The 57671-nt window shown below is 33.3% G+C and carries 46 protein-coding genes and 1 tRNA gene (2 of these 47 running past the window's edge); 20 read left to right on the top strand and 27 right to left on the bottom strand.

Annotated features, from left to right (window positions below):
- On the top strand, nt 1-361 hold the 3' portion of the coding sequence (locus JE46_RS09185) for a sensor histidine kinase (RefSeq protein WP_031454979.1). 1226 nt of this gene lie to the left of the window's left edge; the window shows 361 of its 1587 coding nt (coding positions 1227-1587); its start codon lies off the left edge, out of view; its stop codon occupies nt 359-361.
- Nucleotides 362-364: 3 nt separating this feature from the next.
- Complete coding sequence (locus tag JE46_RS09180; protein ID WP_031454978.1) at nt 365-1081, top strand: response regulator transcription factor; 717 nt, start codon at nt 365-367, stop codon at nt 1079-1081.
- Nucleotides 1082-1153: 72 nt separating this feature from the next.
- Here the strand turns inward: JE46_RS09180 and JE46_RS09175 are convergent, their stop codons facing one another.
- The 7 genes from JE46_RS09175 to ytxJ form a co-directional block, all read right to left on the bottom strand.
- Nucleotides 1154-1570: an OsmC family protein gene (locus tag JE46_RS09175; RefSeq protein ID WP_031454977.1), complete on the bottom strand. Its 417-nt coding sequence runs from the start codon at nt 1568-1570 to the stop codon at nt 1154-1156.
- A gap of 182 nt (nt 1571-1752) precedes the next feature.
- Nucleotides 1753-3744 (bottom strand): DUF349 domain-containing protein, encoded by a 1992-nt coding sequence (locus JE46_RS09170; protein ID WP_031454976.1) that lies wholly within the window; start codon nt 3742-3744, stop codon nt 1753-1755.
- Between the two features lie 244 nt (nt 3745-3988).
- Complete coding sequence (locus JE46_RS09165) at nt 3989-4738, bottom strand: shikimate dehydrogenase family protein (RefSeq protein ID WP_031454975.1); 750 nt, start codon at nt 4736-4738, stop codon at nt 3989-3991.
- Nucleotides 4738-6135: a tetratricopeptide repeat protein gene (locus JE46_RS09160; RefSeq protein ID WP_031454974.1), complete on the bottom strand. Its 1398-nt coding sequence runs from the start codon at nt 6133-6135 to the stop codon at nt 4738-4740. Before JE46_RS09160 ends, JE46_RS09165 begins: the two co-directional genes overlap by 1 nt.
- A gap of 302 nt (nt 6136-6437) precedes the next feature.
- Entirely contained in the window at nt 6438-7634 is a 1197-nt protein-coding gene (locus JE46_RS09155) for an aspartate aminotransferase family protein (protein ID WP_031454973.1), read from the bottom strand.
- A gap of 146 nt (nt 7635-7780) precedes the next feature.
- Nucleotides 7781-9448, bottom strand: coding sequence for an OstA-like protein (locus JE46_RS09150; RefSeq protein ID WP_236010758.1), 1668 nt, complete (start codon nt 9446-9448; stop codon nt 7781-7783).
- A gap of 152 nt (nt 9449-9600) precedes the next feature.
- The gene (gene ytxJ / locus JE46_RS09145; RefSeq protein ID WP_031454971.1) at nt 9601-9990 is read right to left on the bottom strand and encodes a bacillithiol system redox-active protein YtxJ; all 390 of its coding nucleotides are present in this window, start codon (nt 9988-9990) and stop codon (nt 9601-9603) included.
- Between the two features lie 206 nt (nt 9991-10196).
- Between ytxJ and clpB the strand changes: the two genes are divergently transcribed.
- Complete coding sequence (gene clpB / locus JE46_RS09140) at nt 10197-12806, top strand: ATP-dependent chaperone ClpB (RefSeq protein ID WP_031454970.1); 2610 nt, start codon at nt 10197-10199, stop codon at nt 12804-12806.
- Between the two features lie 74 nt (nt 12807-12880).
- Here clpB and JE46_RS09135 read toward each other — a convergent pair whose 3' ends face one another.
- Entirely contained in the window at nt 12881-15493 is a 2613-nt protein-coding gene (locus JE46_RS09135) for a T9SS type A sorting domain-containing protein (RefSeq protein ID WP_083480865.1), read from the bottom strand.
- 520 nt (nt 15494-16013) lie between these two features.
- On the opposite strand from JE46_RS09135, the gene JE46_RS09130 reads away from it, so the two are divergent.
- The gene (locus tag JE46_RS09130) at nt 16014-16895 is read left to right on the top strand and encodes a DUF808 domain-containing protein (protein WP_031454967.1); all 882 of its coding nucleotides are present in this window, start codon (nt 16014-16016) and stop codon (nt 16893-16895) included.
- 52 nt (nt 16896-16947) lie between these two features.
- Here JE46_RS09130 and pheT read toward each other — a convergent pair whose 3' ends face one another.
- From pheT to JE46_RS09095, 7 genes are all read right to left on the bottom strand, one after another.
- Nucleotides 16948-19368 carry a phenylalanine--tRNA ligase subunit beta gene (pheT, locus tag JE46_RS09125; RefSeq protein ID WP_031454966.1) on the bottom strand — a complete coding sequence of 807 codons (2421 nt, stop codon included), beginning with the start codon at nt 19366-19368 and terminating at the stop codon, nt 16948-16950.
- 167 nt (nt 19369-19535) lie between these two features.
- Nucleotides 19536-20531, bottom strand: a complete 996-nt coding sequence (locus JE46_RS09120) for a hypothetical protein (protein ID WP_031454965.1) — start codon at nt 20529-20531, stop codon at nt 19536-19538.
- Nucleotides 20532-20710: 179 nt separating this feature from the next.
- Nucleotides 20711-21574, bottom strand: coding sequence for a bestrophin family protein (locus JE46_RS09115; RefSeq protein WP_031454964.1), 864 nt, complete (start codon nt 21572-21574; stop codon nt 20711-20713).
- 28 nt (nt 21575-21602) lie between these two features.
- Nucleotides 21603-22913, bottom strand: coding sequence for a TolC family protein (locus JE46_RS09110; protein ID WP_031454963.1), 1311 nt, complete (start codon nt 22911-22913; stop codon nt 21603-21605).
- 49 nt (nt 22914-22962) lie between these two features.
- Nucleotides 22963-26058 (bottom strand): efflux RND transporter permease subunit, encoded by a 3096-nt coding sequence (locus JE46_RS09105; RefSeq protein ID WP_031454962.1) that lies wholly within the window; start codon nt 26056-26058, stop codon nt 22963-22965.
- A 107-nt stretch (nt 26059-26165) separates the two neighbouring features.
- On the bottom strand, nt 26166-27224 hold the full coding sequence (locus tag JE46_RS09100) for an efflux RND transporter periplasmic adaptor subunit (RefSeq protein WP_031454961.1): 1059 nt from the start codon (nt 27222-27224) through the stop codon (nt 26166-26168).
- Between the two features lie 507 nt (nt 27225-27731).
- Nucleotides 27732-29522 carry an ABC transporter ATP-binding protein gene (locus tag JE46_RS09095; RefSeq protein ID WP_031454960.1) on the bottom strand — a complete coding sequence of 597 codons (1791 nt, stop codon included), beginning with the start codon at nt 29520-29522 and terminating at the stop codon, nt 27732-27734.
- 266 nt (nt 29523-29788) lie between these two features.
- Between JE46_RS09095 and JE46_RS09090 the strand changes: the two genes are divergently transcribed.
- Nucleotides 29789-29863 (top strand) — tRNA-Val (locus JE46_RS09090).
- Nucleotides 29864-29941: 78 nt separating this feature from the next.
- Here the strand turns inward: JE46_RS09090 and JE46_RS09085 are convergent.
- Genes JE46_RS09085 through JE46_RS09075 form a run of 3 tightly spaced genes read right to left on the bottom strand, consistent with a single transcriptional unit; the run spans nt 29942 to nt 32541 of the window.
- Nucleotides 29942-30961: a hypothetical protein gene (locus JE46_RS09085; protein WP_031454959.1), complete on the bottom strand. Its 1020-nt coding sequence runs from the start codon at nt 30959-30961 to the stop codon at nt 29942-29944.
- A 3-nt stretch (nt 30962-30964) separates the two neighbouring features.
- Nucleotides 30965-32086 carry a matrixin family metalloprotease gene (locus JE46_RS24025; protein WP_157505897.1) on the bottom strand — a complete coding sequence of 374 codons (1122 nt, stop codon included), beginning with the start codon at nt 32084-32086 and terminating at the stop codon, nt 30965-30967.
- A 38-nt stretch (nt 32087-32124) separates the two neighbouring features.
- Complete coding sequence (locus tag JE46_RS09075) at nt 32125-32541, bottom strand: hypothetical protein (protein ID WP_031454957.1); 417 nt, start codon at nt 32539-32541, stop codon at nt 32125-32127.
- 358 nt (nt 32542-32899) lie between these two features.
- Here JE46_RS09075 and JE46_RS09070 point away from each other — a divergent pair, with 358 nt between their 5' ends.
- The 5 genes from JE46_RS09070 to JE46_RS24020 all read left to right on the top strand — a co-directional run bounded on the left by JE46_RS09070 (nt 32900) and on the right by JE46_RS24020 (nt 35772).
- Nucleotides 32900-33511 (top strand): hypothetical protein, encoded by a 612-nt coding sequence (locus JE46_RS09070; protein ID WP_157505896.1) that lies wholly within the window; start codon nt 32900-32902, stop codon nt 33509-33511.
- A gap of 277 nt (nt 33512-33788) precedes the next feature.
- Complete coding sequence (locus JE46_RS09065) at nt 33789-34172, top strand: hypothetical protein (RefSeq protein WP_157505895.1); 384 nt, start codon at nt 33789-33791, stop codon at nt 34170-34172.
- Nucleotides 34157-34930 carry a sensor histidine kinase gene (locus JE46_RS09060; protein WP_031454954.1) on the top strand — a complete coding sequence of 258 codons (774 nt, stop codon included), beginning with the start codon at nt 34157-34159 and terminating at the stop codon, nt 34928-34930. The genes JE46_RS09065 and JE46_RS09060 overlap by 16 nt, the downstream gene beginning before the upstream one ends.
- 3 nt (nt 34931-34933) lie before the next feature.
- On the top strand, nt 34934-35587 hold the full coding sequence (locus JE46_RS09055; RefSeq protein WP_031454953.1) for a response regulator transcription factor: 654 nt from the start codon (nt 34934-34936) through the stop codon (nt 35585-35587).
- A gap of 38 nt (nt 35588-35625) precedes the next feature.
- Nucleotides 35626-35772, top strand: a complete 147-nt coding sequence (locus tag JE46_RS24020; protein WP_180904177.1) for a hypothetical protein — start codon at nt 35626-35628, stop codon at nt 35770-35772.
- A 181-nt stretch (nt 35773-35953) separates the two neighbouring features.
- On the opposite strand, the gene JE46_RS09050 is transcribed toward JE46_RS24020, so the two are convergent.
- Entirely contained in the window at nt 35954-36529 is a 576-nt protein-coding gene (locus tag JE46_RS09050; protein WP_031454952.1) for a peptidase associated/transthyretin-like domain-containing protein, read from the bottom strand.
- A 357-nt stretch (nt 36530-36886) separates the two neighbouring features.
- On the opposite strand from JE46_RS09050, the gene JE46_RS09045 reads away from it, so the two are divergent.
- Entirely contained in the window at nt 36887-37327 is a 441-nt protein-coding gene (locus JE46_RS09045) for a PepSY-like domain-containing protein (protein WP_031454951.1), read from the top strand.
- An 81-nt stretch (nt 37328-37408) separates the two neighbouring features.
- Here the strand turns inward: JE46_RS09045 and JE46_RS09040 are convergent, their stop codons facing one another.
- From JE46_RS09040 to JE46_RS09015, 6 genes are all read right to left on the bottom strand, one after another.
- Nucleotides 37409-38533, bottom strand: a complete 1125-nt coding sequence (locus tag JE46_RS09040; RefSeq protein ID WP_031454950.1) for a peptidylprolyl isomerase — start codon at nt 38531-38533, stop codon at nt 37409-37411.
- Between the two features lie 36 nt (nt 38534-38569).
- On the bottom strand, nt 38570-39643 hold the full coding sequence (locus JE46_RS09035; protein ID WP_031454949.1) for a peptidylprolyl isomerase: 1074 nt from the start codon (nt 39641-39643) through the stop codon (nt 38570-38572).
- A 16-nt stretch (nt 39644-39659) separates the two neighbouring features.
- Complete coding sequence (gene gldI / locus JE46_RS09030) at nt 39660-40301, bottom strand: gliding motility-associated peptidyl-prolyl isomerase GldI (protein ID WP_031454948.1); 642 nt, start codon at nt 40299-40301, stop codon at nt 39660-39662.
- Between the two features lie 7 nt (nt 40302-40308).
- Nucleotides 40309-41313, bottom strand: a complete 1005-nt coding sequence (locus tag JE46_RS09025; RefSeq protein WP_031454947.1) for a DHH family phosphoesterase — start codon at nt 41311-41313, stop codon at nt 40309-40311.
- Between the two features lie 198 nt (nt 41314-41511).
- Nucleotides 41512-42768 (bottom strand): chloride channel protein, encoded by a 1257-nt coding sequence (locus JE46_RS09020; RefSeq protein WP_031454946.1) that lies wholly within the window; start codon nt 42766-42768, stop codon nt 41512-41514.
- Between the two features lie 133 nt (nt 42769-42901).
- Nucleotides 42902-43288 carry a RidA family protein gene (locus JE46_RS09015; RefSeq protein WP_031454945.1) on the bottom strand — a complete coding sequence of 129 codons (387 nt, stop codon included), beginning with the start codon at nt 43286-43288 and terminating at the stop codon, nt 42902-42904.
- A gap of 463 nt (nt 43289-43751) precedes the next feature.
- On the opposite strand from JE46_RS09015, the gene JE46_RS09010 reads away from it, so the two are divergent.
- On the top strand, nt 43752-44468 hold the full coding sequence (locus JE46_RS09010; protein ID WP_031454944.1) for a hypothetical protein: 717 nt from the start codon (nt 43752-43754) through the stop codon (nt 44466-44468).
- A 26-nt stretch (nt 44469-44494) separates the two neighbouring features.
- Here JE46_RS09010 and JE46_RS09005 read toward each other — a convergent pair whose 3' ends face one another.
- The gene (locus JE46_RS09005) at nt 44495-45730 is read right to left on the bottom strand and encodes a glycosyltransferase (protein WP_051872856.1); all 1236 of its coding nucleotides are present in this window, start codon (nt 45728-45730) and stop codon (nt 44495-44497) included.
- A 206-nt stretch (nt 45731-45936) separates the two neighbouring features.
- Nucleotides 45937-46464, bottom strand: a complete 528-nt coding sequence (locus JE46_RS09000) for a hypothetical protein (protein ID WP_031454942.1) — start codon at nt 46462-46464, stop codon at nt 45937-45939.
- Between the two features lie 198 nt (nt 46465-46662).
- On the opposite strand from JE46_RS09000, the gene guaA reads away from it, so the two are divergent.
- The 8 genes from guaA to yidC form a co-directional block, all read left to right on the top strand.
- A complete protein-coding gene (gene guaA / locus JE46_RS08995; protein WP_031454941.1) occupies nt 46663-48192 on the top strand; it encodes a glutamine-hydrolyzing GMP synthase in 1530 nt (509 codons plus the stop codon).
- Nucleotides 48193-48254: 62 nt separating this feature from the next.
- Nucleotides 48255-50159: a LysM peptidoglycan-binding domain-containing protein gene (locus tag JE46_RS08990; RefSeq protein WP_031454940.1), complete on the top strand. Its 1905-nt coding sequence runs from the start codon at nt 48255-48257 to the stop codon at nt 50157-50159.
- A gap of 95 nt (nt 50160-50254) precedes the next feature.
- Nucleotides 50255-52360, top strand: coding sequence for a PBP1 and LysM peptidoglycan-binding domain-containing protein (locus JE46_RS08985; protein ID WP_031454939.1), 2106 nt, complete (start codon nt 50255-50257; stop codon nt 52358-52360).
- Entirely contained in the window at nt 52360-52761 is a 402-nt protein-coding gene (locus tag JE46_RS08980; RefSeq protein WP_031454938.1) for an OsmC family protein, read from the top strand. Before JE46_RS08985 ends, JE46_RS08980 begins: the two co-directional genes overlap by 1 nt.
- Before the next feature lie 69 nt (nt 52762-52830).
- The gene (locus JE46_RS08975; RefSeq protein ID WP_031454937.1) at nt 52831-53067 is read left to right on the top strand and encodes a DUF3820 family protein; all 237 of its coding nucleotides are present in this window, start codon (nt 52831-52833) and stop codon (nt 53065-53067) included.
- Between the two features lie 162 nt (nt 53068-53229).
- Nucleotides 53230-53643: a DUF4190 domain-containing protein gene (locus JE46_RS08970; RefSeq protein ID WP_051872855.1), complete on the top strand. Its 414-nt coding sequence runs from the start codon at nt 53230-53232 to the stop codon at nt 53641-53643.
- Between the two features lie 602 nt (nt 53644-54245).
- On the top strand, nt 54246-55859 hold the full coding sequence (locus JE46_RS08960) for a CTP synthase (protein ID WP_031454934.1): 1614 nt from the start codon (nt 54246-54248) through the stop codon (nt 55857-55859).
- A gap of 80 nt (nt 55860-55939) precedes the next feature.
- On the top strand, nt 55940-57671 hold the 5' portion of the coding sequence (gene yidC, locus JE46_RS08955) for a membrane protein insertase YidC (RefSeq protein ID WP_031454933.1). The gene runs 179 nt beyond the window's last position; 1732 of the gene's 1911 nt are visible here — the first part of the coding sequence; its start codon is at nt 55940-55942; the stop codon falls past the right edge of the window.

Genomic DNA, 57671 nt, shown 5'->3' with positions numbered 1-57671 from the left:
AGCAAGAACAACTTGTCTGGTTAATGAAGTTCATTTTACAAATGTTCTGGTTAATATTTTAGAAAATGCTATAAAATATTCTCCGGATGTTCCGGAAATAGAAGTATTTACTGAGAATGTCAAGGATGTTATTCTTATAAAAATAAAAGATAACGGTTTAGGTATGAGTAAAACCGCTCAAAAAAGAGTTTTTGAGAAATTTTACAGAGAACATACAGGCGATTTGCATAATGTAAAAGGACATGGTTTAGGACTTGCTTATGTAAAAAGAATTGTAGAAGACCATAATGGTCAGGTTTATGTAGAGAGTGAAAAGGGAAAAGGTAGTACCTTCATAATAAAAATACCACTAATAAATTAAAATATGGAAAATATTAATAAAAGAATACTTTTAGTAGAAGATGACCTTAATTTTGGTGCAGTTCTTAAAGATTATTTGATGCTGAATGACTTTGAAGTTACTCTTGCAAAAAATGGTATGGAAGGTTTCGAGAAATTCAAAAAGGATGTTTATGATTTATGCATTCTGGATGTTATGATGCCCTACAAAGACGGTTATACTTTAGCAAAAGAAATCAGAGAAAAAAATAGTGAAGTGCCGATTATTTTTTTAACAGCAAAATCAATGAAAGAGGATGTTTTAAAAGGATATAAAGCAGGAGCTGATGACTATCTCAATAAACCGTTTGATTCGGAAGTTTTATTGATGAAAATTAAAGCCATTATTCAAAGAAAATCATCTGATACAAAAGCAGAACAAGTTCAGTTTGAATTTAATATTGGTAAATTCCATTTAAATTCAAAATTAAGATTTTTGACATTTGAAAACGATGAGCCAATAAAATTATCTCCAAAAGAAAATGAATTGCTTAAAATGCTTATTTTGCACGAAAATGACTTAATGCCAAGAGAGTTAGCGTTGACAAAAATCTGGAGAGATGATAACTACTTTACTTCAAGAAGTATGGATGTTTACATTGCAAAACTTAGAAAGTATTTAAAAACAGATGAAGATGTTGAAATTTTAAACATTCATGGTGAAGGCTTTAGATTAGTTGTTAAAAGTAAGGCAGTATCTTAAATAAATTAAAAAGCTCCGAGTATATTGGAGCTTTTTTATGGATTGAAAATAGAGAGCCTAAATTTAGAATTTTTAAATTAAATTAATACCCAATGTAATTTCGGTTTTTAATAATTTTGAAATTGGGCAAATTTCTTTTGCTTTAGTTGCAATTTCTGCAAATTTTTCTGCTGTTATAGAAGGCACTTTTCCCTTTAGTTCTAAATGAATTAAGGTAATTGTGCCGTCTTCAAAAGTAACTGTGGCTTCTGTTGATAAATCATCAGCAACAAATCCGCCTTCGTTTAATAAGAAGCTTAATTGCATTGTAAAACAACCTGAATGGGCAGCTGCAATAAGTTCTTCGGGATTGGTTCCTACGCCATCAGCAAATCTTGTTTTAAAAGATAATTGTGCATTATTCAAAGTTGTACTTTGTGTACTGATGGTTCCGGTTCCTTCCATACCGGTTCCTTTCCAGTTGGCATTAGCTTTTCTTGTGAATTTCATTTTCCGTTCTTATTATAGTTAGTAATTTAATTTTTTATTAGTTTGATTATCAATCGATCATGTGTCAATCAAATGTAATCAATTTTTTACAGTTTTGCCTTATGAATTTGTTATTGAAAAATAAAAAAAAAGGGTGTAATGGAATTTTCCATTACACCCTTTAAAATTTTAAATCTAATATCTTATTGTTGTTGATTTAGATTGCGCAATTGTTTTAGTTTATCTTTCCATACTTCCAGACTTTCTTTGTGAATAGCAATGTTTTTACGAACTTCAAGAACTATAGAGTTTTCTTTTTTTGCATTTTTTGTATTGGTGAAGAATTGAATGTTGTTCTCTAATTGAAAAATTTCATTTTGAACTTCTTCTATTTTCCTCATAATGAAAATCTTTTCATTATCTAATTTGCGTGTATCGTTACTCTCGGATAAAGAATCAATTCTGTTAGAAAAACGCATCATTTCAGTGTCTTTTTTACTTAAACTTAATTTTTCAAAAAGTGCATCTAAGATTTTATTAAACTTACCCTCAATATGACGTCTGGAAAAAGGAACTTTACCAAAACCTTTCCATGTTTCAATATGTGCTTTAATGGCATCTAAATCAGTTTTGTGATCTCCGATTAGCTGAAACTCTCTTAGCGTATCTAAGTAGGCTTTTTTATTGTCAAAAGCTGCTACTTCATCACTATTCTCTTCAGATTTGTGTTCTTTTAATTTATCAAAATAATGGTTGCAGGCATCTTTGAATTCTTTCCAGATTTTATCAGAATATTTTTTAGGAACGTGACCAATTTGTTTCCATTCTTCTTGGATTTGTTTCATAATTGGTGTAGTTGCACTAAAGTCAGTACTTTCTTGTAATTCTTTAGCTTTTGCAACAAGAGCCATTTTTTTGTTTAAATTATCGTTCTGGTCTTTTTTTATGTCTTTATAAAATGAGTTTTTGAAAGAATTAAAGTTTCTAACAGCGGTTTTAAAAGCAGCCCAGGTCTGTTCGTTTACTTCGGCAGGTACTTTTCCGGCAGCAAAAAATTCATTCCTAAGTGCTTCAACTTTTTGTATTTGTACGAGCCATTGTGAATGAGAGCCTACTTTTTCAGTGGCTAAAACTTCGATTGTAGCAATAATTTCTTTTTTAATTTCGAGATTTTGCTGTTCATTGGCTCTTTGACTTTCAAATAACAGTTCTCTTTTATCATGAATTTTTTTAGTTAACTCACTAAATTTATTCCAGATTGTGTCACGATGTTCTTTGGATACGGGACCAATATCTTCTTTCCAGATTCTATGTAAATCCTGTAGCTCTCTAAATGCTTTGCTGATGTCGGTTTCATTTGCCAATTCTTCAACACGAGCAATTATTTTTTGTTTTTGTTCTAAATTGTATTTGAAATCTAAATCTCTTGCTTCACGATCTAAATGTAAATAATCATAAAAATTCTCAACATGAAAGTGGTAATTATTCCATACGTGATTGTATTTATCTTTAGGAATTGCTCCCGCATTTTTCCATCTTTCTCTTAATTCATTAAAATGTTTAAGAGTATCTTTAATGTTTTCTTGTGGATTTATAAGTTCTTTTAGTTCTTCAACTATAGCAAGCCGATTTTCTAAATTTAATTTTAAGTTAGTTTGCAGATGTTTAAAATGAGTATTTCTTTTTTCCCTAAATATGTTATAATATTCATCAAATTTTGACTTAAGTGGAGAATGATATTGAAATTCTTCATTAGGATCCTGGTTTGAAGCATTGAACTCTTCTCTTTTCTCTTCAATAAGATGATTAAATTGGAGTGAAAATGATTTTTTAATTTCTTCAATATGGTCTTTTACAGACATTACTTTGTCTGTATTTACAAGCCTTTTTAATTCATCGACAAGTGCATCTAACGAAAAGGTATCGTAATCCTGCATAGGAATAGCATGACGTTCTTTTAGTGTTTCGTCTTCGCTTTCTTCAGCATTGGAATTTGTTATTGCATCTAATGCTTCCTGATGATCTGCTTCTTCGGCTTCAATATTTTCTACTTCACTTTCAGGAAGTGAAGTTTCATTTTCTGTTGTTGTTTCAGAAATTGATGTTTCAATTGCATCATCGGGTGAAGAATCGTTTAGGCCGATTCCTGATTTTCCATCTGCTTCATGCAGGTTATCATTCTTTTCTTCTAACATTTTTAAATGTATAAGGTTTATATTTTAAACATTGCGAAAGATAGTAAAGGTGTTTCTAAATACAAAATAAATCATTTGTTTATGTATTTTTTGGATTAAAAATACTACTTATTTGTGTTTTAAGAAGCAATTTATGGGTGCAAAATTAATTTTTTCACCGTGCTTTACAGATTGGTTTTACAAATTAAATAACAATAAAAAAGGCTGCATTTTAAATGCAGCCTCAAATTATTTTTTTTTAGAATTATTTGTTCCAGATTTTCCATGCTTTTTCCGCTTGAAAAATAAGCATATCAAGACCATTTTTTATTATGGCTCCTCTTTCTTTAGCATTCTTTAAGAATTGAGTTTCGGCAGGATTGTAAATTAAATCATAAGCGATATGCTTGTCTGTAAAAAACTCATAGGGAAGGTCAGGAGAGGCCTCGATGTTTGGACTTGTTCCAACTGGGGTGCAGTTTATTATGATTTGAAAATTGTCAAAAGTTGTGGCATTAATTAAATTATAATCAATAATATTTTCTTTAGCCTCTCTTGAAACAAAAGTATAGGGAATGCCGAGTTCATCAAGAGCAAAAGCAACTCCTTTTGATGCTCCTCCAGTTCCTAAAATAAGGGCTTTTTTATGATGCGTTTCTAATAATGGCTTTAAGGATTTTTTAAAACCATAATAATCTGTATTATACCCTTTTAATTTTCCGTTTTTAGTAAATTTTATTGTATTTACAGCACCAATTAAGGTTGCCTTTTTTGAAAGTTTGTTCAGAAAAGGAATGACTTGCTCTTTGTATGGAATGGTAACGTTTAGGCCTTTCAGATCTGGATTATTTTTAATTAATCCGGTAAAATGACTGATTTCAGAAATGTCGAAATTTTCGTAAGTGTTGCCTGTAAAAACTTCATCACTAAATTTTTCTGTAAAATATCCTTTTGAAAAGGAGTAACTAATATTGCGGCCTAATAAGCCAAAACGTCTTCTTAAAATATCAATCATTATTCTTTTCTATGTTTTTCAATATAATTTCTTACCATTTTTTTTGTCCAGACTACAGGAAATAAATCTTCAATTAAAATATAATTATCAAAATTTAAACGCAAGCCATTACTTAAATGAAATTTAGCTTTTGTATTGTCCTGGACCATAAAATACAATCCTGCTAAACGGTATTCAATTTCGTTTTCTTCCGGAAAATATTCGGAAGCCTGTAATAATGTTTGTATTGCACTATCAAATTCTCCTAAAAATTGAAGAATATCTACCCAGTATAACCAGGTGTCTAATGCGTAATCTCCAAATTCTACTGCTTTTCTATAACCAAATTCGGCTTCTTCAAAAAAGTTCATTTGTTTATTTATAGTAGCATAGCGTTTCCAATACAAACGATTTTGATTGTCTATTGCTAATGCTTTATTGACAAAAAATAAAGCTTTCTGAAAGTTTTTCTGACGAACGTAAAAGTCAGTAATAGCAATCCATCCTTTGTCAAGAAGGGGATCTTCATGAACCGTTTGGTTATAATATTTTAGGGCTAAAACAGTATTTCCCAGTTTTTCATAACATTTACCAATTCGCAATAAAGCATATGAAGTTGCATCATCTAATTCAATGGTACGGTTATAGCTTTCAATTGCTTCAGTATATTTTTTGAGGCGTTCGTAAGCTTTTGCTTTTTCCATGAATGCTCCCAGAAATTCTTCATCGATTAGAGTTGCATAGTCAAAAGCGCGAATAGCATTTTCATATTCTTTTACGCCATAATGTAAGCGCCCTAGCTGATGCCAGGCAATTTCGCTATATGGGTTTTTATTAATGTAATCATTAAGATATAGAATGGCTTCCTGATTTTGATCTAAAAACTCAAAGCAATACACCACATTGTATAAGGCAGACTGATCTTCTAAATCTTCTTCAAGACATTTGATGAAACTTTCTTTTGCCATTTCGAGATTATCCATAAAAAGATATTCCATTCCGATTAAGTTGTAAACATCAGCAAAATCGTCTGTGTATTGCAGGGCAATTTTAAGTAATTCTACTGCTTTTTCGTGCTGATCTCTTTTGGAACAAATATTGGCTTTCTGGATGTAAATTTCCTCGTTGTTAGGTTCAATTGCATATAGCTCATTTAAAAGTTTCTCGGCGATGTCCAGTTTATCGTCGTAAACCAGCATTTCTACTTGTACTAATTTTAAGCCTGTAGATTTTGGATGTTGGTCTAATGCAAGTTTTAAGGCCTTTTTTGCTAAATTAGCCTTACCTATATCTAAATAATGAAGAATAATTTCTTCGAATTCTTCAGAATCAAAAAAGAGTACTTTGTTTGTTTTTAACATCGACTCAAATTTGGATAAGGATAGGTTATAATCTTCTTCTTCGTTGCTTAATTGCATACTTTGTATTTTTGAAATTAGCCTGTTATAAATTTAGGCAACCATATTATTTTGTGAGAAAAGGAAATTTATTGTTTTGAACAATTTAATTAACAATATGGACAGAATTTATGTTCTGTTTTTAGTCCTAATCTTTTGATTTATAAAAGATTATTTGTTTGATATTCTGGTTTTTATTTTTAATTCAGCGACCTGACCAAGATAGGAACGACATCCTTTTGTTTTTTTCTTTAAAAAATAAAAGATATAGTGTATTGCTTCGCCAGTTCGTCTTTGCCTGGTGTGCTGGGAATAGCTCCTGATTATGCTTTTTGTTCTTTTTTTAAAATTTCATCCATAACTTCGAGAATTACAGCACATCCTTCTTTTATTTCTTCTTCAGAAATAGTTAATGGTGGTGTTATTCTTATGGCGCATCCTTCAAATAATAACCAGAATAAAATGAGTCCTTTTTCCTGACAGTTTAAAATTACCTGATTGGTTATTTCCGGACTTTCAGTCATCGGGGCAAGCATTAATCCTTTTCCTCTAATTTCTTTTATCAAAGGGTGTACCAAAAGTGATCTGAAGAGTTTTTCCTTTTCTAAAGTTTCCTGCATCAGATTAGTTTCAGTTAATTCCTGCAAAGTCGCTAAACAGGCTGACGCAATGACAGGATGACCTCCAAATGTGGTTATATGTCCTAATTTTGGGTTCTCAGTTAAGAGATCCATTTTTTCTGCAGATGCTGTAAAAGCTCCTACCGGCATTCCGCCACCCATTCCTTTTCCCATTACAACAATATCCGGAACGACATCGTAGTTTTGGAAACCGAATAATTTTCCGGTACGGCCAAAACCAGGCTGAATTTCGTCTACAATCATCATAGCACCTACTTCGTCACATCGTTTGCGTACTTTTTGTAGAAAGTTGTCTTTTGGTTCAATAAAACCAGCTCCTCCCTGAATGGTTTCAAGTAAAATTGCAGCTGTTCGTGTAGTTATTTTTTGTAAATCTTCTTCGTTATTGAAAGTGATAAAATCAACATCCGGAAGTAATGGACGAAAGGCTTGTTTGCGTTCTTCGAATCCCATAACACTCATAGATCCCATGGTGTTTCCGTGGTATGCGTTATGACAGGAAATTAATTGACTGCGTCCTGTTGAACGTTTGGCTAATTTAAGGGCGCCTTCGATTGCTTCTGTACCTGAGTTGACTAAATAGGTTTTGTTTAAAGATTTCGGCAGGAGTGAAGCTATTAATTTGCAATATTGAACGGCCGGGCTTTGTGAATATTCTCCGTAAACCATTACGTGTGAATATTTATCCAGTTGATCTTTTATTGCCTTATTGACTCTTGGGTGTACATGTCCAAGTGTACAAGCTGAGACTCCGGCAACAAAATCTAAATATTTTTTATTGTTGGCATCGTAAATATAAGAACCAAATGCGTGTGAAACTTCCATTCCAAGTGGGTATGGTGAGGTTTGTGCCTGATATTTTATAAAATCTGGATTCATTTTTTGAGGTTCTAAGTAGCAAAGATACTAAGGTTCTAAGTTTTAAATTTTAAGCTTATGTTAGTTTTTGCCAATTCTAAAAAGGTATATCGACATCTTTAAGCATAGTGACGGAAAATTTATTATATCGAAAACTGTAATCTGAATTATTTTTTAGTTTTTACGCCTGGCATTGTACCGTTTTTTGCAGCAGGTTTCTTTTTGTCGTAATTTAATGTTTCCTTCCTGACTTTCATCGGAATATTTGGTTTGGCTTCTTCAGCTTTACCTTCTTTGATTAATTTATCGTTGAGTTCGTTTTCTTCAGGAGGAAAAATATCATCCTTTGATTTTATTCTCTCATCTCCACGCCAGACAAAACCTCTTAGTTTACGGTCATTTTCTGGCAACTCGGCTTCAGGGTAAAGATTTCCATTAACATTATTAAAAAAAGTAATGTTTTCAATAGCATTGTTTTCTATAATCAGATTGATTTTACTACTTACGTTTTTATTGATTCCTACTAATTCATTGGCATCATTTCGGGCATAGTAAATAGCTTCTGTGTTTTTTATTACATCTACATAATGTAATTTTCCATCTTTGAATTTTCCAAACAAATTGAGCCCTTTGACCTGATTATACCCTGTGCCGAGGGTGTCTTTTGAGATGATAAAAGTATTGTTGAGTACTTTTAGCGAATCTATTTTTCGGGTAGTATTGTTTCCAATTAAATGCATAATATCACCCGTAATTTGATTTTCTTCACTCCATAAAATTGGGTTTCCTATTAATTTTGTGAGCGCAGTTTTACTGTTTGAATGAAGCGAATCGCATTTTCCGCTCATATCGATTTTGTAAAAACGAACATTCTTAAAGGCTCTGATGATTCTTTCGCCTTCTTTTCCGGTAACCATTAATTTTTTACCGTGTATATAAACTGAATCTTTTTCAACCAGATTTATAGCAACCGCTCTTTTAGTTACATACATGGAATCTTTTAGTTTATATAATTCGGCGTAATGACCTTTTACGATTCCTTTGTTTATAGAATCTGTAATTTTTACGTTTCGTGTTGCGGAAGCAAATTCGGTATTTCGATTATAGAATAGGCTGTCGCCTTCTATTCGCCGGTCATCGTATTTTATGTACGATTTTCGAAGGAAATGTGCCAGGTTTTTCTTGGTGTCATAAAAACCATTTTCGGTATAAATATAATTTGTTTTACTTGTAATGGTTGATGGGCCAAACAAGTAAGAGTGCCCGGAGTTGCTGTAATAATCTAAGTGATTAGATTTCATGACATATTTCGGGTTTGTAAGTGTTACTTCCGTTAAAAACTGAAATTTTTTCTGAGCTACGTAATATCTTCCGGATTTACTTACTAAAGTATTGTCTTTGTTAACAATTGTGCCTTTAGTATTGTAAAAAACTTCCTGTACATTTCGGTCAAAATTGATGGTGTCTGTTTGTAAAGTTGCATCCGGAGAGGTCATAACTGCATTTCCGGTTGCGAAAGCTTTTTTTACGTTACCGCTGTATTCAGCATATTTGCTGTTTAAGAATAATGTATCACCTTGTACAAGTTGCACGTTTCCGAAAGCTTTAATATAATTTTCTTTTTGAAAGAAATAGGCTTTATTACAAGTAAGGACTACACCATCGTGATTTATTTTTACATTTCCGGTAAGCAGAAGTGCACCGGGAATCTCTACTTCGTTGACATCTGAAAAGTCTGAGTTTTCAACTACTATTTTTTTAGGAGCTTGTGCAAATAAGCTTTCAATACTTCCTAAAAGCAAACAAAAAGATATGAAAAAGAGTAATTTCTTCAATTGATTTAATTTTTGTCAAATTTATAAAAAAGGTAGCAACGATAATAGATATTATGATTTATTTATAATGGTAAATCAATGCAATTTGTGGAAATAAAAAAGGCAGAGACGTAAAACTCTGCCTTCTGAATTATATTTTAAACAGAAGAAAACTAAATCTTGTTTTTTAACGCTGTAGCATCAATATCGCTGTGTGAAACATTATAAACGGCTTTTCCATTTTTGATTAAAATCAATTGTGGGGATTCGTGATAGACATTAAATTTGTCTGCAATTTCGTTTGAAATATCGCGATGTGCAATCAAATCTAAAAAGTAAGCATCAACAACATTTTCAAGATCATATTCTCTTTCAAATTGTTTCAAAGCCATTCGGCTAATGCTGCATCGTGTGCTGTGTTTGAAAATCACAACTGGTTTTTCGTTTGATATTGCTTCAACTTCCTGTAATTGAAGAATATTTGTTAATTCCGTCCAGTTTACTTTACTTTTTGGTGCTTCTGAATTGTCTGAACTTCCGAAGATTGAATTAAAAAAACTCATATTTGGCTTGTTTTATGACTTTTTGACGTTTAAAATTGGCTAAAAAGCAGTTTTAAATGTCATTTTGTCTGTGATTTTAGTATGGAATATATTTTGAAACAAGCAACAAAGTTATGGTATTTAAAGTTAAAATGTAATGCAATAAATTCTAATTTTAATGTTATCGAGTATTAAAAAATAATAATGCAATCCTAAATCTTACAGATATGAATATAAATAAATTTACAACTAAATCGCAGGAAGCCATACAGCTTTCTCAACAATTGGCGCAACGATACGGACAACAGCAAATAGAAAACGAACATATTTTTAAAGCCATTTTTGAGGTTGATGAAAATGTAGCGCCATTCATTTTGAAGAAACTCAACGTAAATGTGCCTTTGTTTTTACAAGTTCTGGATAGTACGATTCAGAGTTTTCCAAAAGTTTCGGGCGGAGATATATTGCTTTCCAGAGATGCAAATAAAGCTTTGAATGAAGCCGAAATTATTGCTCAAAAAATGAGCGACGAATATGTTTCGATCGAGCATTTAATTTTAGCCATTTTTGACTCAAAAAGTAAAGTTGCCCAAATTTTAAAAGATCAGGGTGTTACCGGAAAAACTTTAAAAGCTACTATTGAAGAACTTAGAAAGGGCGAAAGAGTAACTTCGGCTTCAGCAGAGGAAACTTATAATGCCCTGAATAAATACGCTAAAAACTTAAACGAACTGGCACGTACAGGCAAATTGGATCCGGTTATTGGTCGTGATGAAGAAATCCGTCGTGTATTACAAATTCTTACCCGCAGAACCAAAAATAATCCAATGCTGGTGGGTGAGCCAGGTGTTGGTAAAACAGCAATTGCAGAAGGTTTGGCCCACAGAATTGTTGATGGCGATGTGCCTGAAAACCTAAAAGACAAAATCGTTTTTTCGCTTGACATGGGAGCGCTTATTGCCGGTGCAAAATACAAAGGAGAATTTGAAGAGCGTTTAAAATCGGTTGTTAAGGAAGTAACGGCTGCCGAAGGTGATATCGTTTTATTTATCGATGAGATTCACACGCTTGTAGGCGCAGGTGGCGGTGAAGGTGCTATGGATGCGGCTAATATCCTGAAACCGGCTTTAGCTCGTGGTGAATTAAGAGCGATTGGGGCAACGACATTAGATGAATATCAAAAATATTTTGAAAAAGATAAAGCTCTGGAACGTCGTTTTCAAAAGGTTTTAGTAGATGAACCGGATACGGAAAGTGCGATTTCGATTTTGCGTGGAATAAAAGAAAAATATGAAACGCATCACAAAGTTCAGATTAAAGATGAAGCAATTATAGCAGCTGTAGAACTTTCACAACGTTATATTACAAATCGCTTTTTACCGGATAAGGCTATTGATCTGATGGATGAAGCGGCTTCTAAATTGCGTATGGAAATCAATTCAAAACCAGAAGAACTGGATGTTTTAGATCGTAAAATCATGCAGTTAGAAATTGAAATTGAAGCCATTAAACGTGAAAAAGAAGAAGCTAAGCTTAAAATCCTGCGTATGGATCTGGCTAATTTAAAAGAAGAACGAAATGTAATCTACACCAAATGGAAATCTGAAAAAGATGTTGTAGATGGAGTTCAGGCAGTGAAGTTAGAGATCGAAGATTTTAAACACGAAGCAGAACGTGCTGAACGAGAAGGTGATTACGGAAAAGTGGCTGAAATTCGTTATGGAAAGATAAAAGAAGCCCAGGAACGTCTTGACGTTTTACTGAAACAATTACAAGAATATCAATCAGGAAATTCTTTGATAAAAGAAGAAGTAACCCGCGAAGATATTGCAGAAGTTGTAGCAAAATGGACTGGAATTCCGGTAATGAAAATGCTTCAGACAGAAAGGGAGAAACTCCTTCATCTTGAAGAAGAACTGCATAGAAGAGTAGTGGGGCAGGAAGAAGCAATTGAAGCCGTGAGTGATGCTGTTCGCAGAAGCCGTGCAGGATTACAGGATATGAAAAAACCAGTTGGAACCTTTTTATTCCTGGGAACAACAGGAGTTGGTAAAACAGAGTTGGCAAAAGCATTGGCCGAATATCTTTTTGACGATGAAAATGCCATGACACGTATTGATATGAGTGAATATCAGGAACGTCACAGTGTAAGCCGTTTAGTTGGTGCACCTCCGGGATATGTAGGGTATGATGAAGGTGGTCAATTGACAGAAGCGGTACGTAGAAAGCCCTATTCTGTGATTTTATTAGACGAGATCGAAAAAGCACATCCGGATACTTTCAATATTCTGTTGCAGGTTTTAGATGAAGGCCGACTAACTGATAATAAAGGCCGTCTGGCAGATTTTAAAAACACGATTATCATCATGACTTCTAACATGGGAAGTCAGATTATACAAGAGAAATTTGAAAATTTGAAAGGAAGTGTCGAGGCGGCAACTGAAGCTTCAAAGGTTGAAGTTTTAGGTTTATTGAAACAAACGGTTCGTCCGGAATTTATAAACCGTATCGACGAAATTGTAATGTTTACACCATTAACAGTTGATAATATTTCTAGAATTGTGAGTTTACAGCTTAAAAGTGTTAGCAAAATGCTGGCATTGCAAGGCATTACAATGGATTCAACACCTGAGGGAATCAAATATCTTTCAGATAAAGGGTATGATCCGGAATTTGGAGCAAGACCGGTAAAAAGGGTAATCCAAAGAGAAATTTTAAATCAGTTATCTAAAGAAATTCTGGCAGGAAATATTACAACAGACAGTATTATTTTAATTGATGCATTTGATGGTAAATTGGTTTTTAGAAATCAAACAGAAAGAGTAGAGCATTCATAATCAATATTAATTCAATAAAAAAAAACACCAACAGCAATGTTGGTGTTTTTTTTTTATTACAGGTGCAGAATTATTTATTTTACTATAATTTTTTTTGTTTGTTTGAAATTTTGTGTTTCTATAGTTACAAAATAAACTCCTTGTGATAAACCTCCTGTATAATATTGTTCTTCAGGATTATAATTTCTTTTTTCGAATATTACCTGTCCCTGAGTATTGGTTATTTTTAAACCGACAGTACCAGAGTTGGTATTGGGTAGTTTAATATTAATTAGAGAAGAAATATTTGTAGGGTTTGGATAAATAATAAAATTTGAAGCTGAACCTGAATTGTTAACTACAGAAAGATTTTCAGAAATAACAGCTTTCCAGTCCCACCAATTTTTATCTATTCCGGCTGTACTTATAGCACCTTCTCCAAGTTTAATTTTGTAGTTAAATTTAGTTTTACGGGTAGATTCATCTTTAAAAATATAATCTGAATTACAGATTACTGCAAATATAACCCCATTTGCCGGTATACCCTGATCGAAAGAAATTGTGCAATCTCCGGCGTACACGGGCTGTGAATATATGGTTTTTCCTTCTTTGGTACGATAGCATAATTGTATTGACATATTTTTTCCTAATGGTTCAAAAAACAATGTAGCCTGATTTCCTTGAACATGAATCGGAATAAAATTAGCTCCTGACCAGCCAGGGAGGGTCTTTTCTTCTGGAATTAAGTATCCGTTTTCGTCTGTTGTTGTTTTAGCGTAAGGTGTTGCTTTCCATTTTTCTACATTTATAAGAGCCGGTTGCTCAGGACCTAATTCACGTCCCATATTATTACGGTATAAACTTAAAATTGGCTGCTCGAATTTTCCGAAATCAGCCAATGCTAATCGGGCTCTGTATTCCTGAACCATTTTACGCATTTTAGTATCACCAATGCCATTAACGGTTCCATTACCATTTGCTATGCCTTCTAATACACGCCCTTCACAATAATTCCAGATCCATGGTAAACTTTTTTCACCCACAATTTCACCCAGGAAGGTTGGAAATACAGAACTATATTGAACGCCGCCAATAATATCCCTGGTCAGTCTTAAAGTAACACCATTTTCATTCTGAACTCCGGAATCTACCCCTTCAGCAGAAGGACCTCCAAAAGTTCCATCCTGAAGCCATCCGCTGTAACATTCTATTGGAATAAAAGGAGCAATTACAGACCCGGCACTTAACCATCCCAAATCAACATTGCTGTAGTCCTGGCTGCCTGTTTTTTTTATATCCAAAACAGTTTGCAGCCAAACGTTAGAGCCCTCATGAAACCAGGCTGATTTTCTGCATCCAGGCAAGGATGCGTATATAGCATGAATACCTTCATGTGTACAAGCTCCTGTTTGATATTGAGCATCGGGAAAAGTAGTATTAGGGTCGAAACTGGCTACAGGATAATAAGATAAAAGTACCATTGGCCAGCTTTCGCCATCAGGAGTGCCAACTCCGCTTTGCCATCCTCCTAAATCGGTATTCGATGCAGTGTCGGTACATAATCCGGATCCATATAAGTATACTGAACTGCGATATCCTGCTCTGTACAATTTATCTGGAGGCCACCCCATATTATCCCTTAGGAAAGTAAAATCCCCATCTAAGCGTTTTAGTAATGCATCTACAGCAACATCTGTCACTAAAGGGTTTGCATTTGGTCCTTTAACAAAGGTCCATGAACCATAATTTCTTGATGAAGCACTGTTACATCCACTGTATCCGGGATAGTCTTCCTCTAAATTTTTTAATGGTTTTGGAAAATCCGGATAATCGCTTTTAAAATCATAATGAAGTGTTGAGTCATAAGCAGGCCATGAAGTAAAATCACTATTGTCTCCTTTAACGGTTAAATAAAAGTCTACAGAACTTTCGGTGCCGCAATTGTTGATATATAAGAACGTATAGGTTCCTGAATTTACTTCCTGTAAATTAGACAAAGTGATATTTTGATCCAAAGATGTAAAGTTATTTGGGCCAGACCATTTCATTTTAGCACCAACTTCCATATTAGCTATCGAAGGTTTAAATTGTACGCTATCGTCTGAAGAAATTACAGCAAAATTGACATTTTTTTCCTGACCGTTATTTACAACAAGATTAGCTGTAAGTTCAGTAGCATTACATTCAGTGGTTTGAATGCCAAAGGCTTGAAATTCAGTTACTCCTGTTGCTGTTGCGCTTTTCATATAGATTCTTAATTTTCTGGATTTAAAGCTTAGATTTTCGATAGTATTGAATTGGTTTAATGCTAACCCAATACCACCTGCATTTACCCAGCTAATTCCATCCCAATATTGAATGTACGCATCTGTGGGTTGTCCAATACCACCGTAATCTGTAAACCAATAGACTGCAACAGAATTTATTTCGTGGGCAAAATCCCATTCATATTCAATCCAGTTATAAGTGTTGTAAGCAGCCTCTCCGTCCCAGTTTCCATAAACAGGATTGGTTCTGTCTTCTGAGCTAATTGGTGTAAACCCATCATTTACGGCATTAAGGCTTTCCCAGGGAGACACATGTGATGTAGTAATTTTTGTCGAATTTAACAAAGCTAAATTCGTTTGTGCATTTAATTTTTCTGCAAATAGCATAATGACGCTAAAAAATAGAAATGGTAGAAAATGAAGTATTTTTTTTTCTTTCATAATAGGGATTTTTGGTTATTATTATTTTTGAAATAAAATTTCTGACTGGATTAATAAGTTTTGTAAACTATTTCTGTTTGTGTAAAAAATGCTTATTAATTACTTGCGGCTTTTAACTTTCATTGGTAAAGCAAGTTAGGAGTAAAATTGTCTTTTTAATATGTAGATAATTACCTCATAATTGGTAAAAGTTAACCAGTATTAAAGTAATTAAAATATTTTCGGAATAGAATTGATTCACTATATCCGTAAATCATGAAACTTATTTTAAAAGTTTTATAAGTGCGTTTACGGATTAAGTTCTGAAATTTACTTACAACTAAAAATATATATCATGAACAATTTATTTAGAGGATTGCTTGCCGGATACGGTGCGAAAAAATTAGGAGGCGGTTGTTTCGGAACAATTATAGTTTTTATTATTCTTTGGTTCCTTTTAGGACAATGCAGTTAAAATTTTATAGATAAAATAATCAAAAAGTAGTAGATTCGCACAATTAAAATTTAACTACAAAATATAATGGCATCAGGTTTTTTCGTACTATTAGACGATATAGCAGCAATCATGGATGATGTTGCAGTAATGAGTAAAGTTGCAGCAAAGAAAACTGCCGGTATTCTTGGTGATGATTTAGCTGTAAATGCTGAAAAAGCTTCTGGATTTGCTTCTTCGAGAGAGCTTCCTGTGCTTTGGGCAATTAGTAAAGGTTCGCTTCTTAACAAAATTATTATTTTGCCAATCGCTTTTTTATTAAGTGCATTTTTACCCTTTGCAATTATTGTAATTCTTGTACTTGGAGGATTGTTTTTGGCTTACGAAGGAGCTGAAAAAATCTACGAATTTGTATTTCCTCATTCGCATGAAGATTCAGAAGGAATAACAGGCGAAACTTTTACGGAAGAAGAAATTCTGGAAGCTGAAAAAGGTAAAATTAAATCAGCAATTGTAACTGACTTTATATTATCAGTAGAGATTGTAATTATTGCTTTAGGTACTGTAATTGGAAAACCAATTACTCAGCAAATTATCGTGACTTCAATAATTGCCTTAGTAGCAACAGTTGGTGTTTATGGTATTGTAGCTCTTATTGTCAGAATGGATGAAGCAGGTTATAAGCTGATTAAATTTAGTAAAAGAGATAAAAGTGTTTCAAAATTTATCGGTAATATTTTGGTTAAAGCACTGCCGTTAGTTATAAAAAGTTTAACTGTAATTGGTACAATCGCTTTATTATTAGTTGCCGGAGGTATTTTTGTGCATTACATTCCATTTTTCCATGATTTATCACCTAAAATTAATATGCCTGTAATTATAAAAGAATTTGTTGTTGGGCTTGTATTAGGACTTGTAGTTTTAGTTGTTGTGAATTTGTTTAAGAAATTGTTTAAAAAGGTTAACTAGAATATTCAGTATAAAAAAACACCGACATTTGCCGGTGTTTTTTTTTATCATCTTATCTTAAACTTGCTCCAAGTTCTGTTTCAAAAGTTTGCTGTAATTTGGTCATAATTTTATCAATCTGACCATCAGTAAGCGTTTTGGTACTGTCCTGAATCGTAAAGCTCAGTGCGTATGATTTTTTGCCTTCCGGAAGGTTTTTGCCTTCGTAAACGTCAAAGAGATTAACATCTTTTAAGAGCGCTTTCTCTGTTTGTTTTGCCAGGTTATAAATGCTTTCGTAAGTTGTTTTTTCATCAATCAACAAAGCCAAATCCCTGCGAACTTCAGGGTATTTAGGGATTTCAGTATATTTTATTTTTCCTGTAATGATTTTTAAAATCAAATCCCAGTTAAAATCGGCATAAAACACATCTTGTTTAATTCCGAAATGTTTTAATATAGATTTTTTAATTACTCCAATTTCTACCAAAACCTCATTATTGTAGACCTTCGCTGTCCCTTCAGAGAAAATATCAGATTGAGAAGGTGTATTCGAAATTTTTTCAATTCCTAAACGATTCAAAACTCCGGTTACATATCCTTTCAATAAAAAGAAATCTGTAGTTTTTTGTGGATTTGTCCAGCTTTCTTTATTTCTGTTTCCAGATATGAATAAAGTAAGATGTTTGTGTTCTTCGTATCCGCTTAGGTATTTATGGTATGTTTTTCCAAATTCAAATAATTTCAAATCAGAATTTCTTCGGTTTATGTTGTATGAAATCGCTTCTAAACCTGAGAATAATAATGATTGGCGCATCGTCGATAAATCACTGCTCAAAGGATTTAGCATTGTAACGTTGTGTTCTTCTTTTAAAATGGCAGATAATTTTGTGTATGCAGCTGTTGTCAACGAATTTGCCATCATTTCATGAAAACCCTGAGAGTTCAATTGTGACGCAATTACATTTTGTACTTTGTAATCTTCTGTTCTTGGTGAGTTAGAAACAGTTGCGTTGAACTTTTTAGAAAACTCAATATTGTTATAACCGTAAACTCTTAAAATTTCTTCGATTACATCTATTTCGCGCTGTACATCAACCCGATAAGCCGGAATCGTTAATCCTAAGCCGGAATCAGAAACACTATTTACTTTAATGTCAAGAGAAACTAATATTTTTTTGATAGTATCTTTTGGAATTTCCTGTCCGATAATTTTAGATACATGGCTGAAATTCAGTAAAACAGAAAAATCTTCTACTTTTTTAGGATATACTTCTATAACATCTGATGTGATTTTTCCACCTGCTACTTCCTGAATTAAAAGGGCAGCACGCTTCAAAGCATATTCTGTGATAGTTGGATCAATTCCTCTTTCAAACCTGAACGAAGCATCTGTATTCAATTGATGTCTTTTAGCTGTTTTTCGAACGCTTACAGCATCAAAATAAGCACTTTCCAGAAATATAGAAGTAGTTCCGTCAGAAACTCCTGATTTTTTTCCGCCAAAGACACCGGCAATGCAAAGTGGTCCTTTTTCGTCACAAATCATTAAATCTTCTTTGTGTAGCGTTCTTTCAACATCATCCAAAGTAACAAACTTTGTTCCTTCAGGAAGTGTTTTTACAATTACTTTTCCGTTGATTTTTGCAGCATCGAAAGCATGTAAAGGTTGTCCTAATTCGTGTAAAACATAATTCGTAACGTCTACTATGTTATTTTTTGGAGTTAATCCAATAGCTTTTAAACGATCTTTTAGCCATGTCGGAGATTCTTCTACTGTAATCCCGGAAATAGTTACACCACAATATCTTGGCGCTAATGTAGGTTCCTCTACACTAATATCAATTTTCAGTGTGCGCATGTCAACCCTAAAATTACTAACAGAAGGTGTGATTAATTCTACGTTTACTCCACGTTGCAGCATTCCAGCTCTTAAATCACGCGCTGTACCAAAATGGCTCATGGCATCGGCACGGTTGGGGGTTAATCCAATTTCAAAAACTTCATCGTTGGCAATTTTAAAAACATCAGCCGCAGGAGTTCCCGGTTTTAAAGCTTCGTCCAGAACCATGATTCCCTCATGTCCGGATCCAAGACCTAATTCATCCTCGGCACAAATCATTCCGTGACTTTCCTGACCACGAATTTTACCTTTTTTAATGGTAAATTCTCCGCCTTCTTTATCATATAAAATGGTTCCGATAGTAGCAACAGGTACTTTTTGTCCTGCTGCAACATTTGAAGCACCGCAAACTACCTGAATTGGATTTTCTAAACCAACATCTAAGGTGGTAACTTTTAATCTGTCTGCATCAGGATGTTTTTCGCAAGTAAGAACGTGTCCTACTACAACTCCTTCTAATCCGCCTTTTACTGATTGATATTTTTCGACAATTTCGACTTCAAGACCTAAATCCGTCAGTAATTCAGAGGTTTGCTCTGATGTCCAGTCTGTTTTAATGAATTGTTTTAACCAGTTATAAGATATTTTCATGTTAACGCTATTGTTCTTAAATAAAGGTGTAAATATAAGGATTGATTGCGGGAGTTGGAAACTATTTTTTTGTTTTTTGCCCGTGACTATTTTTCAAATTTAAAAGACATGAAATTAGATTAAAAAAAGAGAGAACTTAAATTCTCTCTTTTTTTATCAGTTTTAAATTATTCGGTCGTACAAACTCCGGCATGTACAATTATCCAGAAATTGCCGTCTCCGCTGTAGCTTAAATTGTAATTGTCTGTTGTTGTATTGCTTAATGTATGCTGGTTACCAAACTGACCGGGAGCTGCCGTAGTTGGCGGACTGTCTGATAAATAGACATGCGTTTCTGTAAATACAGTTCCGGGATGCGTTGCATTGATTGTCACGCTGACATTGCTACCCTGAATAACAATTGTAACGGTTCCTGCCAGATATCCTTTTGTAATATCATTTTGTCCGGCACCTGCATATAAATTGTAGGTATAAGTACCGTTCATGACATTGTTGTAATAAGTAGCCCAACCCCATTTTTCAGAAATCTCTAAACTATTAAAAGTATAATTTCCAAACATGTATGCTGTATCACATGTTGTTCCATCCGGTGGTGGTGGATCACAGATTCTGAGACAATAATTGAAATAGGTTGCCCAGTTTTTTCCCGGGAATTTGATATCTCCTGCCCAACCGGTTTCTGTTCTGACAATGACCCCGTTTACAATATTTTTCATGCTCGAATGAGCTGCGATATACAGGCATTTGTTGGCATCAAGAGTTATTGCCGAAAGCGGAATTGTAAATGTGTAGGTTTGAACTAATGGATTAAAAGATTTTTTATATGGAAATTGTCCCGGTACTGGGTTTCCATTTTGCAAAGGTACATTAGCGTAAGGACCAACATACAGATGCATTTCACTAAAGTACCAATTTGGCAGTGCACTATAGGTTACATAAAGATTGGTAGCATCATTTTCAATTAAAATTTTTCCGGAGTTGGTAAATTGTCCGGCCATAATGTTGATTGAAACAGGATCACATTCCGAATAAGTTCCTTTTGAAGTCAGGGTAGGACTATTCGTTTTTTGGGCTTCTTCAGTTTGCATTTCTGTACTTAAAGGTTCGTTAGTACAATAGACAGTCAGAAGAGCCATCGCCACAATTAAAATAATTTTCTTCATTGTAATAAGGAATTAAAATTTGTAGAAAAAAATAAATGCAATTCAGAGGAGGCTATTTAAATTGCTGTTACAAATTTTATTGCTTATTATCAATATTTCAAAATATAATCGTTTATTGAATTGTTTTTAAGGTTAAAATACTGTAGTGTAGGTGTTTATCTTTATTTTTTATTTTAGGTTTAAATCAGTTCTTCAACATGTTTTTTAATGTTCTCAGCTATCTTTTTGGTTGGCAGATCATTTTCGTCATCTCCAAAAGGATCTTCAATTTCTTCGGCAATGAGTTCTAAGCTTGCTAATACATAAAAAATGAAAACCACCACAGGAGCTACATAATATCCTAAACTAACTGAATATCCAAAAGGAAGTGTCATGGTATAAAAAAAGATAAACTTCTTGATAAATGCACTGTATGAGTAGGGAATAGGAGTGTTCTTGATTCGCTCGCAAGCACCACATATATCTGTAAAAGATTGCAATTCTTCGTTTAACGTTATAAGTTGGTCTCCTGTAATTTTTTTTGCCTCGTACAAAGAATTAATTTTATGATACATCATTCTTTTAACCTGATTTGGCTTGTGTTTATGATGGTCAATTTCGAGATCAACATCTTCAAAAAGCTGTTTGCTGGTTTCCTCATCTTTTAAATGTTTTTGTAAAAATGAGGCGTAAGTTGGAATAATTTCCCTGAAAAACTTCTTGTCATTTTCGTCTTTTAAAATAGCCGAAAGTTTGATAGCCAGATTTCGACTGTTATTGACAAGTGAACCCCATAGTTTTCTGCCTTCCCACCAACGGTCATATGCTGTATTAGTTCTAAAAACAAGCAGTAACGAAATTACAAATCCAAGCATTCCATGCATTATTGGAATATTATGAATATAGTCGTTCTTACTAATTTTAAAATATTCAATTTCAACATACCCAACAATTGCAGCATAAACTCCTATGGCAAGCATAATGGGAAAGAGTTTTCTAACAGTATCTGATTTGTGAAAACGAAAGATAAAAGAAAACCAGTCCTTAGTATTATATGAGATCATTTAATTTTAATTTTGAAACAAATTTAAACTAAAAACTGATATTACCAGCTAACTCTTTTAATGCAATTTCTGATAGTTTTGCCTGATATACTGCGTTACTTTGACGTACTTTTGCATTGACATAATTTAATTGGGCTGTTCTGAACTCTAAAGTAGTGATTGTTCCAATACGGAATTTATCTAAAGTGATTTCTAAATTTTGTTTCGCAATAGATTCGTTACTGTCTTCGAGTTCAATAAGTTCTAAATTGGTTAAATAGGTCTGGAAAGCAGTACTTAATTGTGTATTCAGGATCATGTTTTGCTGTTCGATGGCAATTTTTGAATTTTCAATTTGAAGTTTTGCTACTTTTTCATTTCTGTTTTGGTTAAAACCATCAAAAATATTTAAAGAAGCATTAAAACCATACGTAAAACCTCTGGATGAATTTTCGCTGGTAAATCCTAAACTTGACTGACTTTCAGTAAAATTATAACCGGAGGTTAAATTCACAACCGGGTATCGGTCTGCTTTTATCTGTTTAAGTTCCAGTTCTGCAATACGCTTATTGATAACCTGAAGCTCTAAAGCAGGATTTTGTTTCTGTGCCAGATCTAATAAATCTGCAAAAAGTAATTTATTATCAACCGTAACTTCATCAGTTACGGTAAAATTTATTTTTGGGTCACGCGCCAAATGCTGGTTCAGCAAAATTTTCGAATTCGCATAAGATTCTTTTTGTCTTAACAAAGCTACCATATCGGTATTAAGGTCTACCTGTGCATTTAAAACTTCTAATTTTGAAGCTTTTCCAATTGTAAAACGGTTCTTAGCTAAATCTAATCTTTGTTTTGAGATTACAATCGTAGTGTCTAAGGCAACTAATTGCTGCTGTTGCTGTACAAGATCATAATAAGCAGAATTGACCTGCCCAATTTTCATTAAAATAGTCCTTTTTAATTCTGTATCGCCTAATTTTTGAAGTTCTTTTAATTGGTCTAATCTGGCAAACATTCTCATTCCGTCAAAAACGGTCCATCCTAAACTTACTCCATATGTCAGGTTATTATTTTTCGCATTATCCAAAGATGTAGAGGTTCCATCCTGACGTACCTGGGTTGAATTAGTAATGCTATTATTATCAACAACTGAAGCCGTTGCTGTTGGAAGCATTCCTGCATTTCCAATCGTTACATTTGTTTCGCTAATTTTTGTATTGTTTTTGGCAATCTTTATTTCAAAATTGTTTTCTAAGGCTATTTTCATAGCCTCTTCAATGGTCAAAACTTCTTGCGCTTGTATACTAATCATACAAAAGAAGAATAGTATTGAACTACGGAATAGAATTTTAGTATTCATATTTTTTTTCTTTTGACTGAAATTTAAAATTGAATTCCAGGCTAATAAATTATTTACTTTCTTTTTCGTATTCGTCAATATGATCAAATTCCGGATAATGTTTTCGGGCTTTTGACCACATCAGATATATTGCCGGAATAACAAAAAGGGTTAATGCCAAAGAGAAAATAGTACCTCCCACAATAACAACCCCCATTCCGATTCTGCTCGTAGAAGCCGCTCCAAGTGACATTGCAATTGGCAAAGCTCCTAACGCAATGGCTAAACTCGTCATTAAAATCGGACGTAAACGTGCTTCTGATGCTTCCATAATGGCTTCTAATTTTGGTTTTCCCTGTTCCCGGAGCTGATTGGCAAATTCTACAATTAAAATACCATTTTTAGTTACCAGTCCAATAAGCATTACGGTACCAATCTGGCTGAAAATGTTCCAGCTCTGATTGAAGAGCCATAAGGAGAATAAAGCCCCTGCAACCGCCATTGGTACCGTTAAAATGATAATTAACGGATCTATAAAACTTTCAAACTGAGCAGCAAGAATCAGGAAAATCAACAATAATGCTAATCCGAAGGCGAATGAAGTATTGGAGCTACTTTCGACAAAATCTCGTGATTCTCCACTTAAATCAGTGGTGAAACTCTGATCTAAAACTTTCGCTTTAATTCGGTCCATTTCCTCAATACCATCGCTGATACTTTTTCCCGGTGCCAAACCTGCAGAAACTGTTGCAGACATATATCGGTTATTATGGTACAATTGAGGCGGATTACTTTGTTCTTCAATTTTTACCACATTATCCATCTGAATCAATTCGCCGTTTTTGTTTTTTACAAAAATAGAAGTTAAATCAAGCGGTTTCGAACGGTCTTCCTGATTAAACTGCCCAATTACCTGATATTGTTTTCCGTTTTTAATGAAATATCCAAAACGCTGTCCGCTTAAAGAAAGCTGTAAAGTTTGTGCAATATCCATTATAGAAATCCCTAAACTCTCCGCTTTTTCCCGATCGATACTTACGTTGATTTCAGGTTTATTGAATTTTAAATTCACATCACTAATAGAGAATACATCGCTTTTACCGACTTCTTCCATGAAAACGGGGATTTTCTCTCTTAATTTTTCAAAGGTAGGTGCCTGAACAATGTATTGAATCGGTAAACCGCCACGTCTGTTAACCGCAATGGTAGGCTGTTGAATGACAGATGTTTTAGCATCCGGATATTGCTTTGTCCATTTGGTTAGTTTGTCTGCAATATCTTTTTGAGAACGAACTCTTTCGTCGGGCTGTTTTAGCGAAAGCCTGATAAAACCACTGTTTACGGATGAAGAACCAAATCCCGGTGAGGTAATCACCAGACTCACTTTTTTCTCCGGAATAGAATCGTCTACCAATTTTGAAATCTCCTGCATAAAACGGTCCGTATATTCATAAGAAGACCCTTCCGGAGTTGTCATACGCATTACAACAGAACTACGATCGTCTAAAGGAGCTGTTTCTTTCGGAAGAATGGTGAAAAACAAATAAATGATTCCGAAGCAGGCAATCAGAATCGGAAAACTGATCCATTTTCGATCCATAAATTTAGAAAGACTTTCTGCATACGTGCTGTTCATTTTTTCGAAAAACGGCTCCGTCTTCATGTAGAATTTTGATTTTTTCTGTTCGCCGCCTTTCATCAGATAAGCATTTAGCATTGGTGTTAAAGTCAATGATACAAAAGCAGAAATCAATACAGCCGAGCCAATCACAACGCCAAATTCTCTAAAAAGGCGTCCTACGAAACCTTCCAGAAAAATTACCGGTAAAAATACAGCTGCCAGCGTTACGGATATCGAAATTACAGCATAGAAAATTTCGTTAGAACCTTTTATAGCCGCTTCAATTGGGGACATTCCTTCTTCTACTTTTTTGAAGATATTTTCAGTAACTACGATCCCGTCATCCACTACCAGTCCTGTTGCCAGAACAATAGCCAAAAGGGTTAATACATTTATGGAAAATCCAAGCATCCACATGATAAAAAATGTAGCAATAAGGGAAACCGGGATATCAATTAAAGGTCTGAAGGCAATTGCCCAGTCCCTAAAAAAGAGGTAAATAATGATGATTACCAACAAGATAGAAATACCTAAAGTTTCAGCAACTTCCAATACCGATTTCTTTACAAACAGCGTATTGTCCAGTGCAATATTTAGTTTGATATCTTTCGGTAAATCCTTTTTCAAGGCTTCATATTTTTTATAAAATTCGGATGAGATATCTAAATAATTGGCTCCCGGCATTGGCACAATAGCCAGACCAATCATGGGAAGCCCGGAGGATGTTAATTGTGTTTCGATATTTTCAGGTCCTAATTCTGCGCCTCCAACATCGCTCAGACGGATAATTTTATCGCCCTCTGTACGAATGATAATGTTATTGAATTCTTCCGGTTTAGAAAGATTTCCAATTGTTTTTACGGTAAGTTCAGTATTGTCTCCGGTCAGTTTTCCTGAAGGCAATTCGACATTTTGTGCATTTAAGGCATTACGAACATCGGCTACGGTACATTTGTAAGCCGTTAATTTTACAGGATCAATCCATAAACGCATGGCGTACCGTTTTTGTCCCCAAATCTGAACACCACTTACGCCAGGAATAGTTTCTAAACGCTGCGAAATAACATTCTCGGCATAATCACTTAATTCTAATGAGTTTCTTGTATCACTTTGAAGCGTCATCGAAATAATAGATTCGCTATCGGCATCTGCTTTAGAAACTACCGGCGGCGCATCAATGTCCTGCGGTAAATTTCGAACAGCCTGAGAAACCTTATCACGAACATCGTTCGCAGCTTCTTCAAGGTTTTTATCTAAGTTAAATTCTATAGTAATATTACTGCTTCCCTGATTACTGGATGAAGTAATATTTCGGATTCCGTCAATAGCGTTTACAGCTTTTTCAAGAGGTTCTGTGATTTGCGATTCAATAATATCAGAATTAGCTCCTGTATAATTGGTCCTGATCGAAACCTGAGCGGGATCAATGGAAGGAAATTCACGAACACCCAAAAAGGTATATCCGATGAAACCGAATAAAATAATCAGAAGATTCAGTACAATGGTTAAAACAGGTCTTTTTATACTTGTAGTTGATAAACTCATTTTGTTGAATTATAAATTATTAGTTATGAATTATGAATTACGAATTATTAGTCCTGAAATGACAATATCAATTTCAAAACTTATAACTCCAAACTCATAACTTAAAATTACTTAACTTTAACTTTTATCGGAGCTTCATCTTTTAATGACATCACGCCACTTGTAATTAAAGTGTCGCCTGCTTTTAATCCTGACAAAATTAAAACTGAAGCATCGGTTCTGGTGGCTGCTTCTACTTTAATTTCTTTGGCTTTGCCCATATTGGCAATGTATACTTTTTTACCATCCTGAATCGGTACAATAGCTTCTGATGGAATCACGATTGCGTCTTTAATGATGTTTAAAGGCAGTTTTACATCTGCAAAGGTTCCCGGAAAAAGTTTTCCGTCACTATTTTCTGCAATGGCGCGTATTTTCAATGTACGGGTTGCCACTTCTACTTCAGGTTCGATTGCGTATATTTTTGCTTTATAAATTTTATCTGATCCTGAAACAGAAAAATCAATAACAGAACCCGAACTTACCTGAGCGGCATATTTTTCAGGAATAGAGAATGTAATTTTTAATTTGCCAGTATTGACCAGTTTCGCTACTAAAACCGTTGGCGTAATATAAGTTCCCGGTGAAATAGAGCGCAATCCGATTTTTCCTGAAAAAGGCGCTTTTACAGAAGTTTTGGCAATCTGAGCACTTATTAATTGAGTCTGTGCTTTCGCGGAAGCGTAATCTGCGTTGGCAACATCAAATTCTTCCTGACTTATGGCTTCTTTTTGCAATAGTAATTTTGCTCTTCTTCCGTTTTCTCCAGCAAGTCCTTCTTTTGTCTGTGCCTGTCTGAGCTGTGCACGCAATTCGATATCATTTACCTTAAAAAGTACCTGGCCTTTGTTTACATAACTTCCTTCGTTAAAGTAAATACCTTCCACAATACCTGAAATTTCACTATGTATTTCTACCTGTTCATTGGCTTCAATGGATCCTGACAATGACAAATTATTATCAAAAGTCGAAGTTTTAACTACAATTCCGGTAACGGCTGTCGGTTTGTCTTTATCCCCAAATTTTTTAGATTCGTCGTTTTTCTTTTTGTTGGATATCACGCGATAAGCGATAAAACCTCCGAGTACTATAATTATAAGGGCGTAAATCAGGTTTTTTACTTTCATAAAATTAAGGTGAAAATGTTTTAGGTATTGAATTAGTAACTGCACAAAATTAGCTTTTTGGTGCGAATACAAAAGGGCTTAATGGTTATTTAACACTTGTATGTACAACTGTTTTTAAGCCTGACAAGGTTAGACAGCTGTTTTGAAAAAAGGTTTAATCTAAATATTCTTTTTTTTTATAATAATTTTCAGGAGCTAATCCTGCTCTCCACTATATCTGTTGTTGCGAACCCCGCAACAACAGATATAGTGGAGAGCAGGGCTAGGACTTTAGGGGTAAAACTACAATGAGTTATTCTACTAAACATCTCTTTTGTACAAGTGTTATCCTGAGTTAATTAGGCTTCGCTCAGGATAAACTTAGTCGAAGGTTTGCAAATAGGAAAGGGCTTCGACTCCGTTCAGCCGGACAATATCTTTATTAAACAAATATCAGACAAGCTTAAAAAAAATGCAATAAAACGTTATAGTCTTATTGCATTTAAATTATCGATTTTTCAAACTTTGTTAAGAATTGCTAAACTGAAGATTACTCAGGTTTTTATAAATACCGTTTTCAAGATTAATGAGTTCCTGATGCGTTCCTTCTTCGGTGATTTTTCCGTTATCTAAAACTAAAATCTTATCAGCGTTACGAATTGTCGAAAGTCGATGTGCAATAATAATGCTTGTTCTGCCTTCCATCAAAACTTCTAAAGCTTCCTGAACCAGTTTTTCGCTTTCGCTGTCTAAAGAAGAAGTTGCTTCGTCCAAAATTAAAATACTCGGGTTTTTTAATAATGCTCTTGCGATTGCAATACGCTGACGTTGCCCTCCTGATAATTTCACACCGCGTTCTCCCACCAGTGTTTCGAATTTTTCAGGGAAACCTTCTATAAAATTCAATGCATTGGCCTGTTTTGCAGCCAGCATTATTTCTTCATCTGAAGCATCCGGTTTTCCGTAGGCTATATTTTCACGGATGGTTCCGCCAAATAAAATCACATCCTGAGGAACGATACTCATATTTCCGCGAAGATTTTCAAGATCGTAGTCGTAAATGCTTTTTCCATCCACTAAGATTTCCCCTGAAGTAATATCGTAAAAACGTAATAGTAACGAAGAAATAGTCGATTTTCCGGCACCACTTGGTCCGACAAGAGCAATTTTCTGACCAAAATCAGCATGGAAATTAACCTCTTTTAATACCTGAATTTCTTTTCTTGACGGGTAACTGAAAGCCACATTTTTGAAAGCTACGTTTCCTTTTATTTTTTCTACAGGAAGGGCTTTCGGGTTTGCATTGATGGCTTCAGGTGTTTCTTCGAGCAATTCAAAAACACGTTCCGTTGCACCCACCGCTTTTTGAATCTGAGCGTACATTTCGGCAATACCGCCAAAAGAGGCACCGATAAAGGTAGTGTACAGTACAAACGAAATCAAATCACCCACACCTTCAACTTCTCCTTTTATCGTTAAGGTAATTCCGTACCAGACAACAGCCACCACACATCCGAAAAGGCATAAAATAATGAAGGAAGCAAAATAGCCCCGGTATTGACCGCCTTTGATCGCGATTTTTACAATTTCTTTGATTTTGTTTTTATAACGCTGAATTTCGTACCATTCGTTCGCAAAGGCTTTTACATTACTAATCCCTTGTAAAGTTTCTTCCACAATGACCTGGCTTTCGGCTACTTTGTCCTGCGTTTTTTTACCGTACTTGCGAATAAATCTTCCAAAAATTACTGCTGCTACGGCTACAACCGGAACGATGGCGAGCATCATCAAAGTTAATTTTGGACTGATGCTTCCTAAGATGATAAATCCGCCAATAATTAAAATAAACTGACGTAAAAATTCGGCAATTGTTGTGGTAAAAGTGTCCTGTAATTGTGAAATATCAGCACTAATCCGGCTGTTTAATTCCCCAACACGTTTTTGCGCATAAAAAGACATTGGGAGTTTTACCAGATTTTCATATAAGGCAAAACGAATATTTGATAATGAATTTTCAGTAAAGTTGACGAAAAGAGAAATTCTGAAAAAGGAGAAAACCGCCTGTAAAACCAAAATTCCCATAAGAGCAATGGCAATTTCGTTTGCTTTATCAAGGTCTTTATTAGTAACACAGTCTACCAGCATTCCCATTAACTTAGGAAAGGCGAGGGCTGTGGCACTGGTTAAGAGCAAAAAAACTAAACCAAGGAAGAATTTCCATTTGTGGTTTTTAGCATATTTAAAAATTCGGATTGCTTTTTGAAGGGAGTTAGCGTCTAATTTAGCTTTCGGTAAATCATTTTCCTGATATCTTGCCATTTGAGTATACAATTAAGGTTTGCAAATGTATGACTATAGCAAGTGAATACAAAAGGAATAATTAAAATTAGCTTTCCGGATTTCGTTTTTTAACTAAATGCTAAGACAAGGTGCGGTTTTATTTCGTTTTTAAGAAGCTGAAAAATAGCTTTCTAAAAGTATTCGTGAATTTTATTTTATATTTTTTATCAAAAAGGCTTGCAATTACGAATTCTAGGTGTATATTTGCACTCGCAATCACAAAATGATAGCAGCCTAGTAAAATAGGGCGATTAGCTCAGCTGGTTCAGAGCACCTCGTTTACACCGAGGGGGTCGGGGGTTCGAACCCCTCATCGCCCACAAAGAAACTCCTTAAGAAATTAAGGAGTTTTTTTATAACTATATTTCCCCACAGGTTTTCGGATTAATCCAAAAAACTTATTTTTTGAAGTTAAATCCTAACATCCAAAACTCTTGTTTTTCTAGCCCTTCTAATGGATTTTCTCCTTTATTGTAAGATAGCCCTATCGATAAATTATTATTATTTATAGGATATAATTTTAACTCACCTTTCAGTAGATAAGTATAGTTTGGATTATTATCAAAATTATCCAATAGGCTGTTCCTCCTTTCATAGTTGATAATCAGTTCTAATCCTTTTTTACTGAAAGTTTCTGTTAAAACAACTTCTTCACTTTCCTCCCTATTTAATTCGATTCCTTTACTATTATATGAAATAGAATTTGTCTTTTCTACAGTTTCAATAACAGTCCTTTTTTTCAACAATACAGCACCTCCTATATTAAAATAGCTTCTAAAATAATAACCTTGTTCTAAAGGTAAAGCTGCATCATAGCTACTTTGATATTCTAACCCAATTTTAGGCAAAAGTTTATATGCAAAAGCACTATTTCTAATTGCATAACTTTCAAAAATAAGTTTCCCACTATTAGATCTAATACTCAAAGTTGATAGTGCTATTATTGACTGCGCTTTTTTCACATTATCATTTAGATACTCTAATGAATTGTCATTAATTATTCCTAAATCTTTTTTTGTAAAATAAACAAAATTGTGGTTTATTCCAAGTTTATAATTTTCCTGGCGTTTGTCGATCTGATTGTTTTTATTATAAACAAAAAATCCTGTAACAGCATTATATTTATTATCGTTCAATTTGCCCAACGTATAACCAATCCCAGCATTAACTTTGAAGATATCATCATTGTCTTTTGGAAGTGTCAAAGAAATTGTAGCTGCTTTTTCATCATCATCTGTTTTACTATCAAATGATTTCTTAATGCTGATTTTATCCCAAAAGGGCTTGCTAATAGTTTTAACCGATTGTGTTTTTTCTATCGTAACAACTTCTTTACTTACGATTGAATCATTCTGGCTTGAACAATCTTGAATTCCTAACCCGAGGCTGAAAACAAATATTAGGTATAATGATTTCATATATTATAATTTACTGTTTAATAAATTAATGCAATCTCCAACTGTTTCACATTTTTTGATTTCTGATACAGTTATTTTCTTTGAACTGTTAGTAATAAACTTATTCAGTTTTACTGCCAGCAGGATAAAATCGTTACTATTAAAGAATAGTTCATCCTCCAATTTCTGTGAGTTTGAAAGTGTATTTGGATCTGTTGAATTATTTCCTTTTACATTTAATATGGCTCTTTTAACTTGAAGCGAAACATCATTATTCACTTCAAATGCCGAAGATGTAAAACTAGATTCTCTCAACATCTCATGCAGCCCTTTAAAGTTTACCGCATTTGATAATTGAAAACTGCTATTACTCAATCTACTGCTCATATGATAGGATTTAAATAACTTAATTTCGGTACCGTTTATCTCGGTAAGTTTTCCGCTCCATACCAGCTCATATAGTATTTTTAAATCTTTAATATCATCTGCTGTTAGTCTACTTTTTTCACCATAATTCATGATCGAAAATGCACTGTCTGTTCCAAATAATTCGCTCGACCATTCTTTTTCAGATATATTAGCAAAGAAATGTCGCAACCCAAAAATATGACCAATTTCATGTTCCATAGTTTCAATCTGCTCCTTATGGTCTTGCTCAAACATCGTAGGATAGATATAGAAAATATTTTGTCCGGGATCAGGAAAAAAAGCAGACGCTAAAACACATCCATTATTGTTACAATTCTTTTGATGCATAGCAATTTCAAAATCCCAGGCATCGTTATCTTCATGGAATTTTACAGGACAGGCATCTTGCCAGGCTGAAATTGCTTCACCTAAAAGTTTTCTAACGCCAGATTTTGCAGCTTCCGGTTTATTAAAATAGCTCCCAAAAGATTTGCTAAATCTCCAATTTAAGGTGACTCCTTTTTCCCAAAGAGGTATAAAACCATTTGAAGAATCAACCCAAATCTCAAATAAATCCTTGTCATTAGGTTGTGAGTAGCCTTTGGAATCAGTTATACAAATTACATCTTTGTTGTTATTGTTTTTGTACTTGTGTAGGTATTCTTCTTTTGGTAAAAAAGAACTATTATTTAATTCAAAATCCTCGTTTTTAGTATTTGTTTTTTTGGTAGTTTTCATATTATAATAATTTAAATTTTATTATTTTTTTGATTTGTTTATCCTTTATAGAAAAGCGGTATCAATAAGGTATACAGGATCAATATCACGGAAGTAATTAATTGAAAAGAAAAACCAAGTATCTCTTTTGTATATGGTGAAGCTGTTGCAAAAGCCCAAACTAAAAAGCCAATTGTTGAAAACAGTATCTGACCTTTCTTCGAAACCCCCGAGACTTTCACTAAATAAACAGGAGTAAAAATCATTAAAACAAGGATAATAATCCATAATAAATTAGACTTGTCCGCATTTGGATCACCCTCTGAAAAACCTATTATTAAACCTGATATGGTGATGTAAGCAGCTATAATTTCTGCAGGAATCAGTTTTATTAATCGGTCTTTAAAATCATTTGGGGGAGAATCCTGTATTTGCATTTGCAATTGCGGATTTACTGATTTAATTTCTCTGGCCATAATTTTTAATATTTAATTCTGCCTACTCTATAATACCCTTTTTGGCTGCCTGGTAACATTCTTCTAATATGTATTACAAAACTACTTCAGTCTGTAATTTCGCTGCTTAGGTAAATACCTAAATCGCACATAGTTTTATGCCTAATAATTTGGATTTTAGCAGTGTGTGATTTATTTGGAGGAAAATCGTTATTTTAGCTGATAAGTTGATTAATAGGGTTAAAATCTGATAAAATAGGGTTTTACCCAAGTAAATGAAATTGGGTAATTGTAAAATTTGAAGTATAAATTATTAACCCCTTAAATAACTTTAACTATGAAAAAATGTACCCTAATTTTAATGGCTGTTTTAACCATTGTGGCGTGTAAAAAAGAAAAAGAAGACAATCCGGCGGTGACCATCGCAACTAATGTAGGTAAAACAGCTCCCTTGTCTGATTGTATAACTTTAGAGGGCTATTATATGTCAAAAGATATTGATGAGAAAGCAGAATGGTTAAGAGAGCACGGTGATAGTGTTTGTGAATGCACACTAAAAGAGGCAATCTTAAGAGATCACAAAGTAGTAGAGCCCCTAAGTAATCTAAGAGGGAAGTATGTTATTACCTGGAGAGAACTTAAGCCTATTATTGATACTTATAAATATAAGTACTATCTAAATGTAGAATATGCAGATGAAAAAATTATTGGTGTAAAAAGGGTAGATAATTACCTTTCTGATGATGATGGAGTTTACTATCGTTTTTCTGCAGCTTTAATAAATTTTCTTGCAGAAGAATATGTCAAAGATGAAAATTCTGAATTTCAATTCAGTTTTGCTACCATAGATAACTCTGTAAACCGTGTCGTTGTTATTCAGGTCAATGGAAACCCTAGTGGCGGACAATCAGCCAATGCCACTCCATATTATGATTATTCGACTGACCCTAGAATGATAGATGAGTTCCCTACCCTTCATGTACCCTTGTAAATAAATACGATTGAATATATTAGATATCATAAATCCAATAAAAGCATGCGTTTTAATAACGCTGCTTTTTGCTTTATATAATCTTTACTGGAAAATTACAATGCATCGCTTTCTCCTATACATTCTGTTAGTCGTTTTTTTTACAGAATTAATAAATTCTATTCTTGTATATAATAATTTGTCAATTCGGATACCATTTTATATCAGTATTGTATTTCATGATGTTTTTTGGCTGCTGGCATTTAAAGAAAATATAAACAGTAAAAAAGTGTCTCATATGATACTGTATATATTCATAGTATTTTCTATTATTAATTTCATAATTATAGAAATAGTGGATACCTATAATTACTACACTTTTATTGTTGGCGCCCTGCTTTATGTTGTATTTTTTATATATGAAAGTTTTAAGCAGTTAAGAGCAGAGAATTTAACATATTTTTTATCGAATAATTATTTACTGTTGTTTGCGCCAGTGTATTTCTTTTTTGGTATGGGGTTATTGTTAGGATTTAAACCATTAGGAGTTACAAAAATAATTTTATTTGGTCAGGTTACATTATATGTCTTCATTGTTAATATAGTTTGTATCGCCTATTATACTCTAATTAATATTTACATCTACAGGGAAAAAAATAATTACAAATGGATCAAATCGTAATAGGAATAATAATCGGCTTTATTTTTATTGGTTTAATACTATTTTTTTGTGTTATTCTGATTCGTCTTTATTTTAATAAGATAAAAAAATACACAGAACTTCTGCATCAGAAAGATCTCGATTTCCAAAAAGGAATTACCCAAACTGTAATTGAAACGCAGGAACAGGTACTCAATAATATTTCTCAGGATCTTCATGATGATGCCGGACAGCAATTGACCTATATTAATTTTCAGATAGAAAATATGAAGCTGGATTCTCCTGAGCTTCAAAAAACATTAGAACCATTGTCACAATCCGTTACTAATTTATCACAATCAATAAGAAGTATCAGTCATGCCTTAAATGGTCAATTGTTATTGCAGCAAGATGTGATAAAAGCTATAGCTGCAGAAATAAAGCGATTGCAAAAAAACACCAAAATAGACATTGTATACTCTTTTGAAGAAATTGAGGTCAAGAAATTTGATGATAATGAAAAGATAATCATTTACCGCATCTTTCAGGAATGTATCAATAATGTTTTTAAACACGCCAAAGCTTCTAAAATGAGTATTTTGATAACAACCAGTCCTGATTTTAAAATGATAATTGCAGATAATGGTAAAGGATTCGATTTTGCAGATAAAAAAAGCAAATTGTCTTTAGGATTGCTAAACATGATTAACAGAGCCAATAGCATAGACTATATTTTAGCTGTAGAAAGCGAAATAGGATCTGGAACTACAATTATCCTTTGTGAAAATAAAAGAATCTAAAGTATGGAACAGACTACTATTTGTATAATCGATGATCACTCTATTGTAAGACAAGGTTTAAAAGAATTGCTGTATAAAATGGGGAATTACAAAGTGATACAAGAGTTTGATAATGGTGATGATTTCCTGCAGGCATTACCTATAAACCCATCTCCGCATATCTATATTCTGGATTACTCCATGCCTCACATGAACGGTATTGAAGTATTGCAGGCACTTGAAGAAAAGGAGGAAGAGTACAAAGTATTATTGTTGACACAGCACCTTGACGAACAAATAATCGATGCAGCTTATCATCATGGTGCCAGAGGTTTTCTGCATAAAAATTGTACAGCTCACGATTTGAAATTTGCTATTGATAACATTATTAAAATAGGGTATAATAATGTTTCTGAAATTCTTAAGCGTGTACGCAATTATGATAGCAATAACGAAAAAAAGGAAAATATTGTTTTAACGCAGCGTGAATTCGATTTTTTGAGGCTAGTTTGTGATGAAAGGGAATTAACCTATGAACAAATGGCCGAAATTATGAATCTATCAATAAAATCCATTGAAGTTTACAGGGCCGCTTTATTTGAAAAATTCAATATCAAATCAAAAGTAGGGCTTGTGTTATTTTCTTTTAAACACCGGTTAACGGAACCTTTTTTGTAACCCGGAGAACTAGTTTTTTCTGTTTTTATTGACATAATATGTTTTCAGGTGCATTTAGAATTTCTGCTGAAGCGTTTCAGAATTTTGATGAGAAACAGGTTCTAAATATTATTTCCAATGCATTTGATAATGGAGCTTTCGTAAATACAGGTCATAGCGCAGCTATCAATGTAAATACTATTTAAAAATGGTTAGACGCTTTAGAAAAAAATACTGTTTTTTTAAACATGGCCGAAAAATGACGGGATGGTATCAGGTAAAGTAGGCTTTGTTTTTATGAATACTCCAAATTACAAAGAATAATGAAATATAATTCACCCAAATAACCTTCTCAGAAGAGCATTTGTACCAGATTTGTAAAAAGAATCATTCTTTCTTTTTCTTTTTCTTTTTTTGGTTAGCAATGATAAAATCTAAAGTCTTGAAAATAAGTTCGGTTATATCAGGTTTTTCAATGTTGCATTCCCAAGTCCATTTTTGGCGTGACTTTTCCTGATTGTTATTTAATTGCGCTTTAAGATATTTAGTATTGGCACGAATTTCAATTTCTTTGGGCTTTAAAGTTAAAACCTCAAAGCGTAACAAGACTTTTTCTTTAAATTTTTCAAGCGGAATTTTTATTGAAAATTTCCCCTCTTTATCTGTCATTACATAATCATGATTTCCCTTTACGAAAACTACAACATCCTGAATCGGAAATTTTACTGCATCTGTTATCTCTCCTCTAATTTCCCTATATTCAAAAGCATAGTTTTCAATTTTTTCTTTTTCAATTTCTTTATAAGTTTCCTGAGAATAAAAATTTACGGTCATAAACAGGAGTGCTAAAGGCAGGATATTAAAATAATTACTATTGTATTTTAAACTCATATTTACGCTTACAATTTTTATTAGGGAGTTTTTTGTAACCTGAACTTCTAAAACTGAAGATCTTTTTGCCATTCTTATACTAAAGTAATTTATTAAAAAAACATTTTACAAACCATTACCACAGATTGTAAAGTTAAAAGTTTTTATGTCTTGGTTTATACAAAACGGTCTTATAAACAAAATAATTCAAAAATAAATTAAAAGGTAAATAGTAGGTTTTGTAATGGGAGTCTTAAACACAGAAGTTTTTTTATGTATCTGTTTATAAAGCAGCTTTGAAAAGATTTTATCTAGTTTTGTAATCATGATTCGTAAACAGGGTTTTAATAACAAAAGTAAACTCTTAAAAAACTAAAGGTTTCTTAAATTGGTTTGAATGTGTTTTTTCTTATTGTAAATTAGTGATTATGAAACTTTAATACAATAATTATGAAAACGAAAATAATTACAGTCGTATTATTACTGGGTTTTGTAATATCGACAAACGCTCAAAAGAAAATAAAAATTACTGAATTGCCCAAACCGGCACAGGAATTCTTAAAGAAATATTTTAGCAATATATCAGTTGAATCAGTTAAAAAAGATGCAGAACACGGTGAAAAAGGTTATGAAGTCAAACTTAAAGATGGGACTGAGGTAGAGTTCTGGAAAGATGGTACTTATCGAGAAGTGGATGGAGACGACAAACCGATTCCAACCGCATTTATTCCAAAAGTGATAAAAGAGTATGTGGCAAAACATTATCCAAATGAAAAAATTACCCATATTGATTATGGTCATAAAGATCTGGATGTAGATTTAACAAATAAAATTGATCTCGAATTTACGAAGGAAGGAAAATTTATAAAAGGTGACAAGGTTAAAAAGTAATTCCTGAATGATGTCGCTGGAAAGTAATGATAAAAAAACTCCATTATTTTAATGGAGTTTTTTATAAATTTATAAGATAACTTAAGGTTGTTTACTGTACGTTTCAATCTCGAAAATTAAAGTTGCATTTGGCGGAATAACTCCTCCGGCACCTGCTTCTCCATAAGCCAGATTTGATGGAAGAAAGAAGATTGCTTTATCACCATCTGTCATCATATCGAGAGCTTCAAGGAATCCCGGGATCATACCGTCTTTTTTTCCAACAGTGAAAGGAAAAGCTTTATAACCTCCTTGTGCATCTCTGTTTGCATTATATTTTCCGTATGCTTTTTCTACATTTGGCATACTGCTGTCAAAAAGATTTCCGTCTTCAAAATATCCTGCATAGTGAAAATAAATTGTAGAACCTTCTGCACCTTTTACACCAGTTCCTTTTTTCGTAATTACATATTTTAAGCCAGATGCCGTTGTTACAGCATTTGCTTTGGTTGATGTAAAATAAGCAGCTTTGTCTTTAATTACTTTTTGAGATTCTAATTTTTTCGCTTCATCTTTTTTAACGTCCTCGGCTAAAACTTTTACGGCGTCAAATTTTTTGGCAGCAGCACCTTTGCGGGTAATAGTAATTTTTTTTATGATATCGTCCTGAACAATTTTATTTACATTGTCCATTCCGGAAACAACATGTCCAAAAATAGTATGTTTACCGTTTAACCATGGAGTTTCTTTGTGCGTGATAAAAAACTGGCTTCCGTTAGTTGCAGGACCTGAATTAGCCATTGCCAGGATTCCGCCTTTGTCAAAGACTAATTCTTTAACAAATTCATCCTTAAAAGAAAATCCCGGACCACCTGATCCATTTCCGTCAGGATCACCACCCTGAATCATAAAATCATTGATAACCCTGTGGAATTTTAAGCCGTCATAAAATGGTTTTCCCTTAAGTTTCTCGACTTTTACATTAGGATTTTTACCTTCTGCCAAAGAAATAAAGTTAGCAACAGTTACCGGTGCTTTTACATATTCCAGAGTCAGAACGATATCGCCTTTTGTTGTTGCAATGGTGGCAAAAATCCCTTCGGCAGGATTAGCCGTTGCGGCAGGTTTTGTTATCGCTGTCTTTGATTTTGCAGATGGTTTTTTAGTAGCTTGTGCCTGAATGTTAAGTACTGCAAGGCAAAATAAAAATAGAAATTTAAACTTCATTGTGTATTGATTTTAGTCAATGTTAGTTAAAAATAATTATTGTGGTTTTTCCAGTAATTGAATCTCGAAAATAATATTGGCGTTAGGAGGAATAACTCCTCCTGCACCTGTTTCTCCATAAGCTAAATGCGATGGAATAAAAAGCACAGCTTTGTCTCCAAAAGAAAGCTTTTCGATTCCTTCAATAAATCCTGGAATCATACCATCTTTGCGGCCTGCCTGAAATGGAATAGGTTGATAACCATGTTGTTCAGCTCTTGCTGCATCAAATTTTCCAAATAATTTGTTTACCTCTTCTAAACTAGAGTCAAATAAGGTACCATCTTCCAGAAAACCAGCATAGTGAATATATATCTGAGTTCCTGTTGCAGGTTTTTTACCAGTTCCTTTTTCAGTAATTACATATTCTAATCCGCTTGAAGTTTTAGTAGCTTTTGGTTTTAACGCTGCATAATAAGCTACTTTTTCTTTTTGAACTCCTGAGTATTTGCTTCTCTCTTTTGCAATTTCACTGAAATAATCATGAAATACTTTTACAGCATCAAATTTTTTAGCAGCTTCACCGTTTCTTATAATTTTTACAGCAATTAGCTGGTCATCTTGTTTAACCTGATTAACAACTTCCTGTCCTTTTTCAACGACATGACCAAAAATAGTATGTTTTCCGTCTAACCATGGCGTTTCAACGTGAGTAATAAAAAATTGACTGCTGTTTGTTCCCGGTCCGTTATTAGCCATTGCTAAAACACCGGCTTTGTCAAATTTTAAATCGGTAAATTCATCCTTAAATTTATAACCTGTATCTCCTGAACCGGTCCCAAGAGGATCTCCGGTCTGAATCATGAAATTTTCAATAACCCTGTGAAATTTTAATCCGTCAAAAAAAGGTTTGTTTTTTAAATTTTCATTTACAAATTCATTTTTACCTTCAGCTAAGGTTACAAAATTAGCAACAGTTACGGGTGCTTTTTTATAATCTAATTCTACAATAATATTTCCTTTGTTTGTTTCTATTTCAGCATATAATCCATCAGGCAGATTACTGTGCTCGTCTTTACAGGAATAAAATGAAGTAACTGCTAATAACAATAATAAAATACTTTTTTTCATTTTTGAAATGTTGTTTTTATGGGGTTAATGTGTCTTTTTTTGTTTCAATTGCAGTTTTAGTGCTTGTTGCTTTTGCAGGTGTAGTTGTAGTTGTCACGGGTGCTGCTTCAGGGTCAGGAACAAAATTACGAAGTGTAACCGTACAGATTAACGATTCATTGGTTCCTATTTTTTTATTGTCTCCATGATATCCATAAGCAATATGTGAAGGAAACAAGAAAGTAACGGTTTCATTTTTATGCATTAATTTAATACCATCACGTAATCCCATCATGATGTCTTGTTTGTCAACATAATACGTTTGTGGGCCAAGTTCAGCTTCAGAATATATGATTTTACCTTCAATGTCTTTTATTTCTAAATTAAAATAAGCGATATCTCCTTTTCGGGGTGTTTGAGTATCAGTTAAATTTCTTTCGTCATAAGACAGCCAGTATCCTTTTCGGGTAGCATAGTATTTTACTTTCGGATTATTTTTGATGATGTTTTTGATAACATCTTCTTCGCTTGCAACCAGTTTTTTATTTCTGTCAGCCGATTTTTTCATAAACGTTCCTGAAGCTTGCGAAACTGGTCTTCTGGCTTCTTCATGATGTTTACAGCTAACAAATAAAACAGTACAAAGCAACGTATAAACGCTTAGTTTTATATAGTTCATAATTGATTTATATTTCTAATTTAATTACTAAATCTTCAAACTTTTTCAAAGTTTCTTCCATTGAAACTTCTGATTTTCCGCCGGCAGCATTTGTGTGACCGCCTCCATTAAAATGATCTCTGGCAAACTGATTTACATCAAACCCACCTTGGGATCGAAACGAAATTTTAATGATTTTTTCCTCTTTGTTTTCTATAAAAATGGCAGTGAAAATAATATCTTTTATACTTAATCCATAATTTACGATTCCTTCTGTATCGCCTTTTACATAATTAAATGAATCTAATTCTTCCTGTGTTAAAAAAGTATAAGAAGTTTTATGTTCTGAGAAAATTTTCATGTTCTGCAAAGCACGTCCTAATAATTGTAAACGGCTGTAAGAACTATTGTCAAACAATAAAACCGGAATTTCAGTATTTTCTACTCCTAAATCAATTAATTCTGCTACAATACGATGTGTGTTTCCTGTAGTTTTAGGAAAACGGAATGAGCCTGAATCAGTTAATATTCCAGTGTAAATGCAAGTAGCAATGGTTTTATCCAGATCCTCTTTTTTGTCCAGAAACAAAATAAAATTATAAATCATCTCACACGTAGAACCATATGATGTGTCAGAGTAAGTGTAAGCTGCATAATTGTGTGGTTTTTCATGATGATCGATCATGATAAACGGAGCTGTCAGCTTAGCTAAAGTATGTTCCATGTCACCGGTACGATGGAAAGCATTAAAATCAAGTGTGAAAATTAAATCGGCTTCTTCTAATATTTTGGTACAGTTTTCAGTATCCTTTTCAAATATTTTTACCGTTTCAGAACCGGGAAGCCAGGCTAAGAAATTAGGGAAATCATTAGGCGCAATAACTGTTGGCTGATGATTGTTTTTTAATAAAAAGTGATATAATCCTAATGTAGAACCCATGGCATCACCATCTGGGCCTCTATGTGGAATTATTGCAATTTTCTTTGGGGTTGATAGTAATAATTTTACTGCTTCAATATCTTGTATTTTCATAGTGTGCGAATTTACATTTTTTTAATGTAATGCTGAAATCATTTTACAGATTAACACACTTTTAGGGATTTGGTTTTTCTTTGTCTGAAGTTTCAGGTTTGAGGTTTAAAACCCGTTCGATGAGAACGGCTTATTTTGCAGCGTGTAGCAATTCGGATTCAGTTTGGAATTTGGAATTTCTAAAATTGGAATTTCATTTTACAAATGTTCTAATTCTTTTCTTTGTAATTTTTGATACAATTTGTATTTCGCACCTTTTACAATTTGCGATTTATAAATTCCCACAGAACCCGACGAAAAATAAGCAATCGTGCAAGCAAGAGCAATAAAAATTCCGGGCTGAATTCCAAATAATTCCATTCCCATAATAGTGCAGGCTACTGGAGTGTGGGTTGCGCCAGAAAATACAGCTACAAATCCCAGACCTGCTAAAAGTGCAATTGGCATTGGAATTATGATAAATAATGCGCTCCCTAAAGCGGCACCAATGAAAAATAACGGAGTTACCTCACCACCTTTAAAACCGGCACCTAAAGTAAAACCGGTGAATAAAATTTTAAGAAGAAAATCATACCATTCATTTGGGTGATAAAATGAGTCAACAATAAAAGGGACACCTAATCCTGAGAATTGTGTAAATCCAAAACCTCCAATTGCTATCGCTAAAATGATTCCTCCAATTGCAGGACGAAGTGGCGGATATTTAATGGTTTTAGAAAAAAGAGTTCCCCAAAGCTGAGTGCTTCTTGCAAATAACAATGCAGCTAAACCCGATAATAGACCCACAATTAGGGTATAAAATAAACTGCTAAAATTTAATTCAGGAATAATAGGGATACTGTAATGAGTATGTTTTACCTGCCAGAACTCAACAGTAAAATAAGCAGCATAAGCAACTACAAATGACAGAAGAGTACTTTTTAAATTGATTTTACTGAAATATAAAACTTCCAGAGCAAAAACGGCACCGGCTAAAGGTGTGCCAAAAACGGAGGCAAATCCTGCGCTGATTCCGAGGATAATCAAAATTTTTCTTTCGGAATTATCTAAATTGAAAAGCTTTGTAAATTGATCAGCGATAGCGCCGCCCATTTGTACAGCAGTACCTTCACGTCCGGCTGATCCGCCAAATAAATGTGTGATTAAGGTTCCTAAAAGCACTAAAGGAGCCATCTTAAAAGGGATCACTTCCTTAGGGTTTTCGTATTCTTCAAGCAATAAGTTATTTCCTTTTGCAACAGATTCTCCCCAATAATAATAGATCAATCCTACTAAGAAGCCGCCAACAGGCAAAAACCATATAATCCAGTTGTGTTGAATTCTAAATTGTGTGACATACTCGAGTGAAACTAAAAAGAAAGCAGATGCTGATCCTGAAAACAGACCTGTTAAAATACAAATCAAAATCCATTTGAAAATGGTCAGAAATATTTTTTTTAGTTGTCGAAAAGTCATTTATAAGAAAAGTTTTGCTACGAATTTCACTAATTAAAACGAATTTTAAAAGTTTGTGTTTGTAAAATTTTAAATTCGAGTAATTGATTAACTAATAAAAGAAATTAAATAGTGAAATCCGTAGCAAAATAAATTATTCCTGAACTACAGCAGTAAACTCAATTTCAACCAGATATTCAGGAGCTACCAATTTGCTGATTTCATAAAATCCTGTTGTTGGTTTTACATCCTTAAAAAAAACGGCATGTGCTTTTGCTACGTCTTCAAAAGTACTAATATCAGTAGTAAAAATTCGGGTTCTGATCACATCTTTCATTCCAACGTTCAAATCTTCCAATACTTTTTCAATACGTTCAAGAATATTATAAGTTTGTGCATAAGCATCATCGGCTTTTACTTTTTCGCCATCAACAATAGCCACAGTGCCCGAGACTTCAATGATATTACCAATTCTTACAGCACGACAATATCCCATTTTGTCTTCCCATGGTGATCCTGTTAAGATGTTTTCTCTTTTCATTTCTTGTGTTTTATTGAATTTGTTTTGTCAAATTTGAGTACAAATTCAGGTTAATTAAATACGTTGCAATTTATAAAATATGCCAGTCAAAAGAGAGAAAATTATTTGAAATCATTCTGTAATTCGTTCTTTTTTGTGATATTTTAAGATGTAGTTTTTTTTAGTCTTGTGGATGATTTCGTTATTTTTCAGAAATTTTACAGCAAATGTATTTTTAAATTAATTAGAATTGAAATAAGATGGAGCCTGATTACCAAACTGATGTAGTATGAAGTCAAAATCAGTGTAAAATCAGGTCCTTTTAGATTTTATTTTCTGGCAGGTTTTTTGTGTCTAAATATTAGCCTAATTTATTGTTATAAAAGTCATAAAGTTGTACCTGCAAATTAAATTATGCTATTTTTGCGATACGATATTGTTGATTTTATAAAATTTTAAAAGCCGATTCGATAATACTTTTTCAATGAAGCACATTTTATTTTTCATATTGTTTTTTACAGCGCTGACAACTTCTGCTCAGGGGGAATTTAACTCCGGTTTTAAACCAATTCCTGCTCCAAAGTTTAGTTCTAAGCCTAATAAAAAAACTCCGATTCCGGAAGTTAAAGATCCACAGGCTCAAAAAACAGATATCCCAGATATTAAAACACCAAATGTTTTTGATAATACCAGCATAACGCCAAAATCCAGATTTCAGATTGGGGAGGAGAAAAGTAAGTTTTCAATGTCAACAGAAAATGATTTTGCCAATCCCGGAGATCGTTATATTCCGAAAATGGAGAAAGATCTGGACAAGGCTTTAAGAGAAGCAGGATTGAAAGAAGGCAGAGGAGAATTAGTTAAGAAAAATATTTCTTTAGGCGAATTTAAAACAAAGTCTGACTATTTTATTGTAAAATTCAGGGATTTCGGTGCTATAGATGGTGATTTGGTAAAAATTTCTTCTAACGATAAGGTTATTCAAAACCAATTGCTTTTGGATAGTAATTTTAAACAAATAAAAATTGTGCTTACAGATGGTTTTAATAAACTTGATTTTGAAGCATTAAATATAGGTTCTTTAGGAGGTAATACTGCAGAAATTCAGGTTTTTGATGATAAAGGAACATTAATAACCAATGACTATTGGAATAATCTTGCCGCAGGTTTTAAAGCTTCGATTATTGTAACGAAAGAGTGATTTTTTTAATTTACGAAGATGTAAAGTTACTTACTAAAAAATCTCAAAAAAAATAGTTTTGCTTTGAAAATTATTTTTTTTTCGGACTTCTTAATTTTATCCTGATGTCTTATATTTTCAATGATTAAAGCATTCTTTTTAATCAAAAAATCACCTTCTTTTTCTGCAATAAAGGCACTTATTTTCTGTAGTCTGGAATACATTAAATCGCCAATCTTTTTTTTGGAGAAAGAGTTTTCTATCGTTTGTTTGCCATTTAATTTTATATGTTCAATATCGGTATAATTATCGTATACGAACTTTAAAACTTTTTTTGAATTTTCGATATCAGGTTCAGCATACTCATACCCCTGTTTAATAAAATCAGAATCTTTGTCCTGTATCATTAACTGATAGTGGATTAAGAAACTGTTTTGGTTATTCATGAATTCTAAATTTCCGGAATACCCTGTTCCAATCACTATTTTGTTTCTTGACATGGCCTCTGCAAGTGTCAGTCCAAAGCCTTCAGCGCGGTGAAGCGAGACATACGAGTGGCAGGAATCGATAAGCTGTATAAGCTCTTTTTTTGTATAGTCTTCGTTGATAAGGATAATCGATTTGTGATCTTTTGTCTGTTCAATAAATTTCTGATGTAAGCGTTTGTTCTTTTCCAGGTTAACGGTTTTTAATATCAATACAACATTAGGGTTAGCAGAAAAGGTATCCAAAAAACATTTTATAAGGCCATCAGTATTTTTTCTTTCCGGTGTACTTAGTGAATCAAAAATGGATAAGAAAACAAATTTATCCTGTAATTCTATTTTTGGTTTGCTTTGTTCAATTTCAATACGTTCAATTAAATGAGGTATTTTTATAACGGGTTTAAACGAGTAAGAGGCAAAAACATTTTGGCAAAAACTGCTGGGAACCCATATTTCATCAAAAAGGGGCAGGAGATTAACAAAATCTTCAGGAAGCTTATTAAATTCCCATGCCCAGTAAGCAATGTTGTATGTGTTTGATGCTGTAATTATATCGTTATTTAGTAAAAAACAAGGAATATCATTAATATTTATATGATAGATGTTGATTATCTTATCAGTAATGGAATCCTGTAAATGCCCACCTTCTCTAATTAACTGACGATTATTCTCTATATAATTAATTTGATTAAGAATAAAAGTATTGTCTTTTAATGCTGAAAAATTTGCTCTTGCAGCTTCAGAAATGCCTGAAATTTTTGAAAAGGTGCCGTGATAATTAATAGTGATATTTTCCATATTTTTAAGATCTCTTTTGTAGAATTTGTACTTTACAGGACTTTATGAAATTTGTTTTAATGATTATCTTTGTAAATGTACTCTACTTTAAATAGATGAAAAAATATACAAAAGTTGCTTTCAAAAATGCTTAATTTTAATTTTAAATGTAAGTGATTTGTTTTTAGTGAATTAATGTGTGAGTTTTTAATCTCCTGCTCAGAATATTACAGAGGATCTGCAGTAACCCTAAATTTCATATTTGCTTTTACCGTTACATCTTTTGTTAAGGTTTCCTTTAATGTGACTTTTGTTCTTATTTTATAACTGTCTGCTTTAATGTACTCGTCTAATCTTTGATCTGTACAAATCAAATCAATCGAATTTGCTGTAGTGCGAATATTGTCCTGATAAGCTAATTCTATTTCGTTAGACTCTGTTGTTGAGATATACAAGTGTATTGATTTTAGAAATGTAAATGTTTTGTCTGAAGGATCAGAGATTGCTAATTTCAAAGATCTAATCTTTACATCTTTTACCAGGTTTGCTTTGGTTTTGTTATTTTCAAATTCAGAAGATGAATTTGTAGTAACTTCAGGAGTAATAATCTCCGAAGGTAAGTTGATTGGTGAAGTGCTATTAATTTTAATAGAAGCTTCATTTGAAATGCTGAAGGTTAATAAATCATCAACAACGTCACAAGAAGTTAAAAAAAGAGACAGGCAAACTGTCAAGGCAATAAGTTTTGATTTCATAGGTAAATTCAATTGGTTTTTTGTAGATACGAAATTGTTAGAACTTTGGATTTGTCTTTTTGTTTTAAATGCTGATTTTTTATTTATTATTTAAAGATAATATGCCAGAATATTAGGAACTTAAGAACCTTGTATTTAAAAAGAAAAAAAAATCAAAATTCAATTTTTCATTTTCGAATTTAAAAAGTATTTTTGCGCATGCAACACAACGTACTTATTTTAGATTTCGGATCGCAATATACTCAACTTATTGCGCGTAGAGTTCGCGAATTAAATATATTCTGCGAAATTTTTCCTTACAATCACTTTCCTAGTGATTTATCACCTTATAAAGCCGTAATTTTGGGAGGAAGCCCATTTTCTGTTCGCGGAGAAGATGCTCCACATCCTGATTTATCTCAAATTCGGGGCAAACTTCCATTATTGGCAGTTTGTTACGGAGCACAATACTTAGCTCACTTTAGCGGAGGTGAAGTAGCTGCTTCAAATACCAGAGAATACGGAAGAGCTAATTTATCTTATATTAAGGAGAATGAAGTTTTCTTTAATGGAGTTTCAGAAAACAGCCAGGTTTGGATGAGCCATAGCGATAGTATCAAAGCGCTTCCAACAAATGCTGTAAAATTAGCCAGTACTCACGATGTAGAATATGCAGCTTATAAAATTGAAGGCGAAACAACTTATGCAATTCAATATCATCCTGAAGTTTTCCATTCGACAGACGGATCAAAAATGCTGGAAAACTTTTTAGTAAAAATTGCCGAAGTTCCTCAAAACTTTACACCAAACGCTTTCGTAGAAGAAATGGTGGCTGAGCTAAAAGAGAAACTAGGAAATGATAAAGTAGTTTTAGGACTTTCAGGAGGAGTAGATTCTACTGTAGCAGCAGTTTTATTAAACCAGGCAATTGGTAAAAACCTTTACTGTATTTTCGTAAACAACGGATTACTTCGTAAAAACGAATTCCAAAATGTATTAGATCAATACAAAGGAATGGGATTAAACGTAAAAGGTGTTGATGCAGGAAATCGTTTCTTAGGCGAATTAGCCGGAATCAGCGATCCTGAAACCAAACGTAAAACTATCGGACGCGTATTTATCGAAGTTTTTGATGATGAATCACATTTAATCGAAGACGTAAAATGGTTAGCACAAGGAACAATTTACCCAGACGTAATCGAGTCTGTTTCGGTAAAAGGGCCATCGGCAACAATTAAATCACATCATAATGTTGGCGGATTGCCGGATTATATGAAATTAAAAATTGTAGAACCACTTAGAATGCTTTTCAAAGATGAAGTGCGACGAGTTGGGGCTACATTAGGAATAGATCCTGAGTTATTAGGAAGACACCCTTTTCCGGGACCAGGATTGTCAATCAGAATACTTGGAGATATTACTCCGGAGAAAGTTCAGATTTTACAAGATGTAGATTCAGTTTTTATTGAAGGGTTAAAATCATGGGGATTATACGATAAAGTTTGGCAGGCTGGCGCAATTTTGCTTCCTGTAAATTCTGTAGGTGTAATGGGCGATGAACGTACTTATGAAAAAGTAGTAGCACTTAGAGCTGTTGAATCAACAGACGGAATGACTGCTGACTGGGTTCATTTGCCTTACGACTTCCTGATGAAAGTGTCAAATGATATTATCAATAAAGTAAAAGGCGTAAATCGTGTAGTTTACGATATCAGTTCAAAACCACCTGCAACTATTGAGTGGGAATAATACGATATTTAAAAATAAGGTCTTACATTTGTAAGGCCTTAATTTTTTATAACCTACTATTTATGAGAGAACTTTTAACGATTTCTCTTGTGTTTATTTTGTCTTTTAACAAAATAGCTGCGCAAGATTCAATTATTGAACACAAAATTCAAAAAGGAGAAACCGCTTATTTTATTGCCCAAAAGTATAAGGTTTCTATTGATGAGATCTACAAGCTCAACCCCGAATCACAAAACGGAATCAAAGACAATCAAATTATTAAGATTCCTGTTCATACAGCACAAAAACAAAATTCAAACCGGCAAATAATCCATATTGTTGCCCAAAAAGAAACTCTTTTTGGCTTGTCGAAACAATATAATGTTTCTGTGGAAGCGCTTCAAAATGCAAATCCAATTCTTATAAACGGACTTCAGGTTGGTCAGGAATTGGTAATTCCGCAAAATACTTCAAAAACTGAAAATATTACTTCTTCAAAAGCAACACATTTGGTTGTAGCTAAAGAATCCTTATTTAGTATTGCCAGACAATATAATGTTTCTGTGCAGGATTTGGAAAGCCAAAATAAAGGTCTTCTTCAAAACGGATTGCAAATTGGCCAGACAATCGCAATTCCAAACAAAAGAAAAACGCTCGATGGAAGAGTTCGTGTAATTAATCAGGAAACAATTTTTCATGTTGTTGAAGCCAAAGAGACTAAATTTTCTATTGCCAAAAAATATAACATCTCTATCGATCAGCTGGAGTCTCAAAATCCTGAAATTGTAAACGGACTAATTGTTGGAAATAAATTAGCGATCAATACAAAAGAGATTAAGCCAGCAAACGAAAGTGAAGAATTAATGCTGGCACTTGCTGAAAAACAAGTTGTTGTCGAAAAAACTAAAGCGAAAACTATAGAAATAGATGATTTAAAAGACAGACTGATTGTTCAGAAAGAAATGAATGAAAAGATTATAAAAATCAATGATTTGAAACTGAACCTTAATGACATGAACGGCTCTAAAGAGAATTCGGTTGAAAAGCTGCGTTTAGTTTTAGAAGCAAATAAAAATGTTCAGGATATTTTAATGACAAAATTAGATTCTTTGGTTACTACAATGAACAATGACCTGGTCGAGTTGAAAAAAATGGATGTACTGAATGTTAATGAATCAAAGCGATTAGAAAAGCAATCGTATGAAAGTATTGGTAAAACAAGTGAATTATCTTCTCAATTAAAGAAAGAACTGGCAGAAAACCGAAAAGCGTATGCCGGTTTAATGAATAAAGTAGAAAGAATTGCTCTTGAAGAAAATCAGGAATATAAGAAAAAAATCCGCGAAAGCGAAAAAAAGAACAGTACTACATCTATTCAGCAAAGACTTTCTTTAGAAGAAATTAAACGTTATAAAATCGAACAGGAGCAAGGTGATGCTCAAAATCAGCTCTTGATTGCTAAAATTGATTCATTGGATAATCAGAAAAAAATTGAGGTAAAAAGGCATATCAGTAAAGCTTCTTTTTATAGTATGGAGGCAAGAAAATTTGATGATAAACTAGCTTTGATAAAACTGAAAAAATATCAGGATGAAGCGATTAAAAATCATAACGTATCTGATTCAGAAGAAAAGTCAAAAATAGTTTCTCTGGAAGAAATGAAAAAGGAGCTTAAAGAAAACCCGTTTAAAAATGAAAAAAACGTAAAAATTGAAGTTTTTGATAATTTAAAAGAAGTTTCGAATGGCTATTATCTGATTTTGGGTACATTTTCAGACCCAGCGCCAAGAGATCAATTAATAATGAAACTAATTGATTCGGGAGATTTTAACGCCAGTTTCTTTTTTAATATAAATAGTCTTTCTTATTATGTATATTCGGATAAATACAATAATATGGAAGAAGTTCTATATCAATGCAAGAAAAGAGAAGAAGATGAGTTATATAAAAATGTTATTATTGCAAAGGCAGAAATTGATCTCAGATAATAATTAGTAAAGAATTAACTTTCGGACTGATTTTTGTTTTGAACATAAATTAGTATCTTGTTCACATTAAACAATAATTGTTTTTAACATCTATTATGAAATATTTTTTCACCCTGTTTTATTTTGTTTTTTTTATTACGTGTTCTGCTTTTTCTCAGGGAAAAGTAACTAAATACACAGTGTCAAATGGAGAAACAGTCAATCAGATTGCACAGAAATTTAAGGTTACGCCTTATGATATTTACCAGTTAAATCCGGATGCCAGAAATGGAGTAAAACCTAATACAGTTTTATTAATTCCGAGTAATAGCAATAAGGATGTGTCTGTTAAAAAAGAAGTTACAACTGCCAAAAACGTAACTTCTCAAAAAGGAGGAACGCATGAAGTTCAGCCAAAAGAAACACTTTTTGCAATCGAAAAAAAATACGGTGTTTCTGATGAAGCACTAAAGGCTGCAAATCCGTTTTTAGTAACAGATGGTTTACAAATTGGCCAGACATTAGTTATTCCGTCAAAAGGAGCATTGCCAAAAACAAAAACAGCTGCTAAGACAATCAAGGAAAAAGCCCAGGAAAAATATGTATATCACGATGTTCAGCCAAAAGAAACTAAATATTCAATTGCAAAACAATACAAAACTACTGTTGAGGATTTAGAAATGCGTAATCCGGATATTGTTGCTAATTTACCGGTTGGATATAGATTGATCATAAAAGGAGTTGCACCTAAACAGGAAGGTACACCTCTGTCAGTTGTAAATAATGAGAAACCTGCAGATGCTAAAAAACCTGTTGAAAATTCAAAAAAAGTAACTACTTATATGGAGTATCAGGTTAAGCCAAAAGAAACTTTTTATAGTTTAGGAAGAACTTTTCATATAACTCAGGAAGAATTAACAGAACTAAATCCAGCACTTTCTGAAGGTGTAAAAGAAGGAATGGTTTTAAAAGTTCCGTCAGGATATGTAAAACCAGTTCCAATCGTTGTACCACAGCCGGTTGAAAAAACTGAGGAGAAACCTGTAGAAAACAGAGAAGAGGCACCTTCAGGCGGAGGAATAAAAATCCTTGAAAAAGTAAAATCTGAAACTGTTTCTGCTGATCCGGAAGTGGTTGAACTAAGTAAAAAAAGAGGTAACAACGAGCGTAAAAAGGTAGTTTTACTATTGCCTTTCAATTTGGCGAAAATGCAAAATGATACGCTAAGTCCGGCTACCCGAATTAAAAGTGATAAATTTTTGAACATGACTCTGGATTTCTATTCAGGAGCAATGATGGCAATTGATTCGGCAAAAGTTTTAAAATTGCCTATTGATATTTCAATTTATGATTCACAGGAAACGAAAAGCACATCAAATATTTCTAGTTTGATTTCGCAAAATAAATTGCAGGATGCTGATGCGGTTATCGGTCCATTCTATCAAAACAATGCAGAAGCTACGGCAAATTCATTACGAATGTACAATGTGCCTGTAATTTCGCCTTTGTCAAAAGATTCAGCCAACCCTATTGGTAATTTGTACCAGTCAATACCGTCTAATGACATTGTCAGAAATACTGTTTTTGATTACATGCGCTCAAAAAACGGTAATATTGTAGCTGTAGTTGACAAGAAAAAAGAATCTGTAATCAGTTACATCAAACAAAATCAAAAAGGAGTTGTCTTAGCTTCTTTAACAGAAACAGGAGGTTTGGATGTGGCCAATCTGAAAAGTTTATTATTGCCGGGCAGAATAAATTATGTCGTAATGGAAACAGGTAATACTGCAATGATTAAGACAACCATAAAAGCTTTGATTGACGCTCAGAGAACTTGTCAGGTGCAATTGGTGATTTTGGAACCAAACAGTACTTTGGATACAGATGAGATTAGTTTTGAAAACCTGGTGAAATTAAAATTAATGTATCCGTCTGTTACCCGCGAAAGTGATGAATCATCTGTATTGATTTTTGAAAAAGAATACAAGTTAAAAAATAAAGTAACTCCAAACACTTATGCAACTCGCGGTTTTGATGTAACGTTTGATACCATGATGCGTCTGGTTCAGGGAAAAACATATCAGGAAACAACAGATTTAATGACAACAGAACAGGTTGACAATAAATTTCAATATTATAAAAAAGAAGATGGTGGACACGCTAACAAAGGTGTTTATATTTTATATTACGATTCAGACTTAACTTTAAAAGTAGCAAATTAATGACATCAAAAGTAACCTATTTAGGCGATTTAAGAACAAAATCTGTACATGTACAATCCGGAAGTGAAATTATTTCGGATGCACCATTAGACAATAACGGAAAAGGAGAAGCATTTTCTCCAACAGACACAGTAGCAAATGCTTTAGCAAGCTGTATGTTTACAATTATGGGAATTAAAGCTCGTGATTTAAATGTTGATTTAGTTGATTCTACTGCTGAAGTTACTAAAATTATGAACGCAGAACCACGAAGAATTGGAGCAATCGAAATTGTTTTTGAACTGATAAGCAATGCCGATGAAAAGAGCAGAACAATTTTAGAGCGAGCAGCAATGACTTGTCCTGTTTTTTTAAGTTTAAATTCTGATATCGAAAAGAGAATTACTTTCAACTGGAAATAGAAATTATAGTAAATAAACAAGGAAGCAAGAAAAGAAGTAATTTTTTTTCTTGCTTCTTTTCTTTTTAAAATGGAACAAGACAAAAAACTTCTTATAAAATTAGCTCATACCAAAATGCCCTTTGGGAAATATGAAGGCCGTTTTTTAATTGATTTACCCGAATATTATGTAGTTTGGTATCATAATAAAGGTTTTCCAAAAGGAGAATTAGGGCAGCAATTGCAACTTATTTATGAACTAAAATTAAACGGACTGGAAGAACTGATTCGGAATATTAAAAAACAATATCCAAAGCCTTTAAAATAGGTTTTTGCTTTTTCTATGAACATCTATCAGGATGTAACAAGGGTATTTTAAGAATAATTGAGTTAGTGAGAAAATTACTTTTTAAATGTTGATAACTTTCTGGTGCTGTAGGATTTTCGAGTTGGCGTTTCTCTATTTTTGTGAAAATTAACATAAAACGATATGGAAAAAAATTCACAATCAAATGCTGGTCAGGGACTGGGCGTTGCTGCTTTAGTATTAGGTATAATTGGTGCCATTACGGCTTTTATTCCTTGTTTTGGTTTAATTGCAATCATCTTCGGAGTGCTGGCAATTATTTTAGGGGCAATTGGAATGTCTCAGGCTAAAAAAGAAAATGCATCTACAACAATGCCAAAAGCAGGTTTGATTCTTGGAATTGCTGCTACAGTATTTGTAATTGTTTGGGTTTTAATCGTAGTAGGGACTATTGGTGCAACTGCTATTGCTCATAAAGATGAGATATCTGATGCTATCGATTCTATAAAAGTAGAAGCGAAAAAAATAGAAATACAAGATTCATTAAATAAAGAAGCGCATATTGTAACAGATACTACTGTTACGGTTGAAGAATAAAATAATTACACTTTTTAGTGAAACAGATCAAATCTTCTTACGAACTGGAATCTTATAAAAAGATAAATATAATTTTTGCACTATTAATTATGTTTATCTTTTTTTATTCTTACTTATCACCTTATATAAGTTTTAGATTGAGCTCTTCCTGTCATGGATTACCACAAACTTATTGTAAAAGCCGTGGCTTGACAAGAGCTTTTTCGCAGATTCTGAGATTGAATTTTGAGAAAGCAATACTTTTTAATGTTTATAGCATAAAAGTTTTTTTGTTTTTTCTTATTCAATTGATAGTTAGGTTTTTTTTAAATGTCATTGTCAAATTGTCTAATTTTAAATTATTGATTTTTTCTGATGCAATTTTTAGTTTGCTGTTCTTTCTTTTTTCATTTTATGATTTAGTATTGATTTAAATTGTTTCTAAAATCAGATGATTGTTAAAAAAAATAAGAATTGAGAGATAGAAAATATTGATTATGGAAACAATTCGTCTTCTACCTGAAAATTTGCAAAATTATCTCATTCCTGAATAGAGAAATTGTCTAATTTAATTTGTACTTTTGCCAAGTTTTTTACACAACTACAATACAAACAACTACAGAATGAATCAAACAAAATATATTTTTGTTACAGGAGGTGTGACCTCTTCATTAGGAAAAGGAATTATTGCGGCATCTTTGGCTAAATTGTTACAAGGAAGGGGATATCGTACCACTATTCAGAAATTCGACCCATATATTAATGTAGATCCGGGCACATTGAATCCGTACGAACACGGAGAATGTTATGTAACGGACGATGGTGCAGAAACTGATTTGGATTTAGGTCATTACGAGCGTTTTTTGAATGTTCCTACTTCTCAGGCGAATAACGTTACTACAGGAAGAGTTTATCTTTCGGTTATTGAAAAAGAAAGAAGAGGAGAGTTTTTGGGAAAAACGGTTCAGGTTGTTCCTCATATTACAAATGAAATTAAAGATAGAATGCAATTGCTTGGTAAATCAGGCGATTATGATATTGTTATTACTGAAATTGGCGGAACTGTGGGTGATATTGAATCGTTGCCTTATATAGAATCTGTTCGTCAATTAGTTTGGGAGTTGGGTGAAAATAATGGAATTGTAATTCATTTAACTTTAGTACCATTTTTAGCTGCTGCCGGGGAGTTAAAAACAAAGCCAACACAGCACTCTGTAAAAACGTTGATGGAAAGCGGTATTAAAGCAGATATTTTGGTTTGCAGAACAGAGCACGAATTGTCTCAGGAATTGCGCAATAAATTGGCTTTATTTTGTAATGTAAAAAAAGAAGCAGTTATTCAATCTATCGATGCTTCAACAATATATGAAGTTCCAAATTTAATGCTTGAAGAAGGATTAGATGTTGTGGCTTTAAAAAAATTAGATTTACCTAAAAAAGCTGCTCCGGATTTAAAAACATGGAACACTTTTTTACGCCGATTAAAAAATCCTAAACAGACCGTAAATATTGGTTTGATTGGGAAATATGTAGAAATGCAGGATTGTTACAAATCCATTTTAGAAGCTTTTATTCATGCCGGTGCTGCAAATGAAACTAAAGTGAATGTAATTTCTATACACTCAGAACATATCAATATTGATAATGTTGAAGAAAAATTAGGCCCTCTTGATGGTGTTTTAGTCGCTCCCGGTTTTGGTGAAAGAGGTATTGAAGGGAAGATTGAGGCAGTTCGTTTTGCACGTGAAAATAATATTCCATTTTTCGGAATTTGTTTAGGAATGCAAATGTCGGTTATCGAATATTCAAGAAATATTTTAGGCTATGCTGAAGCGAATTCTACCGAGATGAATGATAAAACCAAGCATCCTGTGGTAAATTTAATGGAAGACCAAAAAACAGTTACAGATAAAGGAGGGACAATGCGACTTGGAGCATGGAAATGCGATATTAAACCAAATACGCTGGCACACAGAATTTATGGTGAAAAAACGATTTCTGAGCGTCATCGCCATCGTTATGAATTCAACAATAAATATAAAGATGAATTAGTAAAAGCGGGCTTAATTGCATCGGGAGTTAACCCTGATACTGGTTTGGTAGAAATTGTAGAACTTGAAAACCATCCATTTTTCATTGGTGTACAATACCATCCTGAATATAAAAGTACTGTAGCAAACCCACATCCAATTTTCGTGAATTTTGTGGCTGCAGCTGTAAATACGCATAAAAAATAATATTAATATTCCGGAAGGGTGTAACTTTTGAGTAAAACTCATAACTAATACTCTAAAACGAATAACTTTTTTAAACTATAATGGAAGAAAAAAAATTTGACCTTAATTCAATCATTGGTTTTGTATTGATATTTGGAATCCTTATTTGGATTATGTACCAAAATAAGCCTTCTGAAAAAGAGATTGCTGCTGAAAAAGCCAAGAAAGAATTAGTAGCTAAACAACAAGCTCAGGAGAAAGCGGATAAAACTAAAACTGCTGTTTTGCCTGTTGCTGCAACTCCTGGAGATACTGTTCAGCTGGCACAATTGCAAAAAACATTAGGGGGTTTTGCTTACTCGGCTACACTTCCGTCTGCAAAAGAAGCTTACACAACTATCGAAAACGAAAAGATTAAACTTAAAATTGCTAACAAAGGCGGTTATATTGTTGAAGCTACATTAAAGGAGTTTGAAAGATTCGAAAAAGGTTCAAAGCAATTAATAGAATTGATTAAAGACAATAATTCCAACTTAAATATTCAGTTACAGACAACGGATAACAGGACTTTAAATTCTAAAGATTTGTTTTTTGAGCCAACAGTGACTAAAGTTGGAGCAGATCAAATTTTATCAATGCGTTTGAAAGCTGGTGCAAATGAATTTTTGGAATATAAATATATCCTGAAACCAAACGATTATTTAGTTGGCTTTGATGTTCGTTCTCAGGGATTAAATAAAGTTTTGAATTCTTCTAAATCGTTAGATTTACAATGGGATTTAAAAACTTACAGAAATGAAAAAAGCATTTCTTATGAGAATCGTTACGCTGAAATCTACTACAATTACGAAGAAGGAAAAGAAAGTTATGTAGGTCAAGGTGATCATAAAGAAGAAAATCCCGAAAAAGTTGATTATATAGCGTTTAAGCAACATTTTTTTACTACAATCTTACAAACAAATACTTCTTTCGAAAAATCACAATTAGTTTCTGAGAATTTGGTTAAAGATGAAAAAATCGATACAGTTTTTACAAAACAATTTAAAGCAACTGTCCCTTTAGCATTTTCTAACGGAGAGATTGATTATAAAATGAACTGGTATTTTGGTCCGGCTGATTATAAAGTATTAAAATCGTACGATAAAAATTTCGAAAAAATTATTCCGTTAGGTTGGGGAATTTTCGGATGGATTAATAAATGGATTTTTATCCCGCTATTTGGATTTTTAAGTTCAACAATTGGATTGTCATTAGGAATTGCAATTATCATCTTTACAATTCTTATCAAATTGGCGATGTCGCCAATTACTTATAAGTCATTTTTATCGCAGGCTAAAATGAAAGTCTTGCGTCCTGAAATTACAGAGTTGGGAGAAAAATTCAAAAAAGACCCAATGAAGAAACAACAGGAAACAATGAAGCTATATAACAAAGCGGGCGTAAACCCAATGGCTGGATGTATCCCTGCATTGATTCAGCTTCCTTTTATGTATGCATCGTTTCAGTTCTTTCCGTCAGCTTTTGAACTAAGACAGAAAGGGTTTCTTTGGGCAAATGATTTGTCTTCTTTTGACTCGGTTGTAAAATTGCCATTTCATATTCCATTATATGGAGATCATATCAGTTTGTTTCCAATCCTGGCAGCAATTGCAATTTTCTTCTATATGAAAATGACTTCAGGCGATCAGCAAATGGCAGCTCCACAACAGGAAGGTATGCCAGATATGGCGAAGATGATGAAAATCATGATTTACGTTTCACCATTAATGATGTTGATTTTCTTTAATAGCTATGGTGCCGGATTGAGTTTATATAACTTTATTTCAAATTTAA

This window comes from Flavobacterium chungangense LMG 26729, from assembly GCF_000735715.2.
Taxonomy (GTDB): domain Bacteria; phylum Bacteroidota; class Bacteroidia; order Flavobacteriales; family Flavobacteriaceae; genus Flavobacterium; species Flavobacterium chungangense.
Note: the sequence above shows the minus strand (reverse complement) of the source record. Positions and strands in the feature narration are given on the sequence as shown.

Bases quoted from the DNA above. Each gene is read 5' to 3' on its own strand.
- JE46_RS09065 (WP_157505895.1), top strand. From the start codon at position 33,789: ATGATACTGTATATATTCATAGTATTTTCTATTATTAATTTCATAATT.
- JE46_RS09060 (WP_031454954.1), top strand. From the start codon at position 34,157: ATGGATCAAATCGTAATAGGAATAATAATCGGCTTTATTTTTATTGGT.
- guaA (WP_031454941.1), top strand. From the start codon at position 46,663: ATGCAACACAACGTACTTATTTTAGATTTCGGATCGCAATATACTCAA.
- ytxJ (WP_031454971.1), bottom strand. From the start codon at position 9,990: ATGAGTTTTTTTAATTCAATCTTCGGAAGTTCAGACAATTCAGAAGCA.
- JE46_RS09055 (WP_031454953.1), top strand. From the start codon at position 34,934: ATGGAACAGACTACTATTTGTATAATCGATGATCACTCTATTGTAAGA.
- JE46_RS09020 (WP_031454946.1), bottom strand. From the start codon at position 42,768: ATGACTTTTCGACAACTAAAAAAAATATTTCTGACCATTTTCAAATGG.
- clpB (WP_031454970.1), top strand. From the start codon at position 10,197: ATGAATATAAATAAATTTACAACTAAATCGCAGGAAGCCATACAGCTT.
- JE46_RS09095 (WP_031454960.1), bottom strand. From the start codon at position 29,522: ATGGCAAGATATCAGGAAAATGATTTACCGAAAGCTAAATTAGACGCT.
- JE46_RS09085 (WP_031454959.1), bottom strand. From the start codon at position 30,961: ATGAAATCATTATACCTAATATTTGTTTTCAGCCTCGGGTTAGGAATT.
- pheT (WP_031454966.1), bottom strand. From the start codon at position 19,368: ATGAAAATATCTTATAACTGGTTAAAACAATTCATTAAAACAGACTGG.
- gldI (WP_031454948.1), bottom strand. From the start codon at position 40,301: ATGAACTATATAAAACTAAGCGTTTATACGTTGCTTTGTACTGTTTTA.
- JE46_RS08990 (WP_031454940.1), top strand. From the start codon at position 48,255: ATGAGAGAACTTTTAACGATTTCTCTTGTGTTTATTTTGTCTTTTAAC.
- JE46_RS09075 (WP_031454957.1), bottom strand. From the start codon at position 32,541: ATGGCCAGAGAAATTAAATCAGTAAATCCGCAATTGCAAATGCAAATA.
- JE46_RS09005 (WP_051872856.1), bottom strand. From the start codon at position 45,730: ATGGAAAATATCACTATTAATTATCACGGCACCTTTTCAAAAATTTCA.
- JE46_RS09155 (WP_031454973.1), bottom strand. From the start codon at position 7,634: ATGAATCCAGATTTTATAAAATATCAGGCACAAACCTCACCATACCCA.
- JE46_RS09135 (WP_083480865.1), bottom strand. From the start codon at position 15,493: ATGAAAGAAAAAAAAATACTTCATTTTCTACCATTTCTATTTTTTAGC.
- JE46_RS24020 (WP_180904177.1), top strand. From the start codon at position 35,626: ATGTTTTCAGGTGCATTTAGAATTTCTGCTGAAGCGTTTCAGAATTTT.
- JE46_RS09045 (WP_031454951.1), top strand. From the start codon at position 36,887: ATGAAAACGAAAATAATTACAGTCGTATTATTACTGGGTTTTGTAATA.
- JE46_RS09110 (WP_031454963.1), bottom strand. From the start codon at position 22,913: ATGAATACTAAAATTCTATTCCGTAGTTCAATACTATTCTTCTTTTGT.
- JE46_RS09015 (WP_031454945.1), bottom strand. From the start codon at position 43,288: ATGAAAAGAGAAAACATCTTAACAGGATCACCATGGGAAGACAAAATG.
- JE46_RS09115 (WP_031454964.1), bottom strand. From the start codon at position 21,574: ATGATCTCATATAATACTAAGGACTGGTTTTCTTTTATCTTTCGTTTT.
- JE46_RS24025 (WP_157505897.1), bottom strand. From the start codon at position 32,086: ATGAAAACTACCAAAAAAACAAATACTAAAAACGAGGATTTTGAATTA.
- JE46_RS09000 (WP_031454942.1), bottom strand. From the start codon at position 46,464: ATGAAATCAAAACTTATTGCCTTGACAGTTTGCCTGTCTCTTTTTTTA.
- JE46_RS08960 (WP_031454934.1), top strand. From the start codon at position 54,246: ATGAATCAAACAAAATATATTTTTGTTACAGGAGGTGTGACCTCTTCA.
- JE46_RS09025 (WP_031454947.1), bottom strand. From the start codon at position 41,313: ATGAAAATACAAGATATTGAAGCAGTAAAATTATTACTATCAACCCCA.
- JE46_RS08980 (WP_031454938.1), top strand. From the start codon at position 52,360: ATGACATCAAAAGTAACCTATTTAGGCGATTTAAGAACAAAATCTGTA.
- JE46_RS09170 (WP_031454976.1), bottom strand. From the start codon at position 3,744: ATGTTAGAAGAAAAGAATGATAACCTGCATGAAGCAGATGGAAAATCA.
- JE46_RS09035 (WP_031454949.1), bottom strand. From the start codon at position 39,643: ATGAAAAAAAGTATTTTATTATTGTTATTAGCAGTTACTTCATTTTAT.
- JE46_RS09180 (WP_031454978.1), top strand. From the start codon at position 365: ATGGAAAATATTAATAAAAGAATACTTTTAGTAGAAGATGACCTTAAT.
- JE46_RS09100 (WP_031454961.1), bottom strand. From the start codon at position 27,224: ATGAAAGTAAAAAACCTGATTTACGCCCTTATAATTATAGTACTCGGA.
- JE46_RS08970 (WP_051872855.1), top strand. From the start codon at position 53,230: ATGGAAAAAAATTCACAATCAAATGCTGGTCAGGGACTGGGCGTTGCT.
- JE46_RS09040 (WP_031454950.1), bottom strand. From the start codon at position 38,533: ATGAAGTTTAAATTTCTATTTTTATTTTGCCTTGCAGTACTTAACATT.
- JE46_RS08985 (WP_031454939.1), top strand. From the start codon at position 50,255: ATGAAATATTTTTTCACCCTGTTTTATTTTGTTTTTTTTATTACGTGT.
- JE46_RS09130 (WP_031454967.1), top strand. From the start codon at position 16,014: ATGGCATCAGGTTTTTTCGTACTATTAGACGATATAGCAGCAATCATG.
- JE46_RS09120 (WP_031454965.1), bottom strand. From the start codon at position 20,531: ATGAAGAAAATTATTTTAATTGTGGCGATGGCTCTTCTGACTGTCTAT.
- JE46_RS09175 (WP_031454977.1), bottom strand. From the start codon at position 1,570: ATGAAATTCACAAGAAAAGCTAATGCCAACTGGAAAGGAACCGGTATG.
- JE46_RS09010 (WP_031454944.1), top strand. From the start codon at position 43,752: ATGAAGCACATTTTATTTTTCATATTGTTTTTTACAGCGCTGACAACT.
- JE46_RS09160 (WP_031454974.1), bottom strand. From the start codon at position 6,135: ATGCAATTAAGCAACGAAGAAGAAGATTATAACCTATCCTTATCCAAA.
- JE46_RS09165 (WP_031454975.1), bottom strand. From the start codon at position 4,738: ATGATTGATATTTTAAGAAGACGTTTTGGCTTATTAGGCCGCAATATT.
- JE46_RS09050 (WP_031454952.1), bottom strand. From the start codon at position 36,529: ATGGCAAAAAGATCTTCAGTTTTAGAAGTTCAGGTTACAAAAAACTCC.
- JE46_RS08975 (WP_031454937.1), top strand. From the start codon at position 52,831: ATGGAACAAGACAAAAAACTTCTTATAAAATTAGCTCATACCAAAATG.
- JE46_RS09105 (WP_031454962.1), bottom strand. From the start codon at position 26,058: ATGAGTTTATCAACTACAAGTATAAAAAGACCTGTTTTAACCATTGTA.